Below are 48,863 nucleotides of genomic sequence, written 5' to 3' on the forward strand. Positions count from 1 at the left end.
ANCCCTCTCATGCTGGGTCGCACCCGCCGAAACCCAACCACGAGATTGCGGCTAGCAATTTATGCACGCGACCGAGGGGTATGCCAGTATCCGGGCTGCCATCATACCCGCTGGCTCCAGGTACATCATATGAAGGAATGGGCATCCGGAGGCGGAAATACAGATCTTGATAATCTCGTTCTGATCTGCTCCCTTCATCATCGGACTATTCATGAAAGGCGGATTGTTCTGNAGCGCGGACGCGACGGTTCGATTGTCGCCCGCCATCGTGACGGAACGCTGATGCAGCAGGCGCCACGGCTGCATCTGGGTCCGGATCTGTTGGAGCTCCTCAGCGATAACACCTCAGCCGCGCCAGCTGAGACCGTCCCGACAAGACGAGTAGCCTGAATTACCCCCAGGGGGTATGGACATGATCCAAATGTCTGCCTCGGCGTACCGCGACCCGATGGGGGGGGGACACGAGAGCCGATGCTCAGCTACGAACGGGATGCCCGTAGGCTCCCAACCTTGTGAGCCCCATCCTCGCGCCCGGACGAGCTGGGAACTTCATCCGAGCCCTGTTCATCATCCTGCTGCTTGTGCTGCTGATGCGGACGGTGTATCTGATGTGGTTCTTCCGCACCCCCGCGTGGACATCACGACCGGACGAGATCCGCTACTGCGGCGGATGGTACAAGCGTTCAGACGAGCTGGACATCGCAGGAAGCCGTGCACGCCAGATGGCAGGTGGCAGCCTCAAGGAGGTCAGGCGGTCACCGGTGTTCCGCCCGATCATGGCGTACCGTCCGACATCAGACTGTCCGCGCTACCTCTTCGCCAGGGTCGGCAAGGACGTCTTCGTCATCTACCGCGCCGCCGACGACTGAGCCGGACCGGTCAGGGCCGGGCCGGTCAGAACGTAGACGCGGGCGTGTATGGACGTGCGCTGCTGCAGCGCGGCCCGTACAGCACGGTGCAGGCCATCCTCCAGGTAGAGGGCTCCGTCCCACTCGACGACGTGAGGGAAGAGGTCACCGTAGAAGGTCGAGTCCTCATCGAGGAGAACATCGAGTGCGAGCACTCGCTTGGTGGTGACGAGCTGGTCAAGCCGAACCTGGCGAGGGGGAATGGCCGCCCAGTCCCGCTGGCCAAGGCCGTGCTCGGGGTACGGGCGACCGTCTCCGACCAATCTGAAGATCACCGGCACCTCCTCCTCGAGGGCGAGACATTCTCCGACCACGACAGCCTAGAATCCCCGCCCCTCCTATAAGACCCCGGTGGCCCCGCAGCATCGAGCCGCGTGGACACCCGGACCACGGCTGCAGGTCAGATGCCCCCAGCTGGCACCCCTTCTCCCGATCTCACAGCCAGGCATGACTTAAGTAAGCTTAACCTGATGCCAAGGAGATTCCATGGACGACGTCGTGCTCTNCCCGCCTCCAGACGCCGGTCGACGCATCGACCTCTCCACGTGTGCGCTTGCCGAACCGGATCTGATCAGTGCGTATTCACCTGATCTCACCAGATGCCGCAGCTTGCCCGGCACGGGAAACCTGCGGCGACCGGTGACAAGATTGCCGGAGTGCAGGTGACCGGAGTGCAGGTGACTCCAGCTCCATCACAGGTCAAGATCGGTCTCATCGATACGATCNATCTCAAGGCGAATATCGTCAATCTTCGTGCCAAGGAGCGGCACGGCTCTCGGTGACCGGACAGGGATCAGCCGATCAGGCCGGACGAGCACGCAACCGTCGAGTTCGGAGTCACTCCCTCGGGGTGAACTCGCCGGCACGCCGCCGACCGGTCGAAAATCCGCTGGACAGCCCACCTACCCTGGGCAGATGGAGTTCACCCAGTCCGACAAGCTCGCCGACGTCTGCTACGACGTCCGTGGGCCTGTCCTCGACGAAGCGACCCGGCTGGAAGCTGCGGGGTCGCGCATCCTCAAGCTGAACATCGGCAATCCCGCGCNGTTCGGCTTCTCCGCACCGCCGGAGGTACTCGAGGCCGTCGTGGCAAACCTTGCGGATGCACAGGGTTACAGCGACTCCAAGGGACTACTCGCCGCCCGGGAAGCGGTCGTGCGCTATCACCTCCGCAAGGGGGTCACCGGCATCGACCCCGGCGGGGTCTACCTCGGCAACGGCGTCTCCGAACTGATCATGATGTCGTTGCAGGCGTTGCTCAACAACGGCGACGAGGTGCTGCTCCCCGCGCCCGACTATCCACTGTGGACGGCCGTGGTCAGCCTGTGCGGTGGCCGGCCCGTGCACTACCTCTGCGACGAGTCCGCCGGCTGGGCGCCCGACCTCGACGACATCGCCGCCAAGGTCACCCCGCGGACACGAGCGATCGTCGTCATCAACCCGAACANCCCGACTGGTGCCGTCTACGACCGGCAGGTGCTGGAGAACATCGTCGAGGTCGCCCGCCGCCACCACCTGATGCTGCTGTCCGATGAGATCTACGACCGGATCCTCTACGAGGACGCCGAGCACATCGCGACCGCAGCGCTCGCGCCGGACCTGGTCTGCATGACCTTCAACGGGCTGTCGAAGTCCTATCGGCTGGCCGGGTTCCGGGCCGGGNGGATGGTGATGTCCGGTCCGCGCGGCCACGCCTCGAGCTACATCGAGGGAGTGAACATCCTCGCGAACATGCGCCTGTGCGCCAACGCGCCCGGGCAGTTCGCCACGGTCGCCGCCCTCACGGAGGACGGCGGCGCAGGGGACCTCGTCCTGCCCGGCGGCCGGCTGCGCGAACAACGAGACACGGTCGTGAAGCTCCTCAACGACATCCCCGGGGTGTCGTGCGTCCCGCCGCGGGGGGCGCTGTACGCCTTCCCCCGGCTGGACCCCGCCGTCTACCCGATCCGGGACGACGAGCGCTTCGTCCTCGATCTGCTGTTGGCCGAGAAGATCCTGCTCGTCCAGGGCAGCGGCTTCAACTGGCCGCATCCCGACCATGTCCGGATCGTGACCCTGCCCGCGGTGGACGATCTCACGGACGCCATCGGCCGGATCGATCGCTTCCTGGCCTCCTACAAACGCCCCTCCCAACAACAGTGCCCCTCCCAACGACGGAACTGACGGAGCAATCGACACCATCGGGGAGGTTGTCCACAGGACGCCAGTGTCCTGTGGACAACCTGTGGAAAAACGGCATGGCGACGTCCTGCTCGTGGGTCTACTGGTCGCCGCCACGATCGGGGTGCAGATCGCGCTGCGAGCCCGGATCGATCGTCCGCTCTGGTACGACGAGCTGTGGCGCCCGCACTTCGCGGGGGAACCGTGGCCGACGTTCTGGTCGGAGCTGACGGCGGCCAACACCCCGTCCTCGGTCGGCTCACTGGCACTGACCCGGCTGACCGGGACCATCCTCGGCTGGCACAGCTGGTCGCTCCGGCTCGTCGGAGCGGGAATCTGGCTACCGCTTCTCGCTACGGGCGGCTTCCTGCTCGCGCGGCGGTTCACCGGCCGGGTACCGGCCGTGGCCGCCACGGTGACGACCGCCCTCGCCGGCACCGTCGTCGACACCGGCACGCAGCTCAAGCCCTACGTCCTCGATGCGGTGGTCACCCTCGCGGTGGTCGCGCTGTGGACGGGACAGGCCACGCTCCCACGCCGGACCGCGGCCGGGGCGCTGGCGCTGCTGTCGCTGCCAGCGGTGTTTCTGCTGGTTCCCCTCGCTGGCTACGACCTGGTCCGCGCGGTGCCCCGACGCACCGTGGTGCGCACCGCCGGACGGGTGGGCCCCGCCCTCCTCCTGACCGGCACCCACATGATGATCTTTGTGGCGCACCAGTCCAGCCAACGGGCGAGCCATTTCTGGGACGATCACTTCCTCGCCGGTCGAGGGATCCTNGGCGGCCTGCGGTTCACGCTCGAACAGACCGGCGCGATTCTCGGTGGCGTCCCGCCCGGGATCGACCGTTATGACCCCAATCTGGTGCACTCCCTCCTCGAGGGGCATCGCCTCCCGACGCTGCTCGTCGGGACGGCCACGGCGGTTGCGCTGGCGCTCGGAGTCCGGGTACTGCGCCGGCGCCCCGACGGGATGATCCTTATCGTCGCCTTGGTCGGCGCCGAACTGCTCCAACTCGCGGCCAGCGCCGGACGCTACTGGCCCTTCGGGGCCTGTCGGACCAACCTGTTTCTGGTTCCGTTGCTCGCCATCATCGTCGCGGTCGGCGTCGCCGACCTGGCCCGCACGGCCCAGACAGCCAGGCTGGTTGGGCCGGCGCGGCTTCCCGCGGCCGTCGGCCTGATCGCGCTGGCGGTGATGCCGGTCTGCGCGGTCGGCGGGACCGTCACGCTATGGGACGAACGCCACGATCCCCGTCCGATCGAGGCCATGGTCGACGCGACGATCGCCGCCCGCGCCGAGTATCGGGCGGGCGATCTCGTCATCGTCGGCGGCCGACTGGCACGGGCGGGCTGGCTCTACGCCATGGACCTCAGCGACGACGCATCGTCCGGGGAACCGCCGGTCGGGCCCCGGGTACCCCGATCGGCGACGACCTTCCTGAGCGTGATCGGGAAGGACGGCGCGGACGGCGCGGACAGCGCGATCCGCAGCCGCCCGCAACCGCCGAACCGGATCCTGCTGTTCATCCTCGCCTACGACCTCCGGGGCACGGCCGCCGAACTCGCGTCCCTGCGGCAGGCCGGATGGTGTGAGCAAGAGATCCGGACCTTTCCGCTCACCGGCACCCTGCACGGCCTCACCCGCTGCGCCCCGACGCCGCGGGGGGACTCGCGGTCGCCATCGGCTGTCCGATGAGAGCGGCCAGTGCCCCCCATTCCCGGTCACCGTCCGCCAACGACGCCGCGATGCGCTGCTGCAGCACGCCGACCTGGATCCGGGTGCCATCGAAGAGCTGCTTGCAGGACGCCGCAGCGGCGGCGTAGTCCCTGCCGCCGGCATCGAACCGCGCCTGCGCGGCCACGGTCGGCGGCACCGGCGCGGTCAGCGCCGCCTGCGTGTCGGTGCCGAGGGAGACACAGACGGGCTGCAGGGAAGCGCCGTCCTGGGCGGCCAGATACGCCCGGGCCGCCGCGACGTCCGTGGCGACCCGGGCCCGCAGACCCTCGCTGCCGTGGTACCAGGAGGCCAGCTCGGCAGAGTCGTTCGCGGTGGACACAGAATCGCCAGCGGTGGACACAGAATCGCCAGCGGTGGACACAGAATCGTTCGCGGTGGACACAGAATCGCCAGCGGTGGACACAGAATCGTTCGCGGTGGACACAGAATCGCCAGCGGTGGACGTGGGCAGCCCGGACGCCGGATCCGCACCGCCCGCCAGGGTCGCCGCTCCCCCGCCGATCACCAACACGATCGCGCCGAGGATGGCGAGCCGACTACCGAGGGGGTTCTGGAGCGGATCCGGTTCCCGCAACCACCCAGGTCGGCCGCTACGCCCCGCCATGCATCCCTCCGTCCTGGATCTACTCTGGGCGAAGGTTATGCCTCGGAGTGTTGCAGATCATCGGTGGGTGCGACCGTCAGCGTGCGGCCGTCAGCAGTTGGCGAGTTCGGGTTTCTGGTTGAGCACCTGCGCTCCGATCGAGACGAAACGCCGGTACTGCTCGCCACCGGCGGAGTCGTGCCACACCCAGCGCCTCCGAGATGAAAACCATTTTCAATAATGACAAACGGACGCGTGCCCATTCCCATCGACAGGCACGCCCAGCGCGACGAGGAGATGAGAAAGTGAGAACGTGGCCCGTACACCCCAAGAAGCTCATGGGTCCGAGCCGACCCCACGGCTGGCGCGCACCCCGGGCGGGACGGACGGCACAGTCGGGATGAGAGGCACGGACGGTAAGGGCGCCTCCGGCAACAGACTGAACCGACCAGACAGCCTGAACGGCGGCGAAGGGAGCAACGTGAGCACCGCGGGGAACGACACCAGGTCGGCCGGCGCGGGCCGGCCGGCCCGCGACCCCTGCAACCATCGGGATGAGACGGTGGAGCGCCGTCCGGCGCCGAGCCGGGGGACGGCCGTGCGTGCCACCCGGCAGGGCGACGCCGTCTCCGCCGCGCTTGCCGAGACCGACGCCTTTACCAGCGCCCAGGATCTGCACGCCCGGCTACGGGCGCAGGGCGCCGCGGTCGGGCTCACGACAGTGTACCGCCATCTGCAGGTGCTGGCCGACCGCGGCGAGGTCGACATGATCCGCCGGGACGACGGTGAGACGGTCTACCGGCGCTGTGCCTCCGACGACCATCACCATCACCTTGTCTGCCGCTCCTGCGGCCGGACGGTGGAGATCGCCGGACCGGAGATCGAGGCGTGGACCGCCAAGGTCGCCAACGCCGAGGGATTCGTCGACGTCGTGCACACCGTGGAGATCTACGGCACCTGCACCATCTGCGCGGCCCGACCAGCCACCTGAGCGAGGTTCCCGGCGGAGCACAGTGCGCGCGGCGGAGCACAGTGCGCGCAGCCGTCGGTCAGGGTGCCGTCGCCGAGAGGCCGGTGCAGGCGCGCAGAGCGTTCCAACTCGCCAGGGCCCGGGCTCCCGCGGCACCGGTCACCGGCTGGGGGATGCCCCCCACGATCCGGGCGGGTAGCCAGGCGGCGGCCGTGACCGCCCGGCCGGCGACGGTCAGTTCCAGCACCCCGGACTCGGTGTTCCGGCCGGCGCCGGAGGAATAGAACACGAAGTTCCCCAACCCGTAGCCGACGTACACTCCATCGGAGTTCCATCCAGCGCCCAACAGAACGTGGGCGTGGCTCCCGATGACGACGTCCGCGCCCGCGGCCGCCAGCCGGGGGAGCAGGGCGCGCTGTGCCTCGTTGGGGCACTGCTGCTGCTCGGTCCCCCAGTGCAGGAAGACGATGACCGTGTCCGCCGCGGCCCGCACGGCCCGCACGGCTCGCACCAGCCGATCGACCTCCTTGGCCGATGCCAGGCCGGGCTTGTGCGGACCCGCCGTCCAGGCCGCGATCAACTCGTCGTCGAGCACCTGGGTGGCCNCGAGGACGGCGATACGCTGCCCCTTGACCGTCGTCGTGTACGGGGCGTACGCGGCGGTGTCGTCCACGCCGATGCCGACGAGCGGGAAGTGCGCCTCCCGAGCGTAACGCAGCGAATCCTGCAGGCCTTCGATGCCGTAGTCCATGCCGTGGTTGTTGGCCATCGTGACAACGTCGATGCCGGCCGCCCGTACCGCGGTGAACGCGGTGGGCGAAGCCCGGAACACATACGCCTTCTGGGCCGCGGTGCCACGGTCCGTCACCGCCGTCTCCAGGTTCGCGATCGCAAGATCGGCCGCGCTCAGGGCCGCCGACATGGGTCCGATCGCCGTCCGCGGATCGGCGGCGAGCCGCTGACCGGGAGCACCCGCGAAGTGGATGTCGCCGCCGAAGGCGATGGTGACCGGCTGCCCCGTCGGCCGCCGCGGGCCGTCACCGACGGGGGCGGCTCCCCCGGCTCCCCCGGCTCCCCCGGTGGCCGCGGCTGAGGCGGAGGGACCGGTGGTGACGGGGGCACCATCGGCATGAGTCGTCGGCGTCGGCCTCGGATGGTCCTCGCCGTAGGGCACGGCGCAGGCCACGAACATGAATCCGACGATGACGGCGACGCCACCGGCGACGGCCGTGCGCCCGCGTCTGCACCGAACACGCCGAACACGCCGAACACGCCGAACACGCCGGCTGACTGCNCCCCGCTCCNCCCCAGGCNCCCCCTCCGTGACGACCGCGCCACGACGAGCCACTCGCAAACCGGCCGCGTCCCGACCGTTCCCATGATCCCGAACTCGACCGCCGTGGTCCGTCCGAGGTCAGAGTGCCGACAGCACCGGTGCCAGTTCGCGCCACTGCCGACGCGGCAGCCCACGGCGGTCGAAGTCAAGCACCTGCACGGCCACCTGATCGGCCCCGGCGTCGAGATGCTCCTTGATCCGCCCGAGCAGGACGTCCGCGTCCCCCCAGGGGACGATCGTGTCGACCAGGCGGTCCGAGCCCGAGCCGGCGAGATCGTCGTCGTCGAACCCGAAGCGCCGCAGGTTCGTCGTGTAGTTCGGCAGCCGAAGATAGGACCCGGTGTGCCGGCGGGCGAGCTCACGGGCCTGTTCCGGATCGGTGTGCAAGACGAACGCCTGCTCGGGGACGAGCAGCTTGCCGGGCCCAAGGATGTCCCGGGCGGCAGCGGTGTGCTCGGGTGGCACGAAATAGGTGTGGGCGCCGTCGGCCCGGTCCCGGGCGAGGCCGAGCATCTTCGGACCGAGCGCGGCGAGCACCCGTGGCGGGACACCGGGCGGTGGCACGGCCCGGTACTGCTCGACCGCCATCCGGTCCATCTCGTCNAGGTACGCCGCCATCTGGGCGAGTGGGCGCGTGTAGGAGGCGCCCCGGATGTGCATCAGCTCGGCGTGGGACACCCCGAGCCCGAGCAGGAACCGGTCCGGGTACGCCTCGGCGAGGGCCAGCTGACCGGCGGTCATGGTGAGCGGGTTACGGGCGAGGATCTGCGCGATCCCGGTCGCGATCGTCATCCGGGAGGTGGCCGCGAGCGCCAGAGCGGCGGTGACCAGCACCTCGCGCCCCTTGACCTCACCGGTCCACAACGTCGGATAACCGAGATCGTCGAGTTCCGCGACCGCCTCCCGGACGACCGCGGCCGGGGAGAAGTCGAACTGGCCACTCCAGATCCCCACCTTGCCGATCTCACGCCGGGCCGGCGGGCGGCTCATGTGCTGCGCACTCGTCACCGCGCAACCGTACCGAGCAGGAACGATGGTCACTCGTCACGGCGGGACCGCCGGATCCGGTTGCCACTGTCCGTCCAAGGTCTATCGTTGGCAAGTGTGACGGAGCTCATGCAGCTGCTCACCCCGACCGGCCACCGGATCACCACCGCGTCCACGACGACGGCAGCCGGACCCGACGCGCCGGGACCCGATCCCTCCAGAGCCCGCGCCGGCGGGGTGGACGCCGCGGGAGCGGACCCGCCCCGGACAGCCGTCGATCTGGCCGCCCAGATCGCCGACCTGACCGACGACGACCTGTACGGGCTGTATCGGGACATGGTGTTCATCCGCCGGTTCGATGAGGAGGCGACCAGCCTGCAGCGCCAGGGCGAGCTGGGGCTGTGGGCGAGCCTGCGGGGCCAGGAGGCGGCCCAAGTCGGATCCGGCCGGGCGCTGAGGCCCGGCGACATGGTGTTCCCGTCGTACCGGGAACACGGGGTGGCCTGGTGCCGGGGAGTCAGGCCGAGGGAAATCCTGGCGATCTATCGCGGCACGACGCTCGGTGGCTGGGATCCGGGCACCCACGGGTGCGCCCTCTACTCGATCGTCGTGGGCTCGCAGGCACTGCATGCCACCGGCTACGCGATGGGAATCGCCCGGGACGGCACCAACGACGCGGCCATTGCGTACTTCGGTGACGGGGCGTCAAGCGAGGGCGATGTCAGCGAGGCGTTCGGATGGGCGAGCGTGTTCGCCGCCCCGCTGGTGTTCTTCTGCCAGAACAACCAGTGGGCCATCTCGGCACCTGCCCGGCGCCAGAGCCGGATCGAGATCGTCCACCGGGCCGCGGGCTTCGGTTTCCCGGGCGTGCGGGTGGACGGCAACGACGTGCTGGCGTGTCTCGCGGTGACCCGGTGGGCCCTGGCGACCGCGCNTGCCGGGCGTGGTCCGGTGCTGGTGGAGGCCGTGACCTACCGGATGAATCCACACACCACGGCAGACGATCCCAGCCGCTACCGTCCGAAGGGTGAACTGGACATGTGGCGTCGGCGTGATCCGTTGGACCGGATGCGCGCCTACCTGACGGCGCGGGGCCTGCTCACCGAGGAGAGTCTGCGGCAGCTGGCCATCGAGGCGGACTCCTTCGCGCACGAGCTGCGCGCGCAGTGCGTCGCGCTGCCGGATCCGATCCCGGCCAGCCTGTTCGACCATGTGCAGGTGGCTGAGAATGAACTCGTGACGGCCCAGCGATCGGCGTTGGCGGCCATGTTCGACGTGGAGGGGCCCGGCGTGGAGGACGAGATGGGCGTACCCGAGGGGAACCGGTGACCAGCGGGGCCGTCGTCGCCGGGGAGCAGCGCTCCGACGAGGTCGGTGAGCGGGTTGCCCGCGCCCCGGTCACCATGGCCAAGGCGTTGAACCTCGGGCTGCGTTCGGCGATGGCAGCCGATCCCAAGGTTTTGATCATGGGGGAGGACGTCGGCAAGCTCGGCGGGGTCTTCCGGGTGACCGACGGGCTGCAACAGGAGTTCGGCGAGGCCCGGGTCATCGACACCCCGCTGGCCGAGTCGGCGATCGTCGGCACGGCGATCGGGCTGGCCATGCGCGGTTACCGGCCGGTCTGTGAGATCCAGTTCGACGGGTTCGTCTATCCCGCGTTCGACCAGATCGTCAGCCAGCTCGCGAAGCTGCACTACCGGTCGGCCGGCCGGATCCGGCTGCCGGTGACGATCCGCATCCCCTTCGGCGGCGGGATCGGCGCCGTCGAGCATCACAGTGAGTCGCCGGAAGCGTACTTCTGTCACACCGCCGGCCTGAAGGTTGTCGCCTGCTCGAACCCGGTCGACGCCCATCACATGATCCAGCAGGCCATCCGGTCCGACGATCCGGTGATCTTCCTCGAACCGAAACGGCGGTACTGGGAGAAGGGCGTGGTCGACCCGCGCCCCCTCGCCGAACTGCCCGCGGGCGAGCTCACCCAGCTGCACGCCAGCCGGGTCGTGCGCACCGGCACGGACGCGACCCTCGTCGGCTATGGCCCCACCGTACGGACCTGCCTCGACGCCGCCGAGATCAGCGCGGCGGACGACAGCCGGTCGCTGGAGGTCATCGACCTGCGGACGCTCTCACCCCTGGACCTGGAACCCGTGCTCGACTCGGTACGCCGGACCGGCCGGCTGGTCGTGGTCCATGAGGCACCGTCCAACGTCTCGGTGTCGGCCGAGGTCGCCGCGCGGGTGACGGAGCGGGCGTTCTACTCCCTGGAGGCGCCGGTCCTGCGGGTCACCGGCTTCGACACCCCGTATCCCCCGGCCCGCCTCGAAGATCACTACCTCCCCGACGTCGACCGCATCCTCGACGCCGTGGACCGTTCTTTCGCGTACTGAGCGTACTGAGAAGCATGAGGACCGACCAACCGGCTATCTGACTGGGGTTACCGTGACGCAGCGACAGTTCCGGCTCCCTGACCTCGGCGAAGGTCTGACCGAGGCGGACATCGTCCGGTGGCTTGCCCAGGTCGGGGACACCGTCACGGTGAACCAGCCCCTCGTCGAGGTCGAGACCGCGAAGGCGGTCGTCGAGGTCCCCAGCCCGTTCGCCGGGATCCTGGTCGAGACCCACGGCGCCGAGGGAACGACCCTCGCGGTCGGCGCACCCCTGCTGACCATCCAGACCGCCGACACCGACACCTACGTCGACACCGACACCAACGCCGACGGGACGGGTGGGAACGGGACGGGTGCGAACAGCCTGCCGACATCCCGGGACGCTGGCAGCATCGAGCGCACCCCCGTCCTCGTGGGCTATGGACCGAGGACGGCCGAGAGCCGCCGGCGCCGCCCTCGACGACCACCTACGCCAGCCGGTCCGGTCCACACAGCCGGTCCGGTNCAGCCGGTCCGGTCCACACAGCCGGTCCGGTGCTCGCCAAACCGCCGGTCCGCAAGCTCGCCCGTGACCTCGGTGTCGACCTCGCATCCCTCGCCGGCACCGGCCCGGACGGCACGATCAGCCGGGCCGACGTCGAGGCCGCGGTGCGTGCCGCCGCCCGTACCGCGCCCCTCGCGGCGCCGCCCACGCGCGATGCCCCGCCGATCGGCGTCATCCCCGCCGGGGCCACCTTCTCCGCCGAGACGCGTACCTGGCACGTGCCTGTCACCGGCATCCGGCGGTCGATGGCGCAGGCGATGGTCGCCAGCGTCTCGGCTGCCCCGCATGTCACCGAGTTCCTCACCGTCGACGCGACGGCGACGATGGCCGCCCGGGACCGGATCGCGGCGCTGCCGGAGTTCACCGGGATCAAGATCACCCCATTGCTGTTCGTCGCCAGAGCCCTGCTCATCGCCGTTCGCCGACATCCGATGATCAACTCATCCTGGGTCGAGGACGCGGGCGGTGGCCGGCCGGAGAACGGTGGCCGGCCGGAGAACGGTGGCCGGCCGGAGATACATGTGTACGACCGGGTGAACCTCGGCATCGCCGTGGCGGGCCCGCGTGGGCTCGTCGTGCCCACCATCCCGGATGCCGGCCGGCTCGACGTCGTCGGGCTGGCTCACGCCCTGGCCGGCCTCACCACCGCGGCGAGGGCGGACCGGCTCAGCCCCGCGGATCTGCGCGGCGGCACGATCACCATCACCAACGTCGGCGTCCTCGGCGTCGACATCGGCACCCCGATCCTGAACCCGGGCGAAGCGGCGATCCTCGCCCTCGGCTCGATCCGACCGATGCCCTGGGTGCACGAGGGCCAGCTCACCGTGCGTACGGTGGTACAGCTGGCACTCTCGTTCGACCATCGCATCGTCGACGGCGCGCTGGGCTCCGCGGTCCTCGCCGACGTGGGTGCCGTCATCACCGATCCCACGGTGGCACTCGCCTGGTCCTGATCGACTCATCGGATCCACCAGTTGGCCACAAACGGGCACACTGCACGCAAGAGGGGCACACAACGGCCCAGATTCCGCTCCCTGGTACGGTTGCGCCTCTGACCGGCTTCCGGCACAAAGAGGTGGAACCATGACGCGAGTGGAGGCACTGCAGGCCGCGGACGAGTTCGTCGCCAAGGTTCTGACCTCCGCCAACTCCAGCGGCCGGTTCACCGGCACGCTCAACCTGGCTGAGCGGGTCGACCTCACCCTACGAGTGGCTCGGTTTCTGCTCGAGGGTCAGTCCTCCTCGGACGCCGACGACATCCTCAAGCGGGACATGCGCAACGAGCTCGATCAGGCGTTCCCGCCGCTACGCACCTCCTGAACCGACCATCCCGGCTCGCCCCCGCGGACGAGCGCCCGGCCGGGTTCCCTGGTCCGTCCCCACGGACCGTCCAGGGAACCGGACCGGGCGGTGGGCAGGCGGACCGGTGAACGAGCACGGTTCAGTGCGGCGACAGGGGGTGGTCCCCTTCGACGTGCACGTGGATGGCCGGCTGCCCGTCACCGTAGGTCGCCTCCGGATGGCGTGAGGGGTTCAGCCGACGATCCTCCTCGGGGGTCAGTCCCAGCTCGCGCCGGTGCGGGGCCTCGAACGGAGCGGACGGGTCNACGATGATGCCGTCATCGAGCGGTCTGGGCGCGGGCACGCCGTTCTCGACCGACTCTTCGACGATCTTCCTGCGCCACTGGTCGCGGTACAGGGTGAGGCCGAGCCCAATGGCGCTGACGCACATCAGGATGATGCCCACGGCCGTGATGTCGAGCCCGGACGGTTCGGAGCGGACCGCGAAGGCGAGGATGGCGCCGAGGGCCAAGAGTAAAAGACTCAACGGGATTCCCATACCGGTCCATATNCCCTTCCGCGGCAAGAACGCAACCCCGCCGCGGCAACATCAGAACGCCTCCTCCGGCAGTTCCATGAGCCCGAGGCCGGTGGACTCCAGCGCTACCCGGCGCGCCGTCAACTCCGGTAGCACATTGGCCGCGAACCAGCGCGCGGCGGCCACCTTGCCCTGGTAAAAGGCGGCGTCCCGAGCGGGCCGGGCCCCGGCGGACGCCGGAGAATCCTGGGTCCGCAGGGCTACCTCGGCGCCGCGCAGGAGCAGCCATCCGATGATCAGGTCACCGAGGCTCATCAGCAGCCTCGTCGTATTCAGGCCGACCTTGTAGATCGCGGCGGCCTCCTCGGCGGCGCCGGTGAGGAACCCGACCAGCGAATTCACCATGCTCTGGACGTCCTCAAGGGCCACCCCCAGCGCCTCCCGCTCCGCCCGCAGCGCGCCGTTGCCGGCCTCGCCCTTCACGAACGTCTGGATCTCGCCCAGCACGGAGGCCAGCGCCTGCCCCTGGTCCCGGACGATTTTCCGGAAAAACAGGTCCTGGCCCTGGATCGACGTGGTGCCCTCGTAGAGAGTGTCGATCTTGGCATCGCGGATGTACTGCTCGATCGGATAGTCCTGCAGGTACCCGGAACCACCGAGGATCTGCAGTGAAGAGGCGAGCAGCTCGTAGGACCGTTCGGAGCCGACCCCCTTGACGATCGGGAGCAGCAGGTCGTTGATGCGTTCGGCGAGCTCGTCGGCCTCCCCCCGCTCGCCGGCCAGCGCAACCCGGTCCTGGAACGTCGCGGTGTAGAGCACCAGTGAACGCATGCCCTCCGCATACACCTTCTGCATCATCAGCATCCGGCGGACATCCGGGTGATGAATGATCGTGACACGCGGTGCCGTCTTGTCCGACGCGCGGGCCAGGTCCGCACCCTGGACGCGGGTGCGGGCGAACTCGAGCGCGTTGAGATATCCGGTGGACAGCGTGGCGATGGCCTTGCTGCCCACCATCATCCGGGCGTACTCGATCACCTGGAACATCTGGGCGATGCCCTNGTGGACGTCACCGACCAGCCAACCGACCGCCGGCGCCCGCTCACCGAACCGCAGCTCGCAGGTGGCGGAGACCTTCAGGCCCATCTTCTTCTCGATGTTCGTCACGTAGACGCCGTTACGGGCGCCGGGCGTGCCGGTCCGCGGATCGGGCATGAACTTCGGCACCACGAACATCGACAGGCCCTTACTCCCCGGGCCGTGCCCCTCCGGCCGGGCGAGCACGAGGTGGATGATGTTCTCCGGGACATCCCAGTCCCCGTTGGTGATGAACCGCTTCACGCCCTCGATGTGCCAGGTGCCGTCGGGCTGCTCGATCGCCCTGGTACGACCGGCCCCGACGTCGGAACCCGCGTCCGGCTCGGTGAGCACCATCGTCGCGCCCCAGTGCCGTTCGATGGCGAACTCGGCGAGCTGGCGCTGCCATTCGTTGCCGAGCCGGTGCAGGATCGCCGCGAACGTCGGCCCGGCCATGTACATGAAGATGGCCGGGTTCGCTCCGAGCAGCAGCTCCGAGGCCGCCCACGCGACGGTCGGAGACGCACCCAGCCCACCCAGGTGCGGCGGAAGGTAGAGCCGCCACCACTCACCGTCCAGAACGGCCTGGTAGGACTTCTTGAACGACTCCGGCAGGGTCACCGACCCGGTCGCCGGATCCAGGGTCGGTGGATGACGGTCGGCGTCGGTGAAGGACTCGGCAACGGGTCCGGAGGCGAGGTGATCGAGCTCGGCCAGCACCTCGCGCGCGGTCTCGGCGTCCATCTCCCCGAAGGGACCGGTGCCGAGCGTGCGATCGACCCCGAACACCTCGAACAGGTTGAACTCGATGTCTCGCAGATTGCTCCGGTAGTGGCCCATCAACGGCTCCTTCCCGGGACCGCCGGACACCGTGATCGGCCGATGCCGGCTAGCTACTCGTGAGTACGTTGTTCCCATGCTACTCACGAGTAACCCGTTGACAAGAGTGGCGGCTGGGAAGAAGTCGTCGCGATCCAACTTTTCTCCGACAAACGGGGAAGGCCCGGGGCCGGGCACGTCTACTCTTGCCACTCATGCGCGACCCGGCCACCCAGGAGGTACGGCTCGCGGTCGTCATGACCGGTGGCGCGAGCCTCGCCGTCTGGATGGGCGGGGTCGCCACCGAGATCAACCTTGCGACCAGCCCGGACCGTGACCGGGCCGACGACGCGGACGCCGCCGTCGCTGCCCGTTACGCCCGGCTGGCGACCATCCTCGACGTCGAGGTCAGTGTGGACGTACTCGCCGGCACCTCGGCCGGTGGCATCAACGCCGCCATGCTGGGCTACGCGAACACCCACCACGCCGATCTCACCCCGCTGCGGGACCTGTGGCTGTCCCTCGGCTCGTTTGACGCGCTCATGCGCACCCCCCACGAGAAGACGTATCCCTCGCTGCTGCACGGGGACACCGCCGTGCTGCCCGCGCTGCACACCGCCTTGACAGCGGTGGGGGAGACGGCCCGAGCCGGCATGGACCGAGCCGGCATGGACCGCCCGACATCGGTCTTCATCACTACGACGATCCTGCGCGGCGAGGTCGCCGAGCACGCCGACTCACTCGGCGGCACCATGTACGACGTCGACCACCGGGGCCTGTTCGCCTTCGGCACGCAGGACCTGACCGACCCTGGCGCGGTCCCCCGTCTCGCCCTGGCCGCACGGGCCAGTTCCGCCTTTCCGGGCGCCTTCGAGCCGGCCTACGTGCCGGTGGGGCACGCCGTCGACGCCGCGCACCCGGACATGGCCCGCTACGTCAACGCCTCCCACGGATTCCACGCATCGGACGGCGGGATCCTGGTCAACCGCCCGATCGGACCGGCGCTGGCGGCCATCTTCGACCGGCCCGCCGAACGCCANGTCCGTCGCGTGCTCGCCTACGTCGTGCCCTCGCCGCGGATGCCGGTACCGACGAATCCGGCGGCACCAACGAATCCGGCGGCACCAACCAGGACGTCCACACCGCCCGCCCTGCCTGTGCCACCCACGGTGATCCCCACCCTTCTCCAGGTGCTCGGCGCGGCGCTGAACCAGTCGATCGGTACAGATCTGGCGACGCTGCGCGACCACAACAGCGCCGTACGCGGTACGCGGGCGAACCGGCGACGGCTGCTGCGCCTCGCCCCGGCCGGTGGTCCCCGATTAGCGGACGAGAGCGTCTATGACGCCTACCGCCGCAGCCTGGCAGAGGAGATCGCCCCACCGGTGATCGAGGCGCTGCTGCGCGTCCTCGGTGGTCGGTTCGATCTGCCCCGTCCCCCGGACACCGAAGCGCTGCGCACCGACGCGGCCGGACCCGCCCGGATGACGAACGCCGCGGTCAACGCCGTGATCCAGATGCTTCCCGACCGGCTGCCGACCACGGCCGACCTCGCCGACCTGTGGCGGCTGGGCCGACCCGCGCTCGACGCCGCCAAGGGTCTACTGATCAACATGATCAACGAAGGGTACGTCCTCTCCCCCGAGCCGGCGGACCGGATCCGACTTGCCCGGCTCGCGGCGGCCGTGCACGGCGCATCGCACGCCACCATCCGGAACACCGACACCACCGCCACCACAGCCACCGCGGCCCTGCGGCCCGGCGTCTTCACGACGGTCAGCGAGACCCTCGGTGCGATGGCCGGGGCACCGCTGCTCGACGTCATCGCCGAGGCTGCCCGCCGCTGGTTGCGGACCGACCCGGAGGGCGACGCGGGGCAGGACGAGCTCACCCGGGCCTGGCGCTCCCTGGAGCGGATGATCGAGACCCTGCGGACCGAGCTCACCGATCTCGTGGACCGGCGGTCCCCCGCGGCCCGGCCTCCGGCGGGACCAGAGACCAGGCCCGAGGGTCTCAGCGTCGGCCAGCGCCGGGCGGTGGCGGCCCGGACCCTCGCGGACTTCGTCGGGTACCTCCCGTCGACTCCCGCGGACGCCCTGATCGCCGTGCTCGACGTGCACCTGGTCGAACGAAGCACCGGCGCCGCGGTCCTCGACCAACCGGTTGAGCTCGTCCAGATCAGCGCGGATCTACCGAACCGCCTCGATCCCGCCCGCGCACTGGCCGAGGAGAAGGTCACAGGCCTGCAGCTGGGAAACTTCGGCGCCTTCGCGAAGTCCTCGTGGCGGGCCAACGACTGGATGTGGGGACGGCTGGACGGTGCGGGCTGGCTGGTCCGGATCATGCTGGATCCACGCCGGCTCGTGATCCGCCGGGACNCCGCCGNCCCCGCCGGTCACGCCCACGCCGCGGCGCTGGCCCGCCGGGGCTGGCTGGTGGATCTGGTCGACGATCTCACCGAGGTGGCCGGCATCCCGGCGCCGCGGGAGGTACTCGACGAGCTTGGCTTTCTGACCGATCCGGACGCCCCCGTGCCGCCGAACCTTCCGGTCACGGCGACCTGGGTCGCCGCCGGCATCCAACGGGACATCGCGGCCAAGGAGCTGGTGGGGGTCGCCGAGGCGGTGCGGCGCGACAACAAGGCCGGGGTCGATCCGCGGCCCACCGCCGACTTCCTCGCCGCCGTCGACCGGGCCCTGACCGTGGAACCGAGCCGGCCCGGGACGACGACCGGACCGGGGGCCTCGGCGGTACCGGAAGGGACAGGCTCCCCGAACCTGGACGAGCCGCGCGGCGCCGAGGTCATCTCGCTGGCCGCGGCCGTGGCCGCCAGGATCGCCGCGGGACAGACCGGTGCCCACCGGCCTGCCGGCGTCGACAGTTCGGCTCTGGCGCGCCGACCGCCCCGGCCACCCGGGCTCAGCGGCGTCCCCGTCACGCCCGGCGCGCTGCCCCCGCGAGCGGTGGACAAGGTACTCGAGGCCTGCCGCGTCTCGGACGAGCGCATCACCGACGCGGCGCAGGGCCCGGTTCTGGTGACCGCCCTGGCCCAGATCGTGGCCGTGGTCGTCGCCTGGGCCACATCGACCCGCCGGCTGCCACGGCCCCTGCGGCCGGTCGCGTTCCTCGCCCGGACCGTCACCCGTCTCGCCTTCGAGATGATCCGGGATGTCACGCACGGCCGGCGGCGGATGACGATCGCGGTGGGAACAGCGCTGGTCGGCCTCGGCACGGCCGGCGGGCTGACCGGTTCGGGCATCGTCGGCGGCCTGGGGATCGTCGTCGGCCTGATCGGCCTGCTGATGATCGGACTTACCGGCTGGCGGCACCTGCCCGGAGGACTGGCGGTCGTGGGAGCGGGGCTCATCGCGGTGTTCGCGGCGGCCGGTGTCGTTCCGGTGATCCATGACCGGCTCTTCCCCTGGCTACACGACGATGTCGTGCCCTACCTGGCCGATCATCCGTGGGCATGGGCGACCGTCTTCGGAGCCCTGGTGCTGCCGGCTCTCTGGNCCGNCGCCGAGNCCCNCNCCNCCCGCCGGGCCCGCCGCAACGGCTGATCATCCCGGCGACGTGGCGACGTGGCGACGTAGTTCAGGAGATGTCGGACCAGGTCAGGGTGCCCGTCGGGTCCCGAAGGCAGGACACCGGGCGGCCGGCGGAGTCCTGGACGATGCGCCCGACGTCCTCGGGGTCGCAGTTCCCGCCCTCATCCGGCCGAACCACGGGAGCCGGGGCGGGCGGCTCCGTGGACCATCGACCGATGCCGGCCGGGCCGGTCCCGCCGACGGGCGCGCAGAACAGCACAAGGCCGTTGACGGCGGTCGCGGGCGAGGTGTCCTCGGCGGGGGAACAGGCCTCTCCGACGAAGACGGAGGATGCTCGCGGAGTCGGCACCGGCAGTGACGCGACACCGTCCGGGGCGGCGGAGGTTCCGGAGGGGCCCGGCGCCCGTGAGACGTCAGGCGTCGCAGCCGCGGCGGAGGTCCCGAGCGCGCCCGGGCCGCCCGGGTCCTGAGACGACGCACTCGGCGTGACCACCGAGCCCGGCCGGGCGACCGAGCCGCCGGACCCACTCGACCCCGGCTCCGAGCATCCGACGACCAGCGCGAGCAGCAGCCCTCCGGCCACGGTCAGGCCGAGACGGCCACGGCCTCGAAGACCACCACGGCCTCGAAGACCGCCACGGCCTCGAAGACCGCCATACACGGCGTACCTCCCGTCGCACCTCGGGAGCCGGAGTCATACCCCGGTCCAGGCCGCCCGATCTCAAGACCTGTGTTCCAGCTTAGGTAACCTGCCGCTCACACCGTGGTCACTTGCCCGAACTGGGAGATCCGATCGTCCGCCGCCACGGGAACCAGCGTCCCGTCGACCTCCATCTCCGTCGCGACCTGGGCCAGCCGAACGGCGGGCCGCGCCGGCAGCGGCGCGGTGTCCGCCTGGGTCCCGAGCTCCACCCAGCCGACCAGCACCTCGTCCGACGTCAGCCCGAACGCCCCCCGGACCTCGGCGCTGTCCTGCATCGGCACCGACTTCCAGGCCGAGGCGACGCCGAGCGCGTGCGCGGCCAGGCAGATGTTCTGCGCCGCTGCCGCGGCCGAGGCGTCCTGCTCGGCGACCGGAACCTTCGAACCGACACGGGATGCGACGACGGCGATGAGCGCCGGGGAACGGGTGGCCTTGCCCGCGGTCTTGCGGATGACCGGCTCGGGCANCCCGCCGAGGGCCTCGGCGGCCCGCTTGATCGCCGCAGCCAGGGTGGCGCGGGCATCGCTCCGCACAACCACGAAGCGCCAGGGCCGCAGCATCTTGTGATCCGGCGCCGTGGTGGCGGCGCCAAGCATGATCATAATCTGCTCCACCGTCGGACCGGGTTCGACGAGCCGGGTCGCTGTGCGGCGCGTCATCAGGCAGGCGAGAGCGTCCATGAAAACTCCTCGGGGGATCGCGGTTCGGGGAGCCCCCGCGGGAAGTACCGATCTCCCGGCCGGCGACCGCGACCCAGCCAGCGGTGACAGCCGCCGGTGGATCTGGAACGGTGACAGGTTACCGTAGATATTGCCCCGCTCGGACCTCCGCCGGGAGGCTCTCGTCACCGCCGTCGTTGAAATAGACCATCTGGCCAAGCGATACGGGTCCCAGCGCGCCGTCCGGGACGTGAGNTTCACGGTGCGGGAAGGGAACATCACCGGTTTTCTGCGGCCGAACGGCTCCGGCAAGACAACGACGCTGCGCATCCTGCTGAGTCTGGTCACCCCTGGTTCCGGCAGTGTGCTGGTCTTCGGTGGCTGCGGGGCGGTCGAGGTGAACGCGGCCGGCTGGAGAGTAGTCGGCTGGGGAGTGTTGGCCCAGGTGGCGGCGCTCCTCGCGGTGCGGCGGGAGCTGCCGTCATGACCGCGCCAGGCTGGCCGCCGGCGGATGAGCCGTCCGGGTCGCGCCGTCCCGGCCGGGACCCGGCGGTGGCACCGGCGTGGGATGGGTCACCTCAGGCGCGTCGGGTACGCGCATCCCCCACCGCATCGGGTCGCGATCGGCCTACCATCCGGCACATGGTGCCGTGCCCGACATGCGCGGAGGACAACCACGAGCGGGCCCGCTTCTGCTCCGGATGTGGGAACCCCCTTCCCACCCCGGGGAGCGGCGCCCGGAAGACCGTGACGATCATGTTCGTGGACATCACCGGGTCCACCGACATCGGCGAGAGAATCGACTCCGAACCGCTGCAGCAGGTCATGTGGCGGTTCTTCACCACCGTCCGTGAAGTGATCTACACCCACGGCGGATCGGTCGAGAAGTTCATCGGCGACGCCGTCTTCGCCGTCTTCGGCATTCCCGTGCTGCACGAGGACGACGCGCTGCGCGCGGTTCGCGCCGCCCTCGACATCCGGGCGGCGATGGAGGCGCTCAATGCCGACCTGCAGCGCGAGTGGGGCCTGAAACTGCGGGTGCGGATCGGGATCAACACCGGCGAGGTGACCGTCGCAGGCGGTGGCGTCACCGGCGATCCGGTGAACGTCGCCTCCCGGCTGGAACACGCCGCTCCCCCCGACGAGATCCTCATCGGGGACACCACCTACCGCTTCATCCGGCACAGCGTCACGGTAAGCCCGCTCGGCCCCCTGGTCGTCCAGGGCAAGCGCGACCCGCTGCGGGTGCACCGGTTGATCGGGCTGGTAGACCCGACCGCGGGTCCCGGCAGCCGGGCCCCGACCCACGGCTTCACCGCCCCGGTCATCGGGCGTAACCGGGAACGCCGCCGGCTGCAGGACGCCTTCGAGGCCGTGGTCGAGGAACGCACCTGCCACCTGTTCACCGTGCTGGGCCCGGCGGGCATCGGCAAGTCCCGGATGGTCGGCGAGTTCTGCGCGGCCATGGCGAACCGGGCGACCGTGCTCACCGGGCGTTGCCTGTCCTACGGCGAGGGCATCGCCTACTGGCCGCTGATGGAGATGGTGCGCCAGGCCACTGGTCTGTCCGCTGACGAGAGCGCCCCGGACGGGCGGCGTCGGCTGCGGGAACTGCTCGACGGTGTCACCCAGGCGGCGGAGATCGTCGAGGCGCTCGCGCCCCTGGTGGGGCTGGGCGGCGCGGAACTCGGTCCGCAGGAAAGCTTCTGGGCCGTCCGGTCCTTCTTCCAGGCGCTGGCGGCCCGACGCCCGCTGATCCTGTGGTTCGACGACGTGCACTGGGCCGAGCCGACCCTGCTCGACCTGCTGGAGAACATCGCCGACTGGTCCCGCGACGCCCCCATCATGCTGCTGTGCCTGGCCCGCCCGGAACTGCTGGAGGAGCGGCGGGACTGGGGNGGCGGCAAGCTCAACGCCACCTCGATGCTGCTGGCGCCGCTGACCGAGGCGCGCTGCCAGCGCCTGATCCGCACCCTGATGGGCTCCGACGACCTCGACCCGGCCCTCGTCTCCCGGATCACTACCTCCGCGGCCGGCAACCCACTGTTCGTCGAGCAGATGGTGGCGGCCCTCGTCGACGACGGCCTGCTGCGCCGGGAGGGCAGCCGGTGGATCGCCACCGGCAGCCTGCGCAATGTGACGGTGCCGCCGACCATCTCGTCCCTGCTCGCGGCCCGGCTCGACCGGCTCGACCCGCCCGAACGGCGGGTCCTTGAACGCGCCGCCATCGTGGGGGAACGCTTCTACCTCGACGCTGTCATCGACCTGTCGGACCCGAGCGAACAGCCGATGGTCGCCGCCCACTGTCTGAGCCTGGTCCGCAAGGAACTGGTGCATCCGGACCGGTCCGACCTGCCCGGCGTCGAGGCGTTTCGGTTCCTGCACGTGCTGCTGCGCGACTGCGCCTACCAGTCCACCGCCAAACGGCAGCGCGCCGATCTGCACCAGCGGTTCGCCCAGTGGCTGCAGACCCGGCTGGAGGGTGGCCCCGGTGAGCACGACGAACTGGTCGGCTACCATCTGGAGCAGGCGTTTCGTTACCGGGTGGAGATCGGGCAGCGCGACACCGAGACGATCGAGCTGGGCCGATCCGCGGCGACCTGTCTGATCGAGGCGGCGGACCGGGTGCGCCAGGGCGACGAGACCGGCGCGGCCCAGCTGCTCAAGCGGGCCATCACCCTGCTGCCCGAGACGGACCCACTGCGGCTACGGGCCGAGATCGACCTCGGCTGGGCGCTGTACTCGTTCGGCCGGCTCTCCGACGCCGAGCGCATCCTGCGCCAGGTGACCGAGCGGGCCCGGCGCGCCGGGGAGGAGGGCCTGCGGGCCCACGCCCGGCTCGCGTACCTGCGGGTGCTGTTCTCCACCGATCCGGAGGGCCTGGTCGCCAGGACGCTGACCGAAGCCGCGGTGTGCCTGACCAACTTCGTGCAGGCCGGCGACGAGGTCGGCGCGGCGCTCGCCTGCCGTAGCCAGGCCAATGCCTACCTGGCGGCCGGGCAGTTCGCCGCGGCCGAGCGGGCGATGGAGAACGCCGTCCGGCACGCGGAGGAGTCCGGCGTGCCCCGGGCCGCGCAGTCGCTGCGCCGCGAGCTCACCATGCTCATGAGTTGGGGGCCCCGGCCGGTCGCCGTCGGGATCACCCGGGCGAACGAGGCCCTCGACGCCGCCGGCGACGACCGGGCTCTGCGTCGGGCCGTGCTCGCCCAGCTCGCGGTCCTCACCGCCATGTCGGGGGATCTGGAGGGCGCGCGGATCCATCTCAAGGCGACCGAGGAGATCGTTCACGACCTGCGCGCCCCGCGGACCGACCCCTTTCATGGCGGGTTCGTCGTGGCCCGGGNGGNGCNGCTCGCCGNCGAGCTGGCAGTCGCCGAGCGGGAGCTGCGGCGAAGCTGCCGGCAGCTGTCCCGGATGGGGGAACGCGCGTTCCTGGCCAACCGGGCCGCGGCACTCGCCGACGTTCTCGTCCGGCTCGGCAAGGTTGACGACGCGGGCAAGTATGTCACCCGGTGTCGGGACGCCGCCGCCGCCGACCAGCTACCGGCCCAGGCCGGATGGTGCGGGGTCCACGCGAAGCTCCTGGCGCTGCGCGGCCGCGATGCCGAGGCCCTCCGGTTCGCCGACACCGCCGTCGATCTCGCCAGCCGCACCGACGACGTCGACGGCCAGGGACATGCGCTGCTGTCCCGCGCCGAGGTTCTCTACCGGGCCGGCCGCAAGGACGACGCCGCCGAGAGCCTGGAGGCTGGCATCACCCGGTATCTGCACCGGGGCAACGTCGCCGCGGCAAACCTCGGCCGCCGGCTGTTCGACGCGCTCGACGGTCCCCCGCCGGGAACCGGAGGCCCCCCACCAGGGACGGGAGACCCCTCAGCAGGGACGGGAGACCCCTCGCCAGGAACTGGCTAGCGGGGGTCCGCGCCCGCGCGCTCAGCGCAGCAGTCCGCGCAGCCGCGCCTGTTCCTGCAACCAGTACATCTCCTGCGCCCACAACCGCAGCCGCTCGACGGCGGCGAGCTCGCCGGCCAGAGCCTGCGCCACGGACGGCCGGCTCAGTACCTCAACGCCGACGGGCGCCCACGGCCAGGCGGCCTCCTCCTCGCAGGCTCGCTGGTAGGCGGCCCGCCGCAGGGCTATCTCGGCGAGGGCGAAATCGATCTGCTCGGAGAGCAGGTCGAGACGCGCAAGCAGGTCCGCGTCACGAACCCACGGACGGCCGCTATAAGCGGGCAATGGAGCGGGCCGCGCAGACATGTTGGGGGAAGGGTACGAGCCCGCGGACACCGGGAACAACACGCATCCCGAAACAGACCTCTGAGCTGCGGTTCATTCTTCCACCCGGCCGGAATCGGCGGCCCCCTCGGGGAGAACCCGGTGGACACCCGAGTCGGGTGAGACGACTGTCGGGACGTGAGCAACGGAGGTCCGAGGGTAACGCCTACGGTACGGCGTCCATGGTGCCGATCAGATCCGTAAGCCAGCCTGGGGGTCTTTCGGTGAGTCTCACACCACCCGTCCTGCTGATGGTGCTCGGTTTTCCACTCTTCGTAATGGCGGGGATGCTCATGATGGGCGGAATCGAGAAACGTCTGATCGGCTCCCGCGGGTTGCTCTCCCTGGTCACCGAGGACGGCACCGCCTCGGTGGGTGACTCCGGACCATCCGGTGCACGACCGTCACCCAGCGCACCCGCGGCCCTCAGCGCACCCGCCACCCTCAGCGCACCCGCCACCCCCAGCGCACCCGCGTCATCGGGCGATCGGACGTCACCGCTCATCGGCTGAGCCGTCTCCCAGCCAGCGGGATGCGGACAGTCGAGGGGGCGGTCAGCGGCGGCGGGATCCCCCACCGACCCGCAGCCGACCGTCGAGACCGGCCTCCCGCAACAACGCGGCGAACGCCGGCGTGGGTGCCTGGATCTCCAGACATGAGTGCACCCGGCGGAGCAGCAGATCGGCGCGGAGCAGAGCTGCGAGCCCCGGGACGTCGATCGAGCGCAGGCCCGCGACATCCACCGTGACCGTCCCCCCGCCCCGGCCGAGATGCTCGCCGATCTGCTCACGGAACCGGAGCCGCCCGGCCGTGTCGAGTTCCCCGGCGAGTTCGATGAGCACGTCCTCGCCTGTCCGCCGCACGGACATCCGCAAGGCTCCAGCATCCACCCGCATGACTTCCACCCCCCGATGTCGTCACCGCGCGGGGCCACCCCCGATCGATTACGCAGAGTAACATGCCTCGGTTGGCTGGATCCCCGGCGGGCGTCAGCCGGCCCGCAGACGCTTGATCAGAGCATTCGTCGAGCTGTCATGCCCCAGCTCCGGTTCCTGCTCGGACCCGAGTTCCGGAATGATCCGACCGGCCAGCACCTTGCCGAGCTCCACGCCCCACTGGTCGAAACTGTTGATCCCCCAGATGACCCCCTGGGTGAACACCTTGTGCTCGTACAGTGCGATCAGCTGACCGAGGGCGAACGGAGTCAGCTTCTGGGCCAGCAGGGTGTTCGAGGGTCGATTACCCGGGAAGGTCCGATGCGCAACGAGGTCCGGCGTGACACCCTCGGCGGCCACCTCCGCGGCTGTCCGGCCGAACGCGAGGGCCTCTGTCTGCGCCAGGAAGTTGGCCAGCAGCAGGGCGTGCTGGTCCACCCCGGCGCCATCCGCCGTGCCCACCCCGGGATGGTTCGGCCGGACGAAGCCGATGAAATCGGCCGGAACGATCGTTGTCCCCTGGTGCAGGAGCTGGTAGTACGCATGCTGTCCGTTCGTGCCGGGAGTCCCCCAGACGATCGGTCCGGTCGGCGTCGACACGGGCCGCCCGGTGAGATCGACCGACTTCCCATTGCTCTCCATGTCCAGCTGCTGGAGATAAGCCGGGAATCGGCCCAGGTAGTGGCTGTAGGGCAGCACCGCGTGCGTCGCTGTACCGAAGAAGTCGCGGTACCACAGGCCGATCAGACCGAGCAGAACCGGAAGGTTCCGCTCGAACGGAGCCGTCCGGAAGTGCGTGTCCATAGCGGCGAAACCGGCAAGGAACTCCCGGAAGTTCGGCGGCCCGATCGCGATCATCAGCGAGAGGCCGATCGCGCAGTCCACCGAGTACCGGCCGCCCACCCAGTCCCAGAACTCGAACATGTTCACGGTGTCGATACCGAACTCGGCGACCTTCTCGGCATTCGTGGAGACCGCGACGAAGTGCCGGGAAACGGCGTCCTCGCCGAGCAGGCCGGTGAGCCAGGACCGTGCGGCCCGCGCGTTGGAGATCGTTTCCAGGGTGGTGAACGTCTTGGACGAGACGATGAACAGGGTGCTGGCCGGATCGAGATCGGCGGTGGCCTCCCAGATGTCGGTGGGGNCGACGTTGGAGACGAACCGGACTTCGATCGACCGGTCGGCATAGTCGCGCAGGGCGTCGTAGGCCATGGCGGGTCCCAGGTCGGAGCCGCCGATGCCGATGTTGACCACCGTCCGGATCCGCTCACCGGTGGCCCCCAGCCAGTCCCCCGACCGCACCCGGTCGGCGAATTGGGACATCGCGTCGAGCACCCGATGCACGTCGGGGACGACGTCGACGCCATCCACCTCGATCCGGGTTCCGGCCGGGGCGCGCAACGCCACGTGCAACACCGGTCGGTTCTCGGTGACGTTGATTCTCTCGCCCCGGAACATCGCCTCGATCCGGTCCGCCAGCCCGGCGCGCCGGGCCAGCGCGGTCAGCAACTCGACGGTGCGCGCGGTCAGCCGGTTCTTGGAGTAGTCAAGATAGAGTCCGTCCGCTTCGGCGGCGAACGTCTCGCCACGCCGGGGATCGGCGGCGAACAGATCCCGCAGGGACACCTCGGAGATCTCGCGCAGATGCGTGGTGAGCGCCGCCCATTCCTCGGTCGCGGTGATGTCCAGCGGAGCCACCGGGGCAGCGGGCTCGGTTGTCGACATGACGTGGGATGCCCTTCCTCGCAGGTTCAACGTGTGCCGCAGTGCCCATCATCCGCACTGCGGCGGCGGCGGCGCTCGTCAGCCCCGTCGGCATGCCCGTGTCGCCGATCCGGCACGCCGGATCGGCCTGCCGGGGGTAGGGAATGGGGGGTCAGGGCCNTAGGATCACCAGGAATCCGACGAAGGGCGTCATTGCAGGCCAGGATGGTTCTCGGCGCACGGGTGGCGGTACAGCGGATGCCCGGCGTGGTAGCGGACGGATCTGGACCTTGTTGATAGATAAATCTCGGGTGGAGGCGGCGCTTCCCGGTTACTCCGTCGAGGGCGACTTGGGCCGGGGTGGCTACGGGCTCGTGCTGGCCGGCCAGCACCGGCTCATCGGCCGCAAGGTCGCGATCAAGATCCTGCTGGACACCTCCGACGACCCCGATCTGCGTACCCGCTTCCTGTCCGAGGCTCGGGTGCTGGCCGAACTGGATCATCCGCACATCGTGCGTATCCACGACTACGTGGAGCATGAGGGCACCTGCTTGCTCGTCATGGAGCTGCTCTCCGGCGGCACGCTCAAACAGCGGATGAGCTCGGGACCGGTCTCCGCCGAGACCACCTGCTCGATCGGGCTCGCGGCCGCGGCCGCCCTCGCCACGGCGCACGGCCACGGAGTGCTGCACCGGGACATCAAGCCGGACAACATCATGTTCGCCGGCGACGGGCTGCTGAAGGTGACCGACTTCGGCATCGCCAAGATTTTCGACGGAGCGGAGACCACCGCCAGCGCGATCCTGGGAACGCCGCGTTACATGGCTCCCGAGCAGATCATGGGGACGCGTCTCTTCCCGTCCACCGATCTTTACGCCCTCGCGGGTGTGCTCTACGAGATGATCGCCAACCGGCCGCTGTTCGGCCGTCAGATGGCGGTGCAACCGCTGACCCACCACCATCTGACGATCATGCCGGAACCGCTCACCATGGTTCCGCCACCCGTCTCCGCGGTGATCCTGCGGGCGCTGGCGAAGGATCCGAGCATCCGCTTCGCCGACGCCGCCGACTTCGCCCTGGAACTCGCCCGAGCGAGCAGCCGCGCGTTCGGCCCGACCTGGCTGTCCCGGTCCGACGTCAAGGTGCGGATCGACGACGAGATCCGGGAGGCGGCGCTCGCCACCTCGACCACCCCGCGCCCGCCGGCCGCCGGTCGACCGGGCTTCCCCGGTAGCCCCGGAGCACCCGGTAGTCCGGGCTTCCCCGGTAGCCCCGGAGCACCCGGTAGTCCGGGCTTCCCCGGTAGCCCCGGAGCACCCGGTAGTCCGGCCGGCCATCCGATGGGGGGATATCCACCACCGGGTGGGCCGGGCTGGGGTGGATTCCCGCCGGGCAACACTCCACCGCCGCGGTCGACCCCAGCGCCGCGGTCGCTCGGCCCCGGTTATGGCGGACCGGATGCCCCAGGCGGACCGGGTGCCCCCGGCGGTCCCGGCGGCCAGACGTACCGGCCCGGTCCGGGGGGACCGGTGCACGGGATGGCGGGGGTACCGCCGGCCGCCACCCGCCAGGCCGGGCACCAGTCGAGTCCGAACGCCCGTAACCGGACGCCGCTCATCATCGGAGCGGTCGCGTTCGTCGTCATCGTCGCCATCACCGTCGGCATCGTGGCAGCGGTGACGAACTCGGGCGGCGGCAGCCGCGGCGGTGACCGCGGCGGCGGCACGGCACGCCTCGCAACCGCCTACCGGGGAACGGCGCTGTCGGTGCAGGGCCTGAGCCCCTACAGCGTCGATGTCGATCCCGACGGCTCGCTACTCGTCTCCAGCCTCGCGACGGACCGCATCCAGAAGATCACCCCCGCCGGGGCGGTCAGCGACCTCGCGGGCACCGGAGCCGGCGGGATCAGCGGCGACGGCGGCCCGGCCACCGCGGCGCAGCTTGACGGGCCCGGATCGACCGCCCGTGACAAGGCCGGCAACATCTACATCGGGGACNCGAAGAACAATCGGATCCGCAAGATCAGCCCAGCCGGGATCATCACCACGATCGCCGGCACCGGTGACGCCGGTTACGGCGGCGACGGCGGCCCGGCCACCGCGGCGAAGATCAACAGTGCGGAAAAGGTGACCACCGGGCCGGACGGCAGCGTCTACCTCTCCGACTACGAAAACCACCGGATCCGCAAGATCAGCCCACAGGGGATCATTACCACGTACGTGGGCACCGGAGTCGCGGGTTACACCGGCGACGGCGGCCCGGCCACCGCAGCGAAGATCAACGGCCCGAACGATCTCCAGATGACCGACGACGGCACCCTCTACTTCGCCGACCTCGCCAGCGACACCATTCAGAAGGTGACCCCGGACGGGATCATCACCACCGTCGCCGGGACCGGTGAGGGGGGCTTCTCGGGTGACGGCGGCCCGGCCACCCGGGCCAGGCTGAACGTGCCGTCGCTCACCGTCGGCCCGGACGGCCGGACGCTCTACCTCGCTGACTACCGCAACCACCGGATCCGCCGGGTCGACCCGAACGGCGTGATCACCACGATCGCCGGCACCGGCGGCGAAGGCTCCGGCGGCGACGGCGGCCCGGCGACCGCGGCCCAGTTCAAGAACCCGAGCTCGGTCGCGGTCGACGGCAGCGGCGCGCTCTACATCGCGGACAACGGCAACGATCGGGTGCGCCGCATCGATCCGAACGGCACCATCACGACCGTCGCCCAACCGGGCTAGGGTGTCGCCGGTGACCTAGGGTGTCGCCGGTGACCTAGGCTGTCGCCGATGGCACGGATGGTCGGACGACTCGTGACGACCATCGTCCACTCCCCGGACTCGTAGCAGCCGTGAGGACTGACCGTGGATTACGAGCCTGACCGACGATCGGTGTTACGGACCGCCGCAGCCGGAGCCGGCGGGCTCGGGCTCGCCGCGCTCGGGCTCGGTGGCGGCCTGATGAGCGCCTGTCAGCAGGAGGACGCCCCCCACCCAATACCGACGGAGATCGACTGGCGCACGCTCGACGAACGACTGACCGGTCCGCTGCTGCGACCGACCGATCCGGACTACGCCGTCGCCAGCATGCTGTTCGACCCGGCTTTCGACGCGGTACGTCCGCAGGCGGTGGTCCGTGCCATGTCCGCGGGGGACGTCACGGCCTGCATCGACTTCGCCCGCTCCACCGGGATACATCTCGTCGCGCGGGCCGGTGGCCACAGCTACGGGGGTTACTCAACGACGACCGGGCTGGTCGTGGACGTGACTGCGATGGCGTCGGTCCGGCCGGGGCCCGACGGCACCGCGCTGATCGGGGCCGGAGCGCTGCTGATCGACGTCTACTCCGCACTCGCCGAGAACGGGCTGGCGCTGCCAGCCGGATCATGCCCGACCGTCGGCATCGCCGGGCTCGCCCTCGGCGGCGGCATCGGAGTGTTGAGCCGGCGCTACGGTCTGACCTGCGATCGGATGGTCTCCGCCGAGGTCGTGCTGGCCTCCGGGGAGACCGTGCGCACCGACGCCGACACCGAGCCGGACCTCTTCTGGTCGCTACGCGGTGCGGGCGGGGGCAACGTCGGCATCGTGACGTCGTTCACCTTCGCCACCCATCGGGCGACACCGTTGGCGCTGTTCACCTACCGCTGGCCCTGGGACGTGGCGGCGGACGTGCTCACCGCGTGGCAGGGCTGGATCGCCGACAGCGGCGGCGCGCCGGAGGACCTGTGGTCGACCTGCGTCGTGACCTCGATGCCGACGACCGGGGCCACCGGCAGCCCAGCCCTGCGGGTGAGCGGCGTGCTCGCGGGCGGCGCCGACGACACGCGGATCACGTGGCTGCGGGATCGACTCGCCGACCTCGTCGCCGCCGTCGGCCGGAGGCCCTCGAGCACCTTCGTCGCCCAGCGTGGCCATCTCGAGACGATGTTGCTTGAGGCGGGCTGCGCGGGCAAAAGCGTCGACGCGTGCCACCTGCGCGACCGGACGCCCGGAGGCACCCTGCCACGGGTGGCCCAACGGGCTGCCTCGGCATTCCTCACCGAACCGATGCCTGCCGGCGGGATCGAGACGATGCTCGCCGCGCTCGAGCGACGCCAGCGCACACCCGGGGCCGGTCCGGGTGGCGTGATCCTGGATTCCTGGGGCGGCGCGATCAACCGGGTCGGCCCGGGTGACACGGCGTTCGTGCACCGCAACACGCTCGCCAGCGCCCAGTTCGTCGCCGGCTACTCCGTCGACGCATCCCCTGCGGACAAGGAGGCTAACCAGAGCTGGTTGCGATCCACGGTGGCGGCGACGGCGCCGTTCATGTCGTCGTCGGCGTACCAGAACTACATCGACCCGGACCTCACCACCTGGGCCGATGCGTACTACGGGGCGAACCTTCCGCGGTTGCGCCAAGTCAAGCGCGCCTACGACCCGGACAACCTGTTTCGCTTCGCGCAGAGCATCGCGCCGTCCTGACGGTCCTGAGCGGCTCCGGCGGGAGCTTCCCCGGCCGGGCCCCGGCCATTGCCCCGGACAGCCACCCCGCGCCGGGAATCGAAGTCAACCGACCCGGGGTGGCATGCACTATTAGATCCGTTCACCCATCCGTTGCCTACTGCCCACCTATGGTCAGATCCCTGTCCATCCGCTGTCCCCCGGCCCCGCCACCGNGCAGTTCACTCATCGCTCCGGCGATTCATCTTGCGGTGACTACTCAAGGTGAGTACACACATGCTGTCGGTAACGCACCGACGTTGGTGTCCGTCTGGCCGTGTCGACTGGGTTTTCTGTGAGGTCCTCGATGAAAAAAATCTTCTGGCCGTATGGCGTCGGGCTGTTCGCCCTGTTCTTCGCGGTGACAGCACCGGGTAACGCCGCCGATGTGGTGCACAGCGCCGTCGGTGCGCTCGGTGGCGTGGCCGACGGGCTGTCCACCTTCGTGTCCCAGGCGGCTACCTGAGCGGAGCAACGGCACACCCGGAGTGTCCGGAGCAGGAAATCCGGATCAGGAACGCTGCCTGGCCAGCGGCCTGGTCACGGCCACGGTCCCACTCCAGTCCGAGATGTCGGATTCGACGACCCCCCACCGCGCTCCCTTGGCCGCGATGACCCGGCCGTCGCCGATGTACATCCCGACATGACCCGGCGCCTCGGCGGTGCCGTCGGTGCCCGGGGTGAACAGTAGGTCCCCCGGCTGCGGATCGACGCCCGCGACCTGCGGGCCGAACCGCAGCTGGTCGGTCGTCACGCGGGGGAGCTCGATGCCGATGCGGCGATACGCCTCCCGGACCAGCGACGAGCAGTCCCAGGCGTCGGGACCGGTCGCACCCCAGACGTAGGGCTTGCCGATCTGCGACCGCATGAAGGCGACCATCGGGGCGACCGAACCAGCGGGGATGTCGACGCCGAGCTCCAAGGCGTCACCGTACACCTGCGCCTGCGCGAGGATCGTGCGGACGTAGTTACGCGTCTCGGTGTACGGCGGAATGCCGGCGAAGGCGAGCACCGCGCCCGCTCCCGCGTTGTACGCGGCCAGCATCTTCTCCTGGGCCGCGCCGGACACGGAGGCGACCGAGGCCGCCACCGCGCAGTCGTACCGGGCCGCCGCGGGGATCGCGTCGGCCGGGTTCCACACGTCGCCCTGCCCGTGGGACGCCCACGTCCCGGGCATGAACTGGGCGATCCCCATCGCGCCCACGGGTGACCGGGCCCGCGGGTTGAAACCCGACTCCTGATGTAACTGGGCGGCCAGCAGGGCGGGAGTCACCTCGGCGCACCCGGCCGCGTTCGCCGCATCAATGATCGTCTGCAGGTACTCGGCCGGGATGCCGTCGGAGTTCCTGATGGTCCGGTTACCCCCGCCCTGATCCTGGATGAAGGGACCGGTGATGATCAGAATGAGGACGGCGACCAGCATGACGATGCCGCCGACGGCGAGGGCCATGCCCGCCCCCGTCCAGACCAGCCAGCGGGAACGCTTACGGGTGAAGCCGCGGGCCATCACGCCTCACCGGCCCGGTGCGTCACCGGCGACGCTCGACAGATCCGCACCGGCGACCCGCCACGTCCCGTCGGTCTGGCGCAGGAGGGTGAGCGCGGGGGTGGACAGCGTCACCACCGGGGCGGCGCCGCCCGCCGCCGTCTCGCGGCGCACGTTCAGCTGAAGCACCACCCGACCGGTGGCCGTCGTGTCGATCCCGCCCAGGGGCGTGGTCGCCAGCACGGTCACCCGCGAGTGGGTGCCCGCGGCGCGCACCTCCTGCCACGCCTGACCGTCCCCACCGGCAGCGGTTCCGGACCCCCCGGCGCCCGCGCCCCCGGCGCCCAGGCTGGCCGCGAAGTCCTCGGTGAGGCAGTCGCGGGCCCGCTCGACACCGGCTGCCGGGCCGGGGTCCGTCCGGGCGTCGAAGGACTGCCAGCGTGTGAAGCAGTCGGCGGCTACCGCCGACGGGTCCTTCCGGTCCACCTCGCCGGTTGGTGGCGCGGACGCGGTGGCCAGCGGCGGACCCGGCGCCTGACTCGCCCCGGGCGGTGGCCCCGTGGTGGCGGACGGGGCGGGAGACGGACCGGCAGTACTACCCGACACGCCGCATCCGGCCACGGTGACCACGGTGAGCAGCAGCCCGACGGCCAGCCAGGGGCGGGGCTTCACCGCGGCCGGCCGGAGCGAGGCGGCACCGGGGNGAGAGCGCTCATTCCCGACCGTCCAGCCAGTCCCGCACCCGCCCCCGACGCACCCGCCACTGGTGACCGACCTTGCGAGCCGGGATGGCCCGTTCCGAAAGCAGCTTGAGGACGGTGCTCTCCGACAACCGCAACCAGGCGACCAGTTCGTCAACGGTGAGCACTTCGTCGTCGTCGGAGGGTCGGGACGGCACGCCACCGGCCGACGTCGGCGCGAGCGGAGGGGGCGCGAGCGGAGGCGCCGCGGCGGCGGGCGCCGGTGTGCCGCGGGATGCGACGGTCGGTGACATGCCGGTCGAGCGGGCCGAGGCCGTGCGGACCCGGCCGGATGCCGCCGGAGCAGACCGGGCCGGGGCCGAGCCGACCGGGGATTTCGCGGGCGTCACCCCCTGCGGTGCGCCGGAGCGCTGGGATGGCCGAGGCGTCGCCATCGAGAAGCCGTCCTGCGCCACCGACGCTCCTTTCCCATCTGCCGCACGCACGGTGCCGTGTCGTCCAGGCCGCCCCCAGCCCGCCACGTCGCGGATCACAGCCAACCGTCCGCCAAACCGTCCGCCGGTTCGTCCCCTCAATCCGGACGGCACATCTCCGGTTCCGGAAGGTACACCGACCCACCCATGATGGGTAGCTTCGACCAGAGCTTGTCATACTCGAATGACTCGTGTTACATCGATCNGACCGCAGCCGAGCGCAGATAACAGTAAGTAACCTTAACTGGCACTAGCTAACCTTAGAAGGCCGGGAGGTCGACGGCGCGTGAGCGATGTGCCACAGGCACCGTACGGTGAGGAAGGCGACGCGCGGCCCGTTTCGCTCATTGGTGCCCGCATCCCCTCGTCGGTCTCCCCTCCCGACGGTCCGCCCATCCGGAACGATCAGTACATACGAGACGATCAGTACATACGAAACGATCAGTACGTACGGGACGAAGCAGCAGGCACCGAAGACGTAGAGTCACCNCCCCATTCACGATCCGGGCGCCGACGGCATCGACGGCGGGGCGGGACGGGNTCGCCGCAGCCACTCGACGAAGCGTGGCAGAGCGAGGCATTCCACCTCGATGATGCGACATCGGCGGCCCGTTCGGGTGCGGACCGTACAAACACGTCCGACGACACACCGCCATCGGTGCCGGGCGCCAGGACCGAGGCACCCGGCGCCGGGCCGGGCCGGGCGACCACGGGCGCGGACACCAGCTCCCGGCGCACCCGCGGCGCCGCTGCCCGGCGCGCCGGCCGCCCGTCGGCGATTCCGCCCCGTAACCAGGCTGATCCCTCCCGCCGTCCAACCCGGCCGGCAGATCCCCGCGGTTCGACCCCGATCCCCCCGGGCGCGGTGGAATCCTCGCGGAAGGCGGACACCGCCTCGGGTGGCAGCGCGCCGGGTGGCAGCGCGTCAGGCCGAGGCGTCAGCCCGGCCGCGAGTCCTGGTGCCGGTGGCGACCCAACTGCGGTACCACCACACCCGAACGGGCCATTGCCTGCCCCGAACGGGCCACGCGTCCGGCCGCCGCGCGCCTCCGCGCCCCGCCATCCGCAGCCTCCGCGGCCGACACCGGCCGCGCCGACGGATGCGGCGCCGATCAGCGGCCCGACCGATCCGCCGACGGCAACCGTTCCATCCGCCGCGGCCAGCCGGCCAGCCGCGGCCGGCCCGATCGAGGTAACCGGCCCCGGGGATGCGCAGGCCCCTCCCACGGACGATCCGGTCCCCTCCGAATCGTCCGTCCCGGGCCACGTCTGCGCGGTGCCGGTCACACCGCCGGTCGCCCGCTACACGCCGGCCGCGCCAGCCGCGCCGGCCGCGCCAGCCGCGGACACGAAGCAGCCGACGGCTCCAGTGCTCCCCCCCGCGCAACCGCAGCCGGATCCGGCGTCTCGATCCACCCCCGAGGCCGCGGCGGCAGGCGGCCAGACCGTCTCGCGTCGCCGGCCGTCGTCGGACGGTCGGCTGTGGCCGTGGCAGGAGCCGTGGGCCGGCGTGCGCGATCTCGAGCCATGGGAAGAGATCCCGGTACGGCTCTCTCTGCGCGACCGGGCCCGTATCCCGTTGCCCGGTTCGTGGCGGATCGCGGTGACCTCGCTGTTCCCCTACTCCGGGACCACCACCCTTGCCGGGGTCGTCGGGCTGACCCTCGCCGGGGTGCGGGCGCAGCCGGTCCTCGCGGTCGATCTCTGGCCGGGGGAGTCTCCCGGGGGGGCGCCATCGTCGCCTGTGGGCGCCGGCACCGAGGACGAGGACGAACCACGCGGTGATCCGCTCGCGATCCGGGTCGGCGCGGCCGGAACGACGACGGTCGCCGACGTCGCCCGCCGGCAAGCCTCCGACAGTACGGTGACCGATCTACCTCTGATGATCAGCGGTCGTCCCGCAGGCAGCACCAGGGACCTCGACGTGCTTCCCGTGCGACGCGGTGTTGGCGGAGGATCCGACCGGCACGGCGGCGGCGGTTCCGGCGACGAGGCGGCCGCCGTCGTCCCCGCGGACGACACCGTCGCCCCGACCGGACTGCGGTCCGTGCTCGGCCTGCTCGCGCATTCCTATCCGCTGGTGCTGGTCGACGCGCCGGCCAAGGCACCGCTGACGCCTGCGGCGCTCCAGGCCGCGGACCTCATCATCCTCGTCACACTCGCGACCGCCGCCGATCTGGAGGCGACACTCACCGGACTGCGTACGTTGCGGGACGCGGCGGGTGGTGGCTCAGCCAGACACGGCGGGCCGATGATCGTGGCAGCCATGATTGCGCCGCGCCGGGGCCGTCCCTCGCCCCGGACCCGCGCGGCGGCGGCCCGGCTCGGGCGCCAGGTCGACACGCTGATCCGAATCCCGTACGACGCCCGGCTCGACCCCAGCAGGCATACTCCGGTGCGGATTCCTCGACTACGCCGACGTACTCGCCGCGCCTACCTCCAGCTGGCCGCGGCCGCCGTGGAAGCCCTGTTCACTCTCGCGAAAGCCGAGGTCACGGCTGCTGCGGGCGCTGTCGATCAGCCGGGGGCTGCGGCCGGCGGCGCCGTGGAAGCGGTCACCACCCGTGCAGATTCTGGCGCTTCCGGCGGCCCACGAGCGACTACCGAGGATCACCCTGCGGCGCAGGGCGTATCATTTGGCGACCTACGGTCACCAACGGCACCCACAAGGATCGCCGGACCGGATCGGCNGGGCGNCCCCCCGCCTGTGGGAAAGGAACCGAGATGATCCTGGACGCCGCCGCCGTCAAGGCGACCGTTGTCCTCGCTGAGGTACAGGTCAAACCGGATGACTCCAAGGCGCCTGGCATCAATGCTCTGAAAGACCTGGTCAACGGCCTGGCGGCCTATGCGGTGATCGCTGCGGTCGCCGCTGTGCTACTGGGCGGTATCGCATGGGCACTCGGCGAACGGATGGGCCTCGAACGCGCGTCGATGGTCGGCAAGAGCGGTGTGATCGCAGGCTTCGGTCTCGCATTCCTCGTCGGTGCCGCGGCAGCCTTCGTCAACTTCTTCCTTGCCACCGGTGCAACGGCCACCGCACCCGACCCTAACCCGGCTGGCCAGCGTCAACCCGCCGTAGAGCTCACCGTTGCCGTTGACCCCGGCGTGGTCCATGACCCATCGTCAACGCTCTTCTGACCTGTTCCCCGGATACCAGCGGGCGGACATTGCGATGATGACCGTGCCGTCTTGTGAGGGGAGTGGGCGTTGGTAAGCCTTGTGGAGTGGGCGGCCAGACGCCTGATCATCATCATCGTGACCACTGGCACGGTGAGTGTGATCGGCGGATTGGTCATCGGCCGTTACGTGGTCCCAGACAATGGTTCGAATGGCCCGGATACCGCGTCCGTCGCGCCGCAGACCTCTCCGAGCGCTACCCCGCCCGGAGTGACGCCGACGCTGGTCCCCTCGCCGAAACCGTCCAGCCAACCGGCCAACACCGCCGCCCCCACCTCAGTCCCCGGTGTCCCCACCCGGATCAACGAGTTCGGTATCCCGGTCGGCTACCCCCACACCGAAGCCGGCGCCGTCAGCGCCTGCGCCAACTACGATGCTATTACTGGAAATCTCCGAAATCGTGAACCTTCCCGCATAAGAAGCATGTTCAATTCGATTTCCGNGACACCCGAATCGGCGAAGCGGCTTTCCGAAATGATCATTTCGAATGACATGGAAAGCGCAAAAGCATACGGCGCTTCATCCATTCAATCTCCCAACTTCACTCTAATTGGACGCATCGCCGGATATGCGGTTCGCTCCTACGATGAGAATAAGGCCGATGTCACCCTCTGGGGAGCCGTCGCATTCGGCATCTACGGAAATCAAAACCCGAATCTCGCCCCACGGCAGGGTTGGGGAACCGACTATTGTCAGGTCGTATGGAGTTCGGGAGACTGGAAACTTAAAGACGAAAAAGACGGCCCTTCAGAACCCGCCATCACCGAACGCGCAGCTGAAAATTTCAAAGAATTTCTATTGGTCGGAGCTGGAACGTGACCGAAGATAAGGAAGTTCTGGCTGTATCGCTTAGTTCACTCAACCCGCTCAACCCCATCAAGGATGCGATAGCGGGGAGTGCGGATGCGTACTTCAACTCGACAGGCAAGGCCTTCTGCGGCATGGCGGCGGACCTGTCCAGCTCCGTATTCAGCTTCGCGGCGCAGAAGACGACCATCAACCTGAATGCCGACTACGTCGTCCAGAACTACAACATCGCGTTTGGGGTGGCGGTCCTGATCGTCACCGGCCTGTTCATCTGCGCCTGCATCATGGGCGCCGTGCGCGGTGATCCTCACATCTTCGCACGCGCGCTCGCCTCCACCGGCACCGCGATCCTCGGCTCGTTCGTCGCACTCACCCTGCTACAGATGGTGCTCACCGCCTCGGATGGGATCGCCGACGCCTTCGGTGACGGGAAGCCACTCGGCTCGGCCCTGGTAACCCAACTGCGGGCCCTACCGGAGCAGGGGAACTTCGCACTCGACATCGTGCTGTCGCTGCTGGTGGCGTTGTTCTCGTTTGCGCTCTTCGTGGTGCTGTACATCCGCAAGGTCGCGATCATCGTGATGGCGGTGTTCATCCCGGTGTATCTGGCCGGGCAGCCGACGATGTCCACGAGCGCCTGGATCAAGCGGGCGACCGAGATCCTCTTGGCGCTGATTTTCGCGAAGCCGGTTATTTACGCGATTTTCACACTCGGTGCCGGTGTGGCAAGCGACTCGAGCGGCTCCACAGTCGATCAGACACTGACGATCCTCGGCGGGGCCGTGGTGATGATTGCGGCGGTGTTCGCTCCCTTCGTCCTGCTGCATCTGATGGGATTCGCCGACATCCACCTGATGCGCGCCGTCGGTTCGGCAGGTCGGCGCAGTGCGGCGTCGTTCGGCCAAGGGGCGGGTGCGTTGCTGGGATCGACGTCGCGGGAGACTTTCCGCGGAATCGGCGCACGGCTGCAGACCCGCAACCGCGGCATGCTCGGCGACGCCGGTGGCGTCGGTGGCGTCGGCAGCGAGCCCGCGCTGCCCCGGCCAGCCGGGCTACGGACCGGTCGTGGCAGCGGCCTCGGCGCTCCGGCGGGCACGTCATCCCGGACGGGTGCCGCCACGGCCGCGGTGCGCGGCTCGACGGCCGGCCGGCCCCGGGCCGGCGGTGGCAGTACCCGGCAACCGGCAAGAGCCGCCACCCCCACCAGGGCGACGGTCACGGTCGGCAGCAATTCCAGGCCGGTCGGCGCCACGAGGACGATGCGCCCGGGTTCCGTCACGGGCGGGGCACGCGGGACCGGTCAGGCCACGAGGCGGGTNCCCGTGCCCCCGCCGGCGTCCCGGCCTCCGAAGATGACGGCGGCGGTGCCGCCGTCCCGCACCGGCGGCACGTGAGTAGTTGAGTGGCGAGGTAGCGAGGTAGCGAGGTAGTCGATGATCGCGGAACGCAGTTACCGCTTCGGACCGCTGGAACGCGGCGGAGTCATGCTGGGCATGCGCTGGCCGCAGCTCGGCCTGATGATCGGCGTGATGCTGTGTGTGCTCGGGGCACTTCGCTCTCCGCTCCTGTTCATCCCACTCTGGGTACTGGTGGGAGTAACGCTCCTGTTTGTTGCGTTCGTCCGGGTGGAGGATCGTAATCTCGACCAGTGGGTGCCGATCCTCTTCGGCTTCACGATGCAGAAGGTGACGGGCGAAACGGTGTTCCGTGGCGCGTTCTTCCGGCTGGGCGCCGGGGAGGACCAGCTCAGCCGAACGGTCCTCCCGGGGCCGCTGTCGTCGCTGGTGATGTTGTCCGTACCGGTCGGCGGCGGCCGGTACGTGGCGGTGGTAAAGGATGCCAAGCAGCAGACCTACACCGCCGTCCTGCAGGTGCAGGGTAGCCAGTTCGCCCTGCTGGAGTCCGGTGACCAGCAGGCCAGGGTGGACGCCTGGGGGGAACTGCTGGCCGGACTGACCGCCGGGGGCGGCAAACTGTCGCGCATCCAGTGGTTGGAACGCACGTTGCCCGACTCCGGCGACCAGCTTCAGCGGCACTGGCGGGTCCGCGGGCATCACGACGACTCCTGGGCCGCCGACGCTTACCAACAGGTCATCGACGCGGCGGGTCCGGTGGCGCAGCGACACGAGACCTACCTCTCGTTCCAGCTTCGGACCAGGGACGCCCGGCGCGCGATCCAGCGGGCCGGGGGCGGTGACCAGGCGGCCTGCGCCGTCCTGCTCGGCGAACTGCGCACGATGGAGGCGGCTCTCGCCCGTGCGTCCATCAACACGGTCGGATGGCTGCCGCCACGGGCGCTCGCCGCGGTCATCCGCACCACCTACGATCCGTACTCGATCGAGATGATTGACGCGCGGGGTGGTGCGAGTACGGACCTCGCCGGGGGCCTGAAGGGGTTGGCGTCCGGCATCGACCCGGCGGTCGCCGGCCCGGTCCGGGCCGTCACCGCCTGGGACCACTACCGCACCGACTCTGGCTTCCACACGACGTACTGGATCAATGGCTGGCCGCGTGTGCCCTCCCCCGCCGCGTTCCTCGCTCCGCTGCTGATGGAGACGACCTGTCGGCGGACGGTTTCACTGATGGTCGAGCCGCTGCCCGGCCGGAAGGCGGAGAAGGCGGTGAACCGACGGCGGATGGCGCACCTCGGTGAACAGCAGATGCGGGACAAGGTCGGGAAGGTCACCACCCAGCGCGACGTGGCCGAGGCCGACGAGGTCGAACGCCGCGAGCAGGAGCTGATCGCCGGATTCGGCGCCTTCCGCTTCCACGGCTTCGTCACGGTCTCCGCCGACGACCTCGACGGGCTCGCCGACGCCTGCGGTGAGGCCGAAACGCTGGCCTCACGCAGCCGGTTGGAGATGGTGCGTCTCGTCGGCGAGCAGGATCAGGGCTTCAGCGTCGGAGCGCTACCGTTGGCGGTGGGGGTTTCGTGAGCTCAGCACACGACGACGCCTCGGCGCGCGGGTACCCGGTCCCGACCGGCTACCCGACCGGCGGCTATCCGGGTAACAACTATCCGGGTAACAGCAACACGAGCCATGGCCAGCCAGGCAATGGCCAGCTGAGTAACGGCTATGCGGGCAACGGCTATGCGGGCAACGGCTATGCGGGCAACGGCCATGCGGTGGGCGGTTACGTGCCGGCCGGCTATCCAGCCGGTGAAGCCGTGGCCGGTCACCCCGAGCGCGCCGACAGCAGCCCCGGCGGCCCCGACGACGAGGGCCCCGACGGCGACTTCGGCGACGGCGACTTCGACGACAGCGACTTCGACGACAGCGACTTCGACGACCCGCCCAGCTACGACGAGACCGGTTACGACCCCGACGGCTACGAGGCGGCGGACTACGAGGCCACCTCCCACGACCCGGGACGCGATGCCGAGGGCTATGTGGACCTCGGCGGCGGTCCGCGGCGGCGGCGCGAGGGACGCCTATCCGCGGAGCCCCCCCGGCGCAGCCGGCGCGCGGAACGGGCCGCGGCGGCCACCGAGAAGGCTGCGATGCGCCGGGCCCAGATAGCCCTGCGCCGGGGCGCACAGCCGCCACGGCTGTTCGGGCCGTTCGGCGGGCGAACGTTCCACAAGCTGCGGCTTCCCGCGCACATGGAGACGACGGCGCAGATCGCCGGCATCTACCCGTTCGTCGTCGACTCCGGCCTGGCCGCGCCCGGCATGTACATCGGTCGGCACGTCTGGTCCGGGAACTCGTTCGACTTCGACGTCTTCGAGCTGTACCGCCAGCAGGTCATCGAGAATCCGAACTTCGCCGTGTTCGGCGCGGTCGGCTCCCGCAAGTCGGCGCTGCTGAAGACGCTGATCTCGCGAGGGGCGGCGTTCGGCTACCAGGCCGCCGTACCCTGTGACCCGAAGGGCGAGTACACGCGGCTGGCTCGGCGCCTCGGCTGTGAGCCCACCTACATCGGGCCCGGCATGGCCACCCGGCTGAACCCGCTCGACGCCCCACCCCGTCCGATGGGCATCGCCGACGAGGACTGGGCCCGTGAGGTGAAGCGGGCTCGTTCGGCGCTGCTGTCGTCCCTGATCGAGACGGCGAAGGGGGTGCCGCTCACCCCGGCCGAGCACACCGCGGTCGACCTGGCTCTCGACGTCGTGACCCGGCAGATCACCGGGGCGTCCCCGGACCGGTGGGCAACCCCGATCCTGCCGCACGTGCTGGAGGCGATGACGGATCCAACCGAGGAGGACTGTGTCAACCTCCCGATGACCGCGACCGAGCTGCGCGACGCCTCCCGGGATGCCACGCTGACCCTGCGCCGGCTCACACACGGCGCGCTGGGCGGTCTGTTCGACGGGCCGACCACCTCTCCCCTGGACTTCGACCGTCCGATCGCCGTGCTGAACCTGGAGCGGGTCCAGGGCAGCGATGAGATGATCGCCCTGATCATGACCTGCGCGCAGGCGTGGATGGAAGCGGCACTCATGCGCCAGGACGGCGTGCAGCGCTACGTCGTCTACGACGAGTGCTGGCGGCTGATGCGGTTCGCCGGCCTCGTCCGCCGGCTGTCCGCCCAGCAGAAGCTCGCCCGACAGTGGGGATGCGCGAACGCGATCGTCGCCCACCGCATCTCCGACCTGCTGTCCGCCTCGCCGGACTCGGTGGAGATCGCCAAAGGCCTGCTCGCCGAAACCGCGATCCGGATCCTCTACAAGCAGGCGTCCGATCAGATCGCCGACACGCAGGCCGCGCTCGGGCTCACCGACGTCGCCGCCGACCTGCTCCCCAGGCTCGACCCGGGCTACGCCCTGTGGCTGATCGGCGCCCGCGCCTTCTACGTCGAGCACGTCGTCGGCGACCTGGAGATCCCCGTGGTGCTCAACGGCTCGAAGATGCACGGCGAGGTCGACGACACTAACCTGACCCCCGACGATCTGGATCCGGCCGAGCTGGACCCGCCGGATCTCGGTCCCGGCCGGCTGCGCCGGATGGCCGACGAACTCCTCGGCGACCGGGAGCTCGCCGGCCGGGAGCTCGCCGGCGGCCCGGCCGTCCCACGGGCCGCCGNCCTCANGGGNGGGTTCGGTTACCCGCCTGTGGAGCCCAGTCCCAGCTCCACCGGCTGACGATCCCCGGGGATCTCGCCGCGCCGGCAGGGCGGCCCCGTCAGCGTTGGAAGGTCACCCGCAGCACGGCCCGGGCGAGAGTGTGGAAGGTGAGGTTGAAGCCGACGACGGCCGGTGAGACCTCGTCGTTGATCTCTAGTTTCGGCACGTCGACCGCGTGGACGGTGAAGATGTACCGGTGCGGTACGTCGCCCTGCGGCGGCGCGGCCCCGCCATACGCCTTGGAGCCCCAGTCGCTGCGCACGTGATACGCGCCGGCGGGCAGGCCGGTGAAGTCGCCGCTGCCCGCGCCGCGGGGAAGTTCGGTCGCCGCCGCGGGGATGTCCACCAGGACCCAGTGCCAGAATCCGCTGCCGGTGGGCGCGTCCGGGTCGTAGCAGGTGACGACGAAGCTCCTGGTCTCGGCGGGCTGACCGGACCAGGCCAGCTGTGGGGAGATGTCGGCGCCCCCGGCGCTGGTGTGCACCTGATCGGACGGAACGACTCCACCGTCGACGAGGTCCGTACTGGTCACGGTGAACAGCGGTTTGGCGGGCAGCACGTCGAACGGGTCGGGGGGTGTACCGCGGTCGAGCAGGGACATCTACCATTCCTTCCGTTACGCCATTCGATGACATTCCCGAGACGGAACCGTCGCTTGCCGGCTCTACGCTTCTCCGCGATGAAACCTCATCCCGAAGGTGCGCCGGGCCGTCGGCATGCGGTTCCAGACAACCTGGTGAGGTCCCGGTGAGACTGGTCACCGCCATCCTGCGTCCACATCGCATCGATGACGTACGCACCGCCCTTGAGACCTTCGGTATTCAGGGTATGACGGTCAGCCAGGTGACCGGATTCGGCATCGAACTGTGGCGTACCCAGACGTATCGCGGGCAGACCTTCCACGATGAGTCGGTGAGCGCCGTGCGGGTCGAGTGCGTCGTCGCGGACTGCGACGTCGAGGACGTCATCGAGGTGATCCGGAGATCGGGCGGATCGGCGGCCAGCGGAGCCGGCAAGATCTGGGTCCTTCCCGTCGACGCCATCGCCCGCGTCCGCACGGGGGAACGCGGGCCGGACGCCTTGTGAGTCCGGACGCCTTGTGAGTCCGGACGCGACCGGCTGCGGTCACCCGGCTGCGGTGACGGTGACCAGCAGACTGCACCGACCGTGACCAGCTCGATTGCCGCGATCGCTCGATGGTCCCCAAGGCCACGGCACCACCCATCAATAGTGAGACGATCGTCATACAAACGATGCTTTCGGTGTGCGACCAGCGACTGTTCCCACCTTTGGGTGACGAGGAGAGGCGACAATGACCCGTTGACCCGATACGGTTGACGGGTCCCGGCGGGCGTCTCGCCGACTCCCCCCGTATCGGTGCGGAGCCCGCCGGGACCTGTCCTCGCGACTTGGCCCGCATCGCAGGTAACCGTTCGCGCGGCCGCGATGACCATCGGGGTATCCCGATCGGCCTCGGTCTTCTCGATCGGCCTCGGTCTTCTCGATCAGCCTCGGTCTTCTCGATCAGCCTCGGTCAGTCCCGGCGTCTGACGTTGATGGGCGACCGAGTGACGCCCGCCGCCGCGGCGTGGCCGTACCGCGAAGGTCTCAGCCTCGTCGGCGACCGGGGCACTCCCGCCGAATCCAGCGGAGCCCTCCCGCACGGCACCGTTCCCGGCCCGCTTCCTACGGCGGGCCCGGAGAAATTCGAAAGCAATGGGAAGCACCGAGACGACGACAATCAGAATCAACATCGGCTCAATGTTGTTCCGTACAAAGTCTATCTTGCCGAGGTAGAAACCCAGAACCGTGATGCCGCAACCCCAGACCACCCCGCCCACGATGTTGTAGGTGATGAAGAGGCGGTAGTTCATCCGGCTCACGCCGGCGATAACCGGAGTGAAGGNGCGGACCACGGGAACAAACCGCGCCAGGATGATGGACCGCGGCCCGTACTTCTCGAAGAACTCGTGTGCCTGCTCGACGTACTCCTGTTTGAACAGCCGCGAGTCGGGGCGTCGGAACAACGCCGGACCGACTCTTCGACCAATTAGGTAGCCGACCTGGTCGCCAGTCACCGCGGCGAGCCCGATCAGGACAGCCGCCACCGGCAGCGGGGTGGAAAGCTCGTCGCGGGCGATCAGCATACCCACGGTGAACAGCACGGAGTCACCCGGGAGGAAGAACCCGACCAGTAGGCCGGACTCCGCGAAGACGATCAGCAGAACGACAGCCAGGCCCGCTTTGGCCAAGCTGTCCGCGCTGAGGACGCCAGGGCCGAGAGCGAGGGTGTTCGACGCGAATGCATTCACTATCGCGGGCCTCCGACAGGCTTTGACGACGGGTTGGACACGTCCGTGAGACCGCGGCAACCGTCGAGGGACCGCCACCGCACCCGCCCGAGGACACCGTAAGGGTATCGAGCGCTCTCCCGTCTCCCACCGGGCACCCGCAAGAGTGGCTCCCCGGCGTCCCGGGCGCGTCCCGGCAGGTTGCGGCATGCCCGGGTGCGCCCGGTACGTCCCTCATAGGTTCCCCACCATAGGTGCCCGATCATGAGTTTCCGATCATGAGTTCCCAAATTGTCCAGTGCAGCGATCCGCCGCCAGTCAAGATCTGGCCGGCCCAGGTGGACCGCCGACGTCGATGGCCGGATGTGCCTCATTAGGCTTAATTCGTGCGTTATCGGCGGCCAAGCCAGGATCAGCGGCCTGTTGTCCCGAGTGATCCGAGTGATCCGAGTGATCCGCCGGCCTGGCCGGATGCGTTAACGCCACGGACCCCGCGCTCCCGGCCGATGCGGTCAGCGCGGTCAGCGCGGTCAGCGCGGTCAGGGAGACCGACGCGACCGGCTGCGGGGGCCACCCCTGTCGGGGCGCACCGATGCCCTTCCCACCCGGTCCGTACCCCGCTGCTCATGGTCCTGCTTCTGCTCGGGCTCCTGCTCGGACTGCTGCCCCTTGCGGCCTGCGGAAAGCGGGATGGCAACGACGGATCATCCCCCGCAATCAGTGCCGGCGGACCCGATGAGCGAGGTGCATCGTTACCACCGGGAACCCGCGGGGAAATTCTGTCCAGTCAGGTGGTCGCGCCGGCCCCGACCGGCATCCGGGCGTGGCGGGNGATGTACCGATCCCACGCGACGTCGGGCGTCGACATTCCGGTGTCCGGGATAATCCTGGCCCCGGAGGAGAACGTTCCGGTTCCGCCGGGCGGCCGAAGAATCGTCGCGTTCGGGCATGGCACCACGGGCCTCAAGGATGCCTGTGCACCGTCGGCGGCACGACCCGCGCTGATCGCCGCCGCCTCGACTTTTCCGCTCGTCCGGGCCGGTTATGTCGTGGCCCTCACAGATTATCCGGGGCTGGGGAGTCCCGGCGAACACGCGATCTATGTTGCCGAGCCGGAGGGCAGGGCCGTGCTTGACGCGGCGCGCGCCGCCGCCGCCCTCAAGGCGACCGGTGCCGGTCGCGACGTCGTCCTCTGGGGCTATTCGCAGGGCGGCCAGGCGGTGTTGGCCGCCGGAGCGATTGCCGCCGCCTACGCACCCGAGCTACGGATCCGGGGAGTCGTCGCAACCGCCCCCCTGGCCGACCTGCCGGCGTCCCTCGCCACCTTGCAGCACAATGCCGACGGGGTCGCCTATGTCCTGCTGGCGATGATCGGGCTGTCCGTCGAGGACCGGACGATCAACCTGGACCGGGTACTCACCCCGACCGGCCGGCGACTGCTGTCGATCGCCCGCGACCGCTGCGCCACCGACCTCATCAGGGCAAGCATCGGTACGTCCGTCAGCACCGCCTTTACCGTCAATCCACTGGATCATCAGCCATTCGCAGCCGGATTCGCCCGGCAGCGAGAGGTGGCCCTGCGGAAGATGGCTCCGACCCTCGTTCTCCAGGGCGACCTCGACCTGGTGATCCGACGCCCGGTGACCGACAGCGTGGTCACCGGGCTGTGCCGGAAGGGCACGACCGTGGACTACCGGCGTTACCCCGACGCGGACCACGGCACCGTCCTCGGCGCATCGATGGCCGAGCTCACCGCCTGGGTCGCGCAGCGCTTCGCCCCGCACCCGCCGCCGGTCACCGACATCTGCGAGATGCGCGCAGCTCGGTTCGGATAACCCGTCCCCGGCTAAACGGGCCCGTCCCCGGCTCACGGCAGGGCCCGGCTCACGACAGGGCCTGTGGACAACCGTGCGCCCGAGCACACCCTGCCCATCTATGGGGACCGTCAGGTGGCTGATCCGGTAGCTGATCGGGTAGCTGATGTGGAAAACGTCGCCGCCCGCTGCCCATGGCGACACACCCACCCTGTGGATAAGTCCGCGGGCGCGGTGCAGAGCCCCCTCGGGTCGCACTGCCCCGAGGCGATAAGCGATGAATCCGCTCACCAGCACCCACGACGGTGACCGACGAAACCGCCGTCGTTCTCCCACCCCGGGCTGTGTGGAGCACCGTCGACCGACCGTCCCTCGACCTTCCACTGACCGTCCCCACCGTGCCCATCAACGGCGAAGGGGCAATCCGGCCACCAGCACCAGGCCAGGTGACCGGCAGAACCGTCAACCATCGTCCGGAGACGGGCAGCGTGGGCACGGGCGGCCAAAGCCGATGGACCCTGCCCGAGCTGGTTGATCGTCAGCTCATATCGCTCTTGCCCGGGTGGGGCATCGTCACCTGAGCACGGCCCCGTACCGCCTGGGGATCCCGTACCGCCTGGAGATATCGCCCGCACGCTGCCCATGGGAGGGCAGCCATCGGAGGGCAGCGTGCGGGACCGGTGGAACCCGCGGAATCCGCCGACGCCGTGCTCGGCCAACTCGGCGACTGCGGCGGAGATCACGCGAGTGTCGATCGTCGTATCCCGGGGCCGTCCCCGTCGCGGTCGGTCGAGCTCACCGGTCTTCTCCTCCGCCGTCCGCTCAGGCTAGGCGGGAATCGAAGGTGTGGGCCGCGAAGTTTTTAGGGCACCAGTTTGGTTGCATAAATGTCACAGGCTCTCCGGAGCTTCGGCAACACCTGATGCACGGAGGCAACCATGGCGAACACGATCTACTCCGCCACCTCGACCGCCTGGGGTGGACGCGACGGACNGGTGGTGTCCAGCGACAACCGGGTCGACCTCCAGCTCTCCGCCCCGAAGGGCCTCGGTGGTGACGACGGACCGGGCACGAACCCGGAACAGTTGTTCGCCACCGGTTACGCGGCGTGCTTCCATGGCGCGCTCAAGGCCATCGCGCGCGAGAAGAAGATCGATATCAAGGACTCGGCGGTCTCCGTGACCGTCGGGCTGATCAGGAACGACAACGGCAGCCTGGGGCTGAGTACGCGGATCGAGGCACAGATCCCCGGCATCGAGCGGGCGAGCGCCCAGGAGATTCTGGAGGCCGCGCACGCCCTGTGCCCATACTCCGTGGCCACCCGGGGCAACATCCCCTCCGAGGTGGTCCTCGTCGAGAGCGACTGACCCGGCTCCCCTGCTCACCGGAAGATCCCCGCGCGTGCGGGGACGACGC

At 69.9% G+C, this 48,863-nt stretch carries 38 protein-coding genes and 3 pseudogenes (1 of these 41 running past the window's edge); 24 read left to right on the plus strand and 17 right to left on the minus strand.

Translation table 11 applies throughout. From position 1 onward, the window contains the following. Together ALLO2_RS23780 and ALLO2_RS00265 are read left to right on the plus strand one after the other, a co-directional pair. Positions 1-390, plus strand: a pseudogene (locus ALLO2_RS23780) (DUF222 domain-containing protein) (it extends 951 nt beyond the left edge of the window). Between the two features lie 122 nt (positions 391-512). Continuing rightward, the gene (locus ALLO2_RS00265) at positions 513-869 is read left to right on the plus strand and encodes a hypothetical protein (RefSeq protein ID WP_023840606.1); all 357 of its coding nucleotides are present in this window, start codon (positions 513-515) and stop codon (positions 867-869) included. On the opposite strand, the gene ALLO2_RS00270 is transcribed toward ALLO2_RS00265, so the two are convergent. Continuing rightward, positions 848-1,183 (minus strand): type II toxin-antitoxin system VapB family antitoxin, encoded by a 336-nt coding sequence (locus ALLO2_RS00270; RefSeq protein WP_035729259.1) that lies wholly within the window; start codon positions 1,181-1,183, stop codon positions 848-850. The two genes, ALLO2_RS00265 and ALLO2_RS00270, sit on opposite strands and share 22 nt — an antisense overlap. 640 nt (positions 1,184-1,823) lie before the next feature. On the opposite strand from ALLO2_RS00270, the gene ALLO2_RS00280 reads away from it, so the two are divergent. Next, positions 1,824-3,071 (plus strand): pyridoxal phosphate-dependent aminotransferase, encoded by a 1,248-nt coding sequence (locus tag ALLO2_RS00280; protein WP_035728984.1) that lies wholly within the window; start codon positions 1,824-1,826, stop codon positions 3,069-3,071. Between the two features lie 61 nt (positions 3,072-3,132). Then, entirely contained in the window at positions 3,133-4,764 is a 1,632-nt protein-coding gene (locus ALLO2_RS00285; protein WP_232234804.1) for a hypothetical protein, read from the plus strand. Here the strand turns inward: ALLO2_RS00285 and ALLO2_RS00290 are convergent. Continuing rightward, complete coding sequence (locus ALLO2_RS00290) at positions 4,706-5,410, minus strand: hypothetical protein (protein ID WP_023840602.1); 705 nt, start codon at positions 5,408-5,410, stop codon at positions 4,706-4,708. The two genes, ALLO2_RS00285 and ALLO2_RS00290, sit on opposite strands and share 59 nt — an antisense overlap. 90 nt (positions 5,411-5,500) lie before the next feature. Then, entirely contained in the window at positions 5,501-5,596 is a 96-nt protein-coding gene (locus ALLO2_RS27995) for a hypothetical protein (RefSeq protein ID WP_023840601.1), read from the minus strand. Between the two features lie 274 nt (positions 5,597-5,870). On the opposite strand from ALLO2_RS27995, the gene ALLO2_RS00295 reads away from it, so the two are divergent. Then, positions 5,871-6,380 carry a Fur family transcriptional regulator gene (locus ALLO2_RS00295; protein ID WP_369807835.1) on the plus strand — a complete coding sequence of 170 codons (510 nt, stop codon included), beginning with the start codon at positions 5,871-5,873 and terminating at the stop codon, positions 6,378-6,380. A 58-nt stretch (positions 6,381-6,438) separates the two neighbouring features. On the opposite strand, the gene ALLO2_RS00300 is transcribed toward ALLO2_RS00295, so the two are convergent. Together ALLO2_RS00300 and ALLO2_RS00305 are read right to left on the minus strand one after the other, a co-directional pair. Beyond that, on the minus strand, positions 6,439-7,551 hold the full coding sequence (locus ALLO2_RS00300; protein WP_232234805.1) for a CapA family protein: 1,113 nt from the start codon (positions 7,549-7,551) through the stop codon (positions 6,439-6,441). A gap of 222 nt (positions 7,552-7,773) precedes the next feature. Further along, positions 7,774-8,685, minus strand: coding sequence for an LLM class F420-dependent oxidoreductase (locus tag ALLO2_RS00305; RefSeq protein WP_011434535.1), 912 nt, complete (start codon positions 8,683-8,685; stop codon positions 7,774-7,776). Between the two features lie 126 nt (positions 8,686-8,811). Between ALLO2_RS00305 and pdhA the strand changes: the two genes are divergently transcribed. The 4 genes and pseudogenes from pdhA (at position 8,812) to ALLO2_RS00325 (ending at position 12,933) form a co-directional block, all read left to right on the plus strand. Next, positions 8,812-10,011 carry a pyruvate dehydrogenase (acetyl-transferring) E1 component subunit alpha gene (gene pdhA, locus ALLO2_RS00310; RefSeq protein ID WP_035729263.1) on the plus strand — a complete coding sequence of 400 codons (1,200 nt, stop codon included), beginning with the start codon at positions 8,812-8,814 and terminating at the stop codon, positions 10,009-10,011. After that, complete coding sequence (locus tag ALLO2_RS00315) at positions 10,008-11,069, plus strand: alpha-ketoacid dehydrogenase subunit beta (protein WP_011434533.1); 1,062 nt, start codon at positions 10,008-10,010, stop codon at positions 11,067-11,069. Before pdhA ends, ALLO2_RS00315 begins: the two co-directional genes overlap by 4 nt. Before the next feature lie 52 nt (positions 11,070-11,121). Continuing rightward, positions 11,122-12,566: pseudogene (locus ALLO2_RS00320) on the plus strand (dihydrolipoamide acetyltransferase family protein). A 130-nt stretch (positions 12,567-12,696) separates the two neighbouring features. Next, positions 12,697-12,933, plus strand: a complete 237-nt coding sequence (locus ALLO2_RS00325) for a hypothetical protein (RefSeq protein ID WP_011434531.1) — start codon at positions 12,697-12,699, stop codon at positions 12,931-12,933. 121 nt (positions 12,934-13,054) lie between these two features. Here the strand turns inward: ALLO2_RS00325 and ALLO2_RS00330 are convergent, their stop codons facing one another. Both ALLO2_RS00330 and ALLO2_RS00335 read right to left on the minus strand, forming a co-directional pair. Continuing rightward, positions 13,055-13,441: a hypothetical protein gene (locus tag ALLO2_RS00330; RefSeq protein ID WP_232234807.1), complete on the minus strand. Its 387-nt coding sequence runs from the start codon at positions 13,439-13,441 to the stop codon at positions 13,055-13,057. Positions 13,442-13,504: 63 nt separating this feature from the next. Further along, positions 13,505-15,349: an acyl-CoA dehydrogenase gene (locus ALLO2_RS00335; protein WP_035728985.1), complete on the minus strand. Its 1,845-nt coding sequence runs from the start codon at positions 15,347-15,349 to the stop codon at positions 13,505-13,507. Between the two features lie 194 nt (positions 15,350-15,543). Between ALLO2_RS00335 and ALLO2_RS00340 the strand changes: the two are divergent. Beyond that, positions 15,544-18,888 (plus strand): annotated as a pseudogene (locus ALLO2_RS00340) (patatin-like protein). 34 nt (positions 18,889-18,922) lie between these two features. Here ALLO2_RS00340 and ALLO2_RS00345 read toward each other — a convergent pair. Continuing rightward, positions 18,923-19,459: a hypothetical protein gene (locus ALLO2_RS00345; RefSeq protein ID WP_049760795.1), complete on the minus strand. Its 537-nt coding sequence runs from the start codon at positions 19,457-19,459 to the stop codon at positions 18,923-18,925. A gap of 173 nt (positions 19,460-19,632) precedes the next feature. Further along, positions 19,633-20,259, minus strand: a complete 627-nt coding sequence (locus tag ALLO2_RS00350) for a nitroreductase (protein ID WP_035728987.1) — start codon at positions 20,257-20,259, stop codon at positions 19,633-19,635. A gap of 130 nt (positions 20,260-20,389) precedes the next feature. Here ALLO2_RS00350 and ALLO2_RS00355 point away from each other — a divergent pair, with 130 nt between their 5' ends. Continuing rightward, on the plus strand, positions 20,390-20,725 hold the full coding sequence (locus ALLO2_RS00355; RefSeq protein ID WP_035728989.1) for an ATP-binding cassette domain-containing protein: 336 nt from the start codon (positions 20,390-20,392) through the stop codon (positions 20,723-20,725). 155 nt (positions 20,726-20,880) lie between these two features. Beyond that, entirely contained in the window at positions 20,881-24,150 is a 3,270-nt protein-coding gene (locus ALLO2_RS00360) for an adenylate/guanylate cyclase domain-containing protein (RefSeq protein ID WP_232234808.1), read from the plus strand. A 21-nt stretch (positions 24,151-24,171) separates the two neighbouring features. Here ALLO2_RS00360 and ALLO2_RS00365 read toward each other — a convergent pair whose 3' ends face one another. Next, positions 24,172-24,495 (minus strand): hypothetical protein, encoded by a 324-nt coding sequence (locus ALLO2_RS00365; RefSeq protein ID WP_011434523.1) that lies wholly within the window; start codon positions 24,493-24,495, stop codon positions 24,172-24,174. Between the two features lie 242 nt (positions 24,496-24,737). Between ALLO2_RS00365 and ALLO2_RS00370 the strand changes: the two genes are divergently transcribed. Further along, complete coding sequence (locus tag ALLO2_RS00370; protein ID WP_035728991.1) at positions 24,738-25,025, plus strand: hypothetical protein; 288 nt, start codon at positions 24,738-24,740, stop codon at positions 25,023-25,025. A 42-nt stretch (positions 25,026-25,067) separates the two neighbouring features. Here ALLO2_RS00370 and ALLO2_RS00375 read toward each other — a convergent pair whose 3' ends face one another. Further along, the gene (locus ALLO2_RS00375; protein ID WP_011434522.1) at positions 25,068-25,409 is read right to left on the minus strand and encodes an STAS domain-containing protein; all 342 of its coding nucleotides are present in this window, start codon (positions 25,407-25,409) and stop codon (positions 25,068-25,070) included. Between the two features lie 93 nt (positions 25,410-25,502). Further along, positions 25,503-27,173 (minus strand): glucose-6-phosphate isomerase, encoded by a 1,671-nt coding sequence (gene pgi / locus ALLO2_RS00380; RefSeq protein WP_035728993.1) that lies wholly within the window; start codon positions 27,171-27,173, stop codon positions 25,503-25,505. 269 nt (positions 27,174-27,442) lie between these two features. Here pgi and ALLO2_RS00385 point away from each other — a divergent pair, with 269 nt between their 5' ends. The 3 genes from ALLO2_RS00385 to ALLO2_RS26130 all read left to right on the plus strand — a co-directional run bounded on the left by ALLO2_RS00385 (position 27,443) and on the right by ALLO2_RS26130 (position 32,096). Continuing rightward, positions 27,443-29,890 carry a protein kinase gene (locus ALLO2_RS00385; protein WP_035728994.1) on the plus strand — a complete coding sequence of 816 codons (2,448 nt, stop codon included), beginning with the start codon at positions 27,443-27,445 and terminating at the stop codon, positions 29,888-29,890. A 123-nt stretch (positions 29,891-30,013) separates the two neighbouring features. Beyond that, positions 30,014-31,612, plus strand: a complete 1,599-nt coding sequence (locus ALLO2_RS00390) for an FAD-binding oxidoreductase (protein WP_011434519.1) — start codon at positions 30,014-30,016, stop codon at positions 31,610-31,612. Between the two features lie 325 nt (positions 31,613-31,937). Further along, positions 31,938-32,096: a hypothetical protein gene (locus ALLO2_RS26130; RefSeq protein WP_023840589.1), complete on the plus strand. Its 159-nt coding sequence runs from the start codon at positions 31,938-31,940 to the stop codon at positions 32,094-32,096. A 45-nt stretch (positions 32,097-32,141) separates the two neighbouring features. Here ALLO2_RS26130 and ALLO2_RS00395 read toward each other — a convergent pair whose 3' ends face one another. The 3 genes from ALLO2_RS00395 to ALLO2_RS26825 form a co-directional block, all read right to left on the minus strand. Further along, entirely contained in the window at positions 32,142-33,137 is a 996-nt protein-coding gene (locus ALLO2_RS00395; RefSeq protein ID WP_011434517.1) for an NlpC/P60 family protein, read from the minus strand. A gap of 6 nt (positions 33,138-33,143) precedes the next feature. Continuing rightward, positions 33,144-33,788: a hypothetical protein gene (locus ALLO2_RS00400; protein WP_023840588.1), complete on the minus strand. Its 645-nt coding sequence runs from the start codon at positions 33,786-33,788 to the stop codon at positions 33,144-33,146. A 40-nt stretch (positions 33,789-33,828) separates the two neighbouring features. Beyond that, positions 33,829-34,272, minus strand: coding sequence for a helix-turn-helix domain-containing protein (locus ALLO2_RS26825; RefSeq protein ID WP_023840587.1), 444 nt, complete (start codon positions 34,270-34,272; stop codon positions 33,829-33,831). Between the two features lie 2,742 nt (positions 34,273-37,014). Here ALLO2_RS26825 and ALLO2_RS00415 point away from each other — a divergent pair. The 5 genes from ALLO2_RS00415 to ALLO2_RS00430 all read left to right on the plus strand — a co-directional run bounded on the left by ALLO2_RS00415 (position 37,015) and on the right by ALLO2_RS00430 (position 43,360). Further along, positions 37,015-37,431 (plus strand): DUF6112 family protein, encoded by a 417-nt coding sequence (locus ALLO2_RS00415; RefSeq protein WP_011434514.1) that lies wholly within the window; start codon positions 37,015-37,017, stop codon positions 37,429-37,431. Positions 37,432-37,548: 117 nt separating this feature from the next. Continuing rightward, complete coding sequence (locus tag ALLO2_RS23785) at positions 37,549-38,289, plus strand: hypothetical protein (RefSeq protein ID WP_232234809.1); 741 nt, start codon at positions 37,549-37,551, stop codon at positions 38,287-38,289. Further along, entirely contained in the window at positions 38,286-39,671 is a 1,386-nt protein-coding gene (locus ALLO2_RS00420; protein ID WP_023840583.1) for a hypothetical protein, read from the plus strand. Before ALLO2_RS23785 ends, ALLO2_RS00420 begins: the two co-directional genes overlap by 4 nt. Positions 39,672-39,710: 39 nt before the next feature. Next, complete coding sequence (locus ALLO2_RS00425) at positions 39,711-41,213, plus strand: SCO6880 family protein (RefSeq protein WP_023840582.1); 1,503 nt, start codon at positions 39,711-39,713, stop codon at positions 41,211-41,213. Beyond that, positions 41,210-43,360: a conjugal transfer protein TraC gene (locus tag ALLO2_RS00430; protein ID WP_035728996.1), complete on the plus strand. Its 2,151-nt coding sequence runs from the start codon at positions 41,210-41,212 to the stop codon at positions 43,358-43,360. The genes ALLO2_RS00425 and ALLO2_RS00430 overlap by 4 nt, the downstream gene beginning before the upstream one ends. 40 nt (positions 43,361-43,400) lie before the next feature. Here ALLO2_RS00430 and ALLO2_RS00435 read toward each other — a convergent pair whose 3' ends face one another. Beyond that, the gene (locus ALLO2_RS00435; RefSeq protein ID WP_011434509.1) at positions 43,401-43,943 is read right to left on the minus strand and encodes a YbhB/YbcL family Raf kinase inhibitor-like protein; all 543 of its coding nucleotides are present in this window, start codon (positions 43,941-43,943) and stop codon (positions 43,401-43,403) included. 146 nt (positions 43,944-44,089) lie between these two features. Between ALLO2_RS00435 and ALLO2_RS00440 the strand changes: the two genes are divergently transcribed. Beyond that, positions 44,090-44,428, plus strand: a complete 339-nt coding sequence (locus ALLO2_RS00440) for a P-II family nitrogen regulator (RefSeq protein ID WP_011434508.1) — start codon at positions 44,090-44,092, stop codon at positions 44,426-44,428. 419 nt (positions 44,429-44,847) lie between these two features. On the opposite strand, the gene ALLO2_RS00445 is transcribed toward ALLO2_RS00440, so the two are convergent. Next, positions 44,848-45,654: a DedA family protein gene (locus tag ALLO2_RS00445; RefSeq protein ID WP_035728997.1), complete on the minus strand. Its 807-nt coding sequence runs from the start codon at positions 45,652-45,654 to the stop codon at positions 44,848-44,850. A 605-nt stretch (positions 45,655-46,259) separates the two neighbouring features. Between ALLO2_RS00445 and ALLO2_RS00450 the strand changes: the two genes are divergently transcribed. Both ALLO2_RS00450 and ALLO2_RS00460 read left to right on the plus strand, forming a co-directional pair. Continuing rightward, positions 46,260-47,468, plus strand: coding sequence for a lipase family protein (locus ALLO2_RS00450; RefSeq protein ID WP_035912299.1), 1,209 nt, complete (start codon positions 46,260-46,262; stop codon positions 47,466-47,468). Positions 47,469-48,385: 917 nt separating this feature from the next. Beyond that, positions 48,386-48,814 (plus strand): organic hydroperoxide resistance protein, encoded by a 429-nt coding sequence (locus ALLO2_RS00460; protein WP_035728999.1) that lies wholly within the window; start codon positions 48,386-48,388, stop codon positions 48,812-48,814. The last annotated feature ends 49 nt before the right edge of the window (positions 48,815-48,863 follow it).

Origin of the sequence: Frankia sp. Allo2 (genome assembly GCF_000733325.1) — a bacterium.
Taxonomy (GTDB): Bacteria; Actinomycetota; Actinomycetes; order Frankiales; family Frankiaceae; genus Frankia; species Frankia casuarinae.

Coding starts and splice junctions, on each gene's coding strand:
- ALLO2_RS00290 (WP_023840602.1), bottom strand. CDS start 5,410: ATGGCGGGGCGTAGCGGCCGACCTGGGTGGTTGCGGGAACCGGATCCG.
- ALLO2_RS00325 (WP_011434531.1), top strand. CDS start 12,697: ATGACGCGAGTGGAGGCACTGCAGGCCGCGGACGAGTTCGTCGCCAAG.
- ALLO2_RS00365 (WP_011434523.1), bottom strand. CDS start 24,495: ATGTCTGCGCGGCCCGCTCCATTGCCCGCTTATAGCGGCCGTCCGTGG.
- ALLO2_RS00375 (WP_011434522.1), bottom strand. CDS start 25,409: ATGCGGGTGGATGCTGGAGCCTTGCGGATGTCCGTGCGGCGGACAGGC.
- ALLO2_RS26130 (WP_023840589.1), top strand. CDS start 31,938: ATGAAAAAAATCTTCTGGCCGTATGGCGTCGGGCTGTTCGCCCTGTTC.
- ALLO2_RS00395 (WP_011434517.1), bottom strand. CDS start 33,137: ATGGCCCGCGGCTTCACCCGTAAGCGTTCCCGCTGGCTGGTCTGGACG.
- ALLO2_RS00415 (WP_011434514.1), top strand. CDS start 37,015: ATGATCCTGGACGCCGCCGCCGTCAAGGCGACCGTTGTCCTCGCTGAG.
- ALLO2_RS00425 (WP_023840582.1), top strand. CDS start 39,711: ATGATCGCGGAACGCAGTTACCGCTTCGGACCGCTGGAACGCGGCGGA.
- ALLO2_RS00435 (WP_011434509.1), bottom strand. CDS start 43,943: ATGTCCCTGCTCGACCGCGGTACACCCCCCGACCCGTTCGACGTGCTG.